Origin of the sequence: Streptomyces sp. Da 82-17 (assembly GCF_046098215.1) — a bacterium.
Classification (GTDB): Bacteria; Actinomycetota; Actinomycetes; order Streptomycetales; family Streptomycetaceae; genus Streptomyces.
The window spans coordinates 1-51,358 of sequence record NZ_JBJURH010000030.1; the positions used below are offsets into that span (position 1 = coordinate 1).

General features: G+C 70.9%; 74 protein-coding genes and 1 pseudogene (1 of these 75 cut by a window edge). 48 read left to right on the top strand and 27 right to left on the bottom strand.

Translation table 11 applies throughout. The features are described from left to right. Window positions 1-169 precede the first annotated feature (169 nt). The 14 genes from ACIDOF_RS34280 to ACIDOF_RS34345 all read left to right on the top strand — a co-directional run bounded on the left by ACIDOF_RS34280 (window position 170) and on the right by ACIDOF_RS34345 (window position 8,321). Window positions 170-757 carry a hypothetical protein gene (locus ACIDOF_RS34280; protein ID WP_409010124.1) on the top strand — a complete coding sequence of 196 codons (588 nt, stop codon included), beginning with the start codon at window positions 170-172 and terminating at the stop codon, window positions 755-757. Further along, on the top strand, window positions 750-1,358 hold the full coding sequence (locus tag ACIDOF_RS34285; RefSeq protein WP_409010125.1) for a hypothetical protein: 609 nt from the start codon (window positions 750-752) through the stop codon (window positions 1,356-1,358). Before ACIDOF_RS34280 ends, ACIDOF_RS34285 begins: the two co-directional genes overlap by 8 nt. Then, window positions 1,355-2,023, top strand: coding sequence for a WhiB family transcriptional regulator (locus ACIDOF_RS34290; RefSeq protein WP_409010126.1), 669 nt, complete (start codon window positions 1,355-1,357; stop codon window positions 2,021-2,023). The genes ACIDOF_RS34285 and ACIDOF_RS34290 overlap by 4 nt, the downstream gene beginning before the upstream one ends. Next, entirely contained in the window at window positions 2,020-2,946 is a 927-nt protein-coding gene (locus tag ACIDOF_RS34295) for a helix-turn-helix domain-containing protein (RefSeq protein ID WP_409010127.1), read from the top strand. The genes ACIDOF_RS34290 and ACIDOF_RS34295 overlap by 4 nt, the downstream gene beginning before the upstream one ends. Continuing rightward, window positions 2,946-3,440, top strand: a complete 495-nt coding sequence (locus tag ACIDOF_RS34300) for a single-stranded DNA-binding protein (RefSeq protein WP_409010128.1) — start codon at window positions 2,946-2,948, stop codon at window positions 3,438-3,440. The genes ACIDOF_RS34295 and ACIDOF_RS34300 overlap by 1 nt, the downstream gene beginning before the upstream one ends. 317 nt (window positions 3,441-3,757) lie before the next feature. After that, window positions 3,758-4,081, top strand: a complete 324-nt coding sequence (locus ACIDOF_RS34305) for a hypothetical protein (RefSeq protein WP_409010129.1) — start codon at window positions 3,758-3,760, stop codon at window positions 4,079-4,081. Then, window positions 4,078-4,851, top strand: a complete 774-nt coding sequence (locus ACIDOF_RS34310; RefSeq protein WP_409010130.1) for a hypothetical protein — start codon at window positions 4,078-4,080, stop codon at window positions 4,849-4,851. Before ACIDOF_RS34305 ends, ACIDOF_RS34310 begins: the two co-directional genes overlap by 4 nt. Beyond that, window positions 4,848-5,222 (top strand): hypothetical protein, encoded by a 375-nt coding sequence (locus ACIDOF_RS34315; protein ID WP_409010131.1) that lies wholly within the window; start codon window positions 4,848-4,850, stop codon window positions 5,220-5,222. Before ACIDOF_RS34310 ends, ACIDOF_RS34315 begins: the two co-directional genes overlap by 4 nt. Continuing rightward, window positions 5,219-5,497, top strand: a complete 279-nt coding sequence (locus ACIDOF_RS34320) for a hypothetical protein (RefSeq protein ID WP_409010132.1) — start codon at window positions 5,219-5,221, stop codon at window positions 5,495-5,497. Before ACIDOF_RS34315 ends, ACIDOF_RS34320 begins: the two co-directional genes overlap by 4 nt. Next, window positions 5,494-6,177, top strand: coding sequence for a hypothetical protein (locus tag ACIDOF_RS34325; protein WP_409010133.1), 684 nt, complete (start codon window positions 5,494-5,496; stop codon window positions 6,175-6,177). The genes ACIDOF_RS34320 and ACIDOF_RS34325 overlap by 4 nt, the downstream gene beginning before the upstream one ends. A gap of 3 nt (window positions 6,178-6,180) precedes the next feature. Continuing rightward, entirely contained in the window at window positions 6,181-6,552 is a 372-nt protein-coding gene (locus ACIDOF_RS34330) for a hypothetical protein (protein WP_409010134.1), read from the top strand. Continuing rightward, complete coding sequence (locus tag ACIDOF_RS34335; RefSeq protein WP_409010135.1) at window positions 6,549-6,896, top strand: response regulator transcription factor; 348 nt, start codon at window positions 6,549-6,551, stop codon at window positions 6,894-6,896. The genes ACIDOF_RS34330 and ACIDOF_RS34335 overlap by 4 nt, the downstream gene beginning before the upstream one ends. Window positions 6,897-6,989: 93 nt before the next feature. Beyond that, a complete protein-coding gene (locus tag ACIDOF_RS34340) occupies window positions 6,990-7,571 on the top strand; it encodes a hypothetical protein (protein ID WP_409010136.1) in 582 nt (193 codons plus the stop codon). A gap of 81 nt (window positions 7,572-7,652) precedes the next feature. Further along, window positions 7,653-8,321, top strand: a complete 669-nt coding sequence (locus tag ACIDOF_RS34345; RefSeq protein ID WP_409010137.1) for a nuclease-related domain-containing protein — start codon at window positions 7,653-7,655, stop codon at window positions 8,319-8,321. 67 nt (window positions 8,322-8,388) lie between these two features. Here ACIDOF_RS34345 and ACIDOF_RS34350 read toward each other — a convergent pair whose 3' ends face one another. The 7 genes from ACIDOF_RS34350 to ACIDOF_RS34380 all read right to left on the bottom strand — a co-directional run bounded on the left by ACIDOF_RS34350 (window position 8,389) and on the right by ACIDOF_RS34380 (window position 12,389). Beyond that, window positions 8,389-9,306 (bottom strand): Ku protein, encoded by a 918-nt coding sequence (locus tag ACIDOF_RS34350; protein ID WP_409010138.1) that lies wholly within the window; start codon window positions 9,304-9,306, stop codon window positions 8,389-8,391. Window positions 9,307-9,377: 71 nt separating this feature from the next. Further along, window positions 9,378-9,632 carry a hypothetical protein gene (locus ACIDOF_RS34355; RefSeq protein WP_409010139.1) on the bottom strand — a complete coding sequence of 85 codons (255 nt, stop codon included), beginning with the start codon at window positions 9,630-9,632 and terminating at the stop codon, window positions 9,378-9,380. Continuing rightward, window positions 9,632-9,829 carry a hypothetical protein gene (locus ACIDOF_RS34360; RefSeq protein ID WP_409010140.1) on the bottom strand — a complete coding sequence of 66 codons (198 nt, stop codon included), beginning with the start codon at window positions 9,827-9,829 and terminating at the stop codon, window positions 9,632-9,634. The genes ACIDOF_RS34355 and ACIDOF_RS34360 overlap by 1 nt, the downstream gene beginning before the upstream one ends. Before the next feature lie 138 nt (window positions 9,830-9,967). Beyond that, window positions 9,968-10,489 (bottom strand): hypothetical protein, encoded by a 522-nt coding sequence (locus ACIDOF_RS34365; RefSeq protein WP_409010141.1) that lies wholly within the window; start codon window positions 10,487-10,489, stop codon window positions 9,968-9,970. 66 nt (window positions 10,490-10,555) lie between these two features. Next, complete coding sequence (locus tag ACIDOF_RS34370) at window positions 10,556-11,083, bottom strand: hypothetical protein (RefSeq protein ID WP_409010142.1); 528 nt, start codon at window positions 11,081-11,083, stop codon at window positions 10,556-10,558. Then, window positions 11,083-11,928 (bottom strand): hypothetical protein, encoded by an 846-nt coding sequence (locus tag ACIDOF_RS34375; RefSeq protein ID WP_409010143.1) that lies wholly within the window; start codon window positions 11,926-11,928, stop codon window positions 11,083-11,085. Before ACIDOF_RS34375 ends, ACIDOF_RS34370 begins: the two co-directional genes overlap by 1 nt. A 104-nt stretch (window positions 11,929-12,032) precedes the next feature. After that, complete coding sequence (locus tag ACIDOF_RS34380) at window positions 12,033-12,389, bottom strand: hypothetical protein (RefSeq protein WP_409010144.1); 357 nt, start codon at window positions 12,387-12,389, stop codon at window positions 12,033-12,035. A 94-nt stretch (window positions 12,390-12,483) separates the two neighbouring features. On the opposite strand from ACIDOF_RS34380, the gene ACIDOF_RS34385 reads away from it, so the two are divergent. After that, entirely contained in the window at window positions 12,484-12,669 is a 186-nt protein-coding gene (locus tag ACIDOF_RS34385) for a hypothetical protein (RefSeq protein ID WP_409010145.1), read from the top strand. Window positions 12,670-12,750: 81 nt separating this feature from the next. Here the strand turns inward: ACIDOF_RS34385 and ACIDOF_RS34390 are convergent, their stop codons facing one another. After that, window positions 12,751-12,963, bottom strand: a complete 213-nt coding sequence (locus ACIDOF_RS34390) for a hypothetical protein (RefSeq protein WP_409010146.1) — start codon at window positions 12,961-12,963, stop codon at window positions 12,751-12,753. Window positions 12,964-13,233: 270 nt separating this feature from the next. Here ACIDOF_RS34390 and ACIDOF_RS34395 point away from each other — a divergent pair, with 270 nt between their 5' ends. From ACIDOF_RS34395 to ACIDOF_RS34405, 3 genes are all read left to right on the top strand, one after another. Continuing rightward, entirely contained in the window at window positions 13,234-14,286 is a 1,053-nt protein-coding gene (locus tag ACIDOF_RS34395) for a hypothetical protein (protein ID WP_409010147.1), read from the top strand. Window positions 14,287-14,297: 11 nt separating this feature from the next. Next, entirely contained in the window at window positions 14,298-14,804 is a 507-nt protein-coding gene (locus ACIDOF_RS34400; protein WP_409010148.1) for a DUF6233 domain-containing protein, read from the top strand. A 76-nt stretch (window positions 14,805-14,880) separates the two neighbouring features. Next, window positions 14,881-15,363: a hypothetical protein gene (locus ACIDOF_RS34405; protein ID WP_409010149.1), complete on the top strand. Its 483-nt coding sequence runs from the start codon at window positions 14,881-14,883 to the stop codon at window positions 15,361-15,363. Here the strand turns inward: ACIDOF_RS34405 and ACIDOF_RS34410 are convergent. Together ACIDOF_RS34410 and ACIDOF_RS34415 are read right to left on the bottom strand one after the other, a co-directional pair. Continuing rightward, a complete protein-coding gene (locus tag ACIDOF_RS34410; RefSeq protein ID WP_409010150.1) occupies window positions 15,357-15,965 on the bottom strand; it encodes a hypothetical protein in 609 nt (202 codons plus the stop codon). The two genes, ACIDOF_RS34405 and ACIDOF_RS34410, sit on opposite strands and share 7 nt — an antisense overlap. Window positions 15,966-15,980: 15 nt before the next feature. Next, entirely contained in the window at window positions 15,981-16,610 is a 630-nt protein-coding gene (locus ACIDOF_RS34415; protein WP_409010151.1) for a 2'-5' RNA ligase family protein, read from the bottom strand. Between the two features lie 117 nt (window positions 16,611-16,727). Between ACIDOF_RS34415 and ACIDOF_RS34420 the strand changes: the two genes are divergently transcribed. Beyond that, complete coding sequence (locus ACIDOF_RS34420) at window positions 16,728-16,967, top strand: hypothetical protein (RefSeq protein ID WP_409010152.1); 240 nt, start codon at window positions 16,728-16,730, stop codon at window positions 16,965-16,967. A 12-nt stretch (window positions 16,968-16,979) separates the two neighbouring features. Here ACIDOF_RS34420 and ACIDOF_RS34425 read toward each other — a convergent pair whose 3' ends face one another. The 9 genes from ACIDOF_RS34425 to ACIDOF_RS34465 form a co-directional block, all read right to left on the bottom strand. Continuing rightward, window positions 16,980-17,459 carry a Pycsar system effector family protein gene (locus ACIDOF_RS34425; RefSeq protein ID WP_409010153.1) on the bottom strand — a complete coding sequence of 160 codons (480 nt, stop codon included), beginning with the start codon at window positions 17,457-17,459 and terminating at the stop codon, window positions 16,980-16,982. A 224-nt stretch (window positions 17,460-17,683) separates the two neighbouring features. Then, window positions 17,684-18,109 (bottom strand): hypothetical protein, encoded by a 426-nt coding sequence (locus ACIDOF_RS34430; RefSeq protein WP_409010154.1) that lies wholly within the window; start codon window positions 18,107-18,109, stop codon window positions 17,684-17,686. Window positions 18,110-18,117: 8 nt separating this feature from the next. Next, complete coding sequence (locus ACIDOF_RS34435) at window positions 18,118-18,492, bottom strand: hypothetical protein (protein ID WP_409010155.1); 375 nt, start codon at window positions 18,490-18,492, stop codon at window positions 18,118-18,120. Window positions 18,493-18,579: 87 nt separating this feature from the next. Further along, a complete protein-coding gene (locus tag ACIDOF_RS34440; protein WP_409010156.1) occupies window positions 18,580-18,795 on the bottom strand; it encodes a hypothetical protein in 216 nt (71 codons plus the stop codon). Window positions 18,796-18,864: 69 nt separating this feature from the next. After that, entirely contained in the window at window positions 18,865-19,149 is a 285-nt protein-coding gene (locus ACIDOF_RS34445; RefSeq protein WP_409010157.1) for a hypothetical protein, read from the bottom strand. A 388-nt stretch (window positions 19,150-19,537) separates the two neighbouring features. After that, complete coding sequence (locus ACIDOF_RS34450; RefSeq protein ID WP_409010158.1) at window positions 19,538-20,029, bottom strand: hypothetical protein; 492 nt, start codon at window positions 20,027-20,029, stop codon at window positions 19,538-19,540. Continuing rightward, window positions 20,026-20,568 (bottom strand): bifunctional DNA primase/polymerase, encoded by a 543-nt coding sequence (locus ACIDOF_RS34455; protein WP_409010159.1) that lies wholly within the window; start codon window positions 20,566-20,568, stop codon window positions 20,026-20,028. The genes ACIDOF_RS34450 and ACIDOF_RS34455 overlap by 4 nt, the downstream gene beginning before the upstream one ends. Continuing rightward, window positions 20,565-21,014, bottom strand: a complete 450-nt coding sequence (locus tag ACIDOF_RS34460; protein WP_409010160.1) for a hypothetical protein — start codon at window positions 21,012-21,014, stop codon at window positions 20,565-20,567. Before ACIDOF_RS34460 ends, ACIDOF_RS34455 begins: the two co-directional genes overlap by 4 nt. A 238-nt stretch (window positions 21,015-21,252) precedes the next feature. Further along, the gene (locus ACIDOF_RS34465; protein WP_409010161.1) at window positions 21,253-21,582 is read right to left on the bottom strand and encodes a hypothetical protein; all 330 of its coding nucleotides are present in this window, start codon (window positions 21,580-21,582) and stop codon (window positions 21,253-21,255) included. Between the two features lie 99 nt (window positions 21,583-21,681). On the opposite strand from ACIDOF_RS34465, the gene ACIDOF_RS34470 reads away from it, so the two are divergent. From ACIDOF_RS34470 to ACIDOF_RS34480, 3 genes are all read left to right on the top strand, one after another. Then, complete coding sequence (locus ACIDOF_RS34470; protein WP_409010162.1) at window positions 21,682-22,818, top strand: glycosyltransferase family 4 protein; 1,137 nt, start codon at window positions 21,682-21,684, stop codon at window positions 22,816-22,818. Between the two features lie 126 nt (window positions 22,819-22,944). Beyond that, window positions 22,945-23,112: a hypothetical protein gene (locus ACIDOF_RS34475; protein WP_409010163.1), complete on the top strand. Its 168-nt coding sequence runs from the start codon at window positions 22,945-22,947 to the stop codon at window positions 23,110-23,112. Window positions 23,113-23,165: 53 nt separating this feature from the next. After that, window positions 23,166-23,465 (top strand): hypothetical protein, encoded by a 300-nt coding sequence (locus ACIDOF_RS34480; protein WP_409010164.1) that lies wholly within the window; start codon window positions 23,166-23,168, stop codon window positions 23,463-23,465. On the opposite strand, the pseudogene ACIDOF_RS34485 reads toward ACIDOF_RS34480, so the two are convergent. From ACIDOF_RS34485 to ACIDOF_RS34500, 4 genes and pseudogenes are all read right to left on the bottom strand, one after another. Continuing rightward, window positions 23,462-24,648, bottom strand: a pseudogene (locus tag ACIDOF_RS34485) (dihydrofolate reductase family protein). The gene ACIDOF_RS34480 and the pseudogene ACIDOF_RS34485 sit on opposite strands and share 4 nt — an antisense overlap. A gap of 57 nt (window positions 24,649-24,705) precedes the next feature. Continuing rightward, the gene (locus ACIDOF_RS34490) at window positions 24,706-26,151 is read right to left on the bottom strand and encodes a helix-turn-helix domain-containing protein (protein ID WP_409010165.1); all 1,446 of its coding nucleotides are present in this window, start codon (window positions 26,149-26,151) and stop codon (window positions 24,706-24,708) included. A gap of 344 nt (window positions 26,152-26,495) precedes the next feature. Beyond that, window positions 26,496-27,485 (bottom strand): hypothetical protein, encoded by a 990-nt coding sequence (locus ACIDOF_RS34495; protein ID WP_409010166.1) that lies wholly within the window; start codon window positions 27,483-27,485, stop codon window positions 26,496-26,498. Window positions 27,486-27,730: 245 nt separating this feature from the next. After that, a complete protein-coding gene (locus tag ACIDOF_RS34500; RefSeq protein WP_409010167.1) occupies window positions 27,731-27,988 on the bottom strand; it encodes a helix-turn-helix transcriptional regulator in 258 nt (85 codons plus the stop codon). 214 nt (window positions 27,989-28,202) lie between these two features. Here ACIDOF_RS34500 and ACIDOF_RS34505 point away from each other — a divergent pair, with 214 nt between their 5' ends. The 13 genes from ACIDOF_RS34505 (at window position 28,203) to ACIDOF_RS34565 (ending at window position 38,532) form a co-directional block, all read left to right on the top strand. Next, window positions 28,203-28,502 (top strand): hypothetical protein, encoded by a 300-nt coding sequence (locus ACIDOF_RS34505; RefSeq protein ID WP_409010168.1) that lies wholly within the window; start codon window positions 28,203-28,205, stop codon window positions 28,500-28,502. Next, window positions 28,499-28,717 carry a hypothetical protein gene (locus ACIDOF_RS34510; RefSeq protein ID WP_409010169.1) on the top strand — a complete coding sequence of 73 codons (219 nt, stop codon included), beginning with the start codon at window positions 28,499-28,501 and terminating at the stop codon, window positions 28,715-28,717. Before ACIDOF_RS34505 ends, ACIDOF_RS34510 begins: the two co-directional genes overlap by 4 nt. Continuing rightward, complete coding sequence (locus ACIDOF_RS34515) at window positions 28,717-29,109, top strand: hypothetical protein (RefSeq protein WP_409010170.1); 393 nt, start codon at window positions 28,717-28,719, stop codon at window positions 29,107-29,109. Before ACIDOF_RS34510 ends, ACIDOF_RS34515 begins: the two co-directional genes overlap by 1 nt. Before the next feature lie 108 nt (window positions 29,110-29,217). Next, window positions 29,218-29,610 carry a hypothetical protein gene (locus tag ACIDOF_RS34520; protein WP_409010171.1) on the top strand — a complete coding sequence of 131 codons (393 nt, stop codon included), beginning with the start codon at window positions 29,218-29,220 and terminating at the stop codon, window positions 29,608-29,610. Window positions 29,611-29,637: 27 nt separating this feature from the next. After that, window positions 29,638-29,841 carry a hypothetical protein gene (locus ACIDOF_RS34525; protein ID WP_409010172.1) on the top strand — a complete coding sequence of 68 codons (204 nt, stop codon included), beginning with the start codon at window positions 29,638-29,640 and terminating at the stop codon, window positions 29,839-29,841. Window positions 29,842-29,890: 49 nt separating this feature from the next. After that, window positions 29,891-30,748 (top strand): hypothetical protein, encoded by an 858-nt coding sequence (locus tag ACIDOF_RS34530; protein ID WP_409010173.1) that lies wholly within the window; start codon window positions 29,891-29,893, stop codon window positions 30,746-30,748. Window positions 30,749-30,783: 35 nt separating this feature from the next. Then, the gene (locus tag ACIDOF_RS34535; protein ID WP_409010174.1) at window positions 30,784-31,989 is read left to right on the top strand and encodes a hypothetical protein; all 1,206 of its coding nucleotides are present in this window, start codon (window positions 30,784-30,786) and stop codon (window positions 31,987-31,989) included. A gap of 24 nt (window positions 31,990-32,013) precedes the next feature. Beyond that, a complete protein-coding gene (locus ACIDOF_RS34540; RefSeq protein ID WP_409010175.1) occupies window positions 32,014-32,577 on the top strand; it encodes a hypothetical protein in 564 nt (187 codons plus the stop codon). Next, complete coding sequence (locus ACIDOF_RS34545) at window positions 32,574-32,783, top strand: hypothetical protein (RefSeq protein WP_409010176.1); 210 nt, start codon at window positions 32,574-32,576, stop codon at window positions 32,781-32,783. Before ACIDOF_RS34540 ends, ACIDOF_RS34545 begins: the two co-directional genes overlap by 4 nt. Window positions 32,784-32,905: 122 nt before the next feature. Next, a complete protein-coding gene (locus ACIDOF_RS34550; protein ID WP_409010177.1) occupies window positions 32,906-35,125 on the top strand; it encodes a hypothetical protein in 2,220 nt (739 codons plus the stop codon). A 10-nt stretch (window positions 35,126-35,135) separates the two neighbouring features. Further along, window positions 35,136-35,606, top strand: a complete 471-nt coding sequence (locus ACIDOF_RS34555; protein WP_409010178.1) for a conjugal transfer protein TraB — start codon at window positions 35,136-35,138, stop codon at window positions 35,604-35,606. A 30-nt stretch (window positions 35,607-35,636) separates the two neighbouring features. Continuing rightward, on the top strand, window positions 35,637-37,943 hold the full coding sequence (locus tag ACIDOF_RS34560) for a hypothetical protein (RefSeq protein ID WP_409010179.1): 2,307 nt from the start codon (window positions 35,637-35,639) through the stop codon (window positions 37,941-37,943). 25 nt (window positions 37,944-37,968) lie between these two features. Then, window positions 37,969-38,532 carry a hypothetical protein gene (locus tag ACIDOF_RS34565; protein ID WP_409010180.1) on the top strand — a complete coding sequence of 188 codons (564 nt, stop codon included), beginning with the start codon at window positions 37,969-37,971 and terminating at the stop codon, window positions 38,530-38,532. Between the two features lie 451 nt (window positions 38,533-38,983). On the opposite strand, the gene ACIDOF_RS34570 is transcribed toward ACIDOF_RS34565, so the two are convergent. From ACIDOF_RS34570 to ACIDOF_RS34580, 3 genes are all read right to left on the bottom strand, one after another. Continuing rightward, entirely contained in the window at window positions 38,984-39,370 is a 387-nt protein-coding gene (locus ACIDOF_RS34570; protein ID WP_409010181.1) for a hypothetical protein, read from the bottom strand. Window positions 39,371-39,441: 71 nt separating this feature from the next. After that, window positions 39,442-39,615 (bottom strand): hypothetical protein, encoded by a 174-nt coding sequence (locus tag ACIDOF_RS34575; protein ID WP_409010182.1) that lies wholly within the window; start codon window positions 39,613-39,615, stop codon window positions 39,442-39,444. A gap of 767 nt (window positions 39,616-40,382) precedes the next feature. Next, window positions 40,383-40,712 (bottom strand): hypothetical protein, encoded by a 330-nt coding sequence (locus ACIDOF_RS34580; RefSeq protein WP_409010183.1) that lies wholly within the window; start codon window positions 40,710-40,712, stop codon window positions 40,383-40,385. Window positions 40,713-40,822: 110 nt separating this feature from the next. Between ACIDOF_RS34580 and ACIDOF_RS34585 the strand changes: the two genes are divergently transcribed. Both ACIDOF_RS34585 and ACIDOF_RS34590 read left to right on the top strand, forming a co-directional pair. Further along, on the top strand, window positions 40,823-41,359 hold the full coding sequence (locus tag ACIDOF_RS34585) for a hypothetical protein (RefSeq protein WP_409010184.1): 537 nt from the start codon (window positions 40,823-40,825) through the stop codon (window positions 41,357-41,359). Further along, window positions 41,343-42,908 (top strand): terminase large subunit domain-containing protein, encoded by a 1,566-nt coding sequence (locus ACIDOF_RS34590; protein WP_409010185.1) that lies wholly within the window; start codon window positions 41,343-41,345, stop codon window positions 42,906-42,908. Before ACIDOF_RS34585 ends, ACIDOF_RS34590 begins: the two co-directional genes overlap by 17 nt. Before the next feature lie 687 nt (window positions 42,909-43,595). On the opposite strand, the gene ACIDOF_RS34595 is transcribed toward ACIDOF_RS34590, so the two are convergent. Continuing rightward, window positions 43,596-43,910, bottom strand: a complete 315-nt coding sequence (locus ACIDOF_RS34595) for a hypothetical protein (RefSeq protein WP_409010186.1) — start codon at window positions 43,908-43,910, stop codon at window positions 43,596-43,598. Between the two features lie 112 nt (window positions 43,911-44,022). Here ACIDOF_RS34595 and ACIDOF_RS34600 point away from each other — a divergent pair, with 112 nt between their 5' ends. From ACIDOF_RS34600 to ACIDOF_RS34650, 11 genes are all read left to right on the top strand, one after another. After that, window positions 44,023-45,903 (top strand): hypothetical protein, encoded by a 1,881-nt coding sequence (locus ACIDOF_RS34600; RefSeq protein WP_409010187.1) that lies wholly within the window; start codon window positions 44,023-44,025, stop codon window positions 45,901-45,903. A gap of 61 nt (window positions 45,904-45,964) precedes the next feature. Beyond that, window positions 45,965-46,699, top strand: a complete 735-nt coding sequence (locus ACIDOF_RS34605; RefSeq protein ID WP_409010188.1) for a hypothetical protein — start codon at window positions 45,965-45,967, stop codon at window positions 46,697-46,699. A 113-nt stretch (window positions 46,700-46,812) separates the two neighbouring features. Next, window positions 46,813-47,223 (top strand): head decoration protein, encoded by a 411-nt coding sequence (locus tag ACIDOF_RS34610; protein ID WP_409010189.1) that lies wholly within the window; start codon window positions 46,813-46,815, stop codon window positions 47,221-47,223. 14 nt (window positions 47,224-47,237) lie between these two features. After that, window positions 47,238-48,284, top strand: a complete 1,047-nt coding sequence (locus ACIDOF_RS34615; RefSeq protein WP_409010190.1) for a major capsid protein — start codon at window positions 47,238-47,240, stop codon at window positions 48,282-48,284. A 2-nt stretch (window positions 48,285-48,286) separates the two neighbouring features. Continuing rightward, on the top strand, window positions 48,287-48,553 hold the full coding sequence (locus ACIDOF_RS34620; RefSeq protein WP_409010191.1) for a hypothetical protein: 267 nt from the start codon (window positions 48,287-48,289) through the stop codon (window positions 48,551-48,553). Window positions 48,554-48,639: 86 nt separating this feature from the next. Beyond that, window positions 48,640-48,969 carry a hypothetical protein gene (locus tag ACIDOF_RS34625; protein ID WP_409010192.1) on the top strand — a complete coding sequence of 110 codons (330 nt, stop codon included), beginning with the start codon at window positions 48,640-48,642 and terminating at the stop codon, window positions 48,967-48,969. Further along, window positions 48,966-49,802, top strand: coding sequence for a hypothetical protein (locus ACIDOF_RS34630; RefSeq protein ID WP_409010193.1), 837 nt, complete (start codon window positions 48,966-48,968; stop codon window positions 49,800-49,802). Before ACIDOF_RS34625 ends, ACIDOF_RS34630 begins: the two co-directional genes overlap by 4 nt. After that, the gene (locus tag ACIDOF_RS34635; protein ID WP_409010194.1) at window positions 49,799-50,188 is read left to right on the top strand and encodes a hypothetical protein; all 390 of its coding nucleotides are present in this window, start codon (window positions 49,799-49,801) and stop codon (window positions 50,186-50,188) included. Before ACIDOF_RS34630 ends, ACIDOF_RS34635 begins: the two co-directional genes overlap by 4 nt. Continuing rightward, window positions 50,175-50,612 carry a DUF6093 family protein gene (locus tag ACIDOF_RS34640; protein WP_409010195.1) on the top strand — a complete coding sequence of 146 codons (438 nt, stop codon included), beginning with the start codon at window positions 50,175-50,177 and terminating at the stop codon, window positions 50,610-50,612. Before ACIDOF_RS34635 ends, ACIDOF_RS34640 begins: the two co-directional genes overlap by 14 nt. Beyond that, window positions 50,612-51,004 carry an HK97 gp10 family phage protein gene (locus ACIDOF_RS34645; RefSeq protein ID WP_409010196.1) on the top strand — a complete coding sequence of 131 codons (393 nt, stop codon included), beginning with the start codon at window positions 50,612-50,614 and terminating at the stop codon, window positions 51,002-51,004. Before ACIDOF_RS34640 ends, ACIDOF_RS34645 begins: the two co-directional genes overlap by 1 nt. Before the next feature lies 1 nt (window position 51,005). Further along, a protein-coding gene (locus ACIDOF_RS34650) for a hypothetical protein (protein ID WP_409010197.1) crosses the window boundary here: on the top strand, window positions 51,006-51,358 show its 5' portion. It continues 115 nt past the right edge of the window; the window shows 353 of its 468 coding nt (coding positions 1-353); the start codon lies at window positions 51,006-51,008; the stop codon falls past the right edge of the window.

Sequence of the window (51,358 nt, forward strand, 5' to 3'; positions counted from 1 at the left end):
GACCAACTCGCCGACCAACTCACCGCCCGGCACCGCGACCTGCTCACCGCCGACAACGACGTCGCGCTCCTCCGCGCCCGACTCGCCCTCGCCCCGGTGCACGACAGCACCGCCCGCCGATCCCTCGCCTGCGCCCTCGGGCTCCACGCACCCGACCCGGAGAAACCCCGTGCCTGACAACGACCCCATCGAAGAGCTCGCAGACGTCCTCTACCGCTCGCTCAGCGCCATCCACCCCTTCGCCGAGATCTACTTCGCCGAACAGACGGAAGGCCTCCAGAACGCCGTACGTGCCCTCCTCGACCAGGCCGCCGCCCAGCAGTGGATCCAGACCCAACTCGACCAGACCGCCCTCAAGGCCGCGGACTTCCGCAACGGCATGGCCATGGAACTCGAGCCCGCCCGCGAACTCGTCGCCCACTGGGTCGGCGCCGCCCGCACCATGCTCGGCGACGCCCCCAACTACACCGAGACCCCCATCCAGATGGAGGTCAAGGTCGCCGAGTCCCCGGAGCGGTACGCGTTCGTCCTGCAGCGCATCGCCCCCGGAGCGCTCACCCCGCACCAGGCACGGCAGAAGGCCGAGGCTGCCCTCAATCGCGTACGCGCTCTCCACCAGCCCCTCGAACACGCAGGGCTCGTCCTCTGCGCCCACTGCTCCGGCTGGAACGGCATGTGGCTCTTCAACGGCGCCCGGAACTACCCCTGCGACACCCTTACCGCCCTCACCGAGCCCTCGGAGCCCCCCAGTGCCTGATACCGCCCTCGCCTCCCCCGAGCAGCACGCGCGGACTCACCCGCCCACGGTGGTGGGCATCGACCCCTCCCTCACCGGAACCGGGATCGCCTCCAGCAACGGATGGTGCGACGTCATCGGCTACAAGCGGGCCCGAGCCAAGGACCCTGGCATCACCCAACTCCCGCACACCGAACGCCTCAAGGCGATGCGCCAGCTCGTCGACCAGGTCCTAGAGCAGATCGGCACCCCCAACCTCGCCGTCCTCGAACTCCCCGCCGTCTCCCGCAGCGGAGGAGGAGCCCACGAACGCGGCTGGTTCTGGTGGCAGCTCTACGGACGCCTGCGCGACCGAGACGTGCCCATCGGACTCCTCACCCCCAACGCCCGCGCCCTCTACGCCACCGGCAAAGGCAACGCCCCCAAGAACCTCGTCGTCGACAACATCGCCCGCCGCTTCCCCGACTGGGCCACCGACGGCAACGACAACGCCGCCGACGCCGTCGCGTTGATGGCCGCCGGCCGCGACTGGCTCGGCCACCCCATCACCAACCTCCCCAAGACCCATCGCGCCGCCCTCGACAAAGCCACCTGGCCCACCCTTCCCGGAGACCCGAAATGACCACCCGCAGCACTAACGGAACCAGCCGCCCCATAACATCTGCCGCCGCTCTGCGGGCCGAGCCGCTCGTCAAGACCTGGCGGGACCGCGCGGAGTGCCGCAGCCGTCCCCTGTCCTGGTGGGACGGCGACCGGCCGTACACGGACGAGCGGGCTCGCACGGTGTGCCGGTCCTGCCCGGTCCTCGCCGAGTGCCTCGGGGAGCGGATGCGGGACGAGGGGACGAACACGTGGTCGCGGTGGGGGGTGGCCGGTGGCCTGCGCGGGCCGGAGCGTACGGAGCTCATGCTCGACGAGCGGGAGCACGGCGCGTACGACGCGGAGGAGGCGCGGCTGCTCGCTCTGGAGGCGGTCGCGGAGCGCCGCCCCGTCGCGGAGGTCGCGCCGGGCGCTGTGAGTGTGTCCACGGTGCGTCTGGCGGCCCGGCTGGCGGGCGAGTTGGTGGAGACGCGGAAGCCGTCTCCGGCGCCGGTCCGGCCGGGTGGGCGCGTGGTGGCGCGGGCCTTCGCCCGGTCGGAGGAGATTCTGCGCCTGCGCGGCGCGGGCCTGACGCTGCAGGAGATCGCCAACCAGGTCGGGATCGGCCGGCACTCGGTGGGCAAGGTGGTGCGCGCACACGAGGCGATGGTCACCGAGGCGGGCGTCGAGCTGGGGGTGGCGGCATGAGCAGGCCCATCCCGGAGCACGGCAACCCGAACCGGTATGCGTACGGCTGCCGTTGCGCGCCGTGCACGCGTGCTGCGTCCCGAGCGGACGCACTACGGCGACTCGACCGGATGGCGGGCCGGCCGCGGCAGATCCCTGCGGGCCAGGCCGCGGACCATGTTCGGGCCCTTCTGGGGCGCGGGCTGACGGTCACGCAGATCGGCCGGGAGAGCGGGCTGCAGCCGTCCACGATCCGGCGCCTGGTGAACGGGCAGACCACGATCCTCGCGGTGAACGCGGCGAAGGTCCTCGCGGTGCCGCTGGACGTGCGGCCCTCCCTCGGGGACGTGCCCGCTGTCGGGGCGATACGCCGAGTTCGTGCCCTGTACGCGCTGGGACACCTGAACCACGTGATTGCCGCGGAGGCGGGGATCTCGCGGGACGCGGTGTGCCACCTGGCCGCCGGGGACTGGGCGACGTTGAAGGTCGGTGCGGACGACGGGGTTCGGGCCGCGTACGACCGGCTGTCGATGACCACGGGTACGTCGTGGAAGACGCGCCGTCTGGCCGAGCGGAAAGGGTGGGCCCCGCCGTTGGCGTGGGACGACGACTCGATCGACGATCCGGACGCACTGCCACAGACGGACGCCGTACGGCCCGTCGTGTCCGAAGGCGAGCGGCTCGTCGAACGGTGGCTGATGGGCGAGTCCGTGATCCTCGGCGCCGACGAGCGCAGGGAAGCCCTGGTCCATCTCTTCGAGTGGACGGCGCTGTCTGCGCAGGAGATCGGGGCGCGCCTCGACATGAGCGGGATGGCGGCCTCGAGGGCGTGGGAGCGGCACAAGGCGCGGGCCCGGTCGGAGGGCCGGCCGGTGCCGTGGCGGCGTCGAAGTGCGCTGCGCAGCAAGGAACTCACGAAGTACGAGATGGAGGAGGCGGCCTGATGGCTGGCGAGACAGTGGTGACGGTGGTCGGGAACCTCGTGGACGACCCGGAGCTCCGGTTCACCCCGGGAGGGGCGGCGGTGGCGAAGTTCCGCATCGCGTCCACACCGCGTACGTACAACAAGACCACGCAGGCGTGGGAGGACGGCGAGAGCCTGTTCCTGCCCTGCTCGGTGTGGCGTCAGGCCGCGGAGCACGTCGCGGAGTCCCTCGCCAAGGGCATGCGGGTCATCGTGCAGGGTCGGTTGAAGCAGCGGTCGTACGAGGACCGGGAGGGCGTGAAGCGCACCGTGTTCGAGCTGGAGGTCGACGAGGTCGGCCCGTCGCTGAAGTCGGCGACGGCGCGGGTGACGAAGGCCGGCGGGGCCGGGCACCGTGCGGCGCTCGCGGAGGCCCGGCAGGCGGCGGGTCAGCGTGGCGTGGAGGACCCGTGGGGTTCGTCGCCTGCGGGCGGTGGGGGAAGGGCCTGGAAGGACGACGAGGCGCCGTTCTGAACGGGGCGCTTGTGTGCGGGTGTTGAGGGCCTGTCCCCGGGTGGGGCGGGCCCTTTTCTCAACCCTGGCTAAGGTGTTGTAATGCCACATCTTAAAAGGTAGGGTGGACACACCGCCCCACCACTCCACCCACCACGGGGGACCACATGCTGTGCGACTGCGGATCCCAGCCCGGCGACATCGACGCCGACCACGAACCCAACTGCCTGCACCTGCAGGGCACTTCGGACGACGACCCGTCCGCCGACTACTACCACTAGACCCGCGGGCCGCCCTGAACTCCCTTCCCGGGGCGGCCCGCGCCGAAGGGGATCCGCATGGCCCTCATCGACGACATCGAGTTCTACGGCTCCCGCGTCGACGCCGGAGACATCGACTGCCAGGACGCAGCCGCACAGCTCGCCGCGGCCAACAACGGCGGCCTCACCCACCTCGGCGCGCTCCACGCGATCGACAACTGGCACGGACACCGCGACCGCATGCAGTCCTTGGCAGCCGACCTCGTCGACACGCTCCGCGCGGTCGAGAACGGCCGACCCGTCCCCGAGCACGTACAGCGCCACAACCGCGAACGCGCCCTGGGCATGATCCGTCGCCACCTCCGGCCCGACGCCGACGCTAGCCCGAGAGGAGCAAGATGAACCCTTCGACCGCCGACCCGAAGGCCTGGGCCGCCCGCGTCTGGCGCCAGCACCAACCCAATCCGCTCGACCGCACCCTCATCGACTGGATCACCAGCACCGCCGCCGATGGCCGGCCCCTCCACACCGCCCGCGTCGACCATCCCGACGCCGTGCAGCTCCTCCACCGCGCCGCCGATCGCTTCGACCGGTCCCGACTCGACGCGATCACGCAGGAGAGCCCGCGCCTCGACCTCCACGCCCCCGGCGGAGTCGCCCTCGTATGGCTCCTCAACGGCGAGTGGATCGAACTGTGGGCTCCCGAACCGGTCGTACCCGCCCACGAAGGAGACTCCCGGATGACCGACACCGCCGCCGCCCTGATCGCCGTGAAGGAAGCCACCGTCCGAGCCTGGTACCAGTTCGCCGGAGAGCGCCGGCGGACGGCCATCGTCCCCGACTGGCGGGTCGGACGGACCGACGACGGAACGCCGAGCCTGTCCTGCGAAGTCGTCGGCCGTGACGCCGCCGAGCTGCTGCACCAGTTCGCGGACCAGAGCCCGCTCCGCCTCGACCACCCCGGCGACCTGCGCCCCACGTTCGACTACAGCACCCCTGGCCGTACGGCCTGCGTGTGGCGGTGGAACGGCGTGTGGGTCGAACTGTGGCACCCCGACACCGCTTCGACGCCTGTCGTCGAGCAGCGCCCCGAGCGGCGGCTCCTGCGTCGACCCTCCGGCCGGCTCCCGTTCCGCCGCCGCCTCAACACCACGAAGGAGACCGCCGCATGACCAACACCGACGAGATTCCGACCACCGCGCAGAACCTGCTCACCGACCTGGGGGAGGAGTACACGCGGGCCGTGTCGTCGCCGCTCCCGAAGCAGCCGCAGGCCATGGGCTGGCAGATGATCGCCGCGACCCGCACCGCCGGATTCACCCGCGCCCTGCACGCCCTGCGCGAGGTAGCCCCCGAGCGGGCCGACGAGATCGCGGCCTGGTTCGACGGCCCGTTCGGCGAGGGCCCCGAGCTGCCCGAGCACACCGACTGGCTGATCACCCATGTCGCCGCGTCCCGGGCCCAGTTCGACCAGTGGGTGGACGCGGGACACCGTGCGGCCGTCGACGCGCAGCAGGCCGCGCTGCCGGAGGCCTCCGCATGAGCGCCCGCCTGACAGCGGAGCGCGCGGCGGAGATCCGCGAGCGCCTGAACTCCGAGCACCGAACGGCGGGAGAACTCACCGACGTCGTCGAAGAGCTGCTCGCCGAACTGGCCCTGATCCGCGGCGAACGGGACTGCCTCGCCACGGCCGTCGTCTTCGCGAACCAGTGGACGGACGCGGCACCGACCGGGCTCCGGGAGGGGATCGCGCAGATCCTCACGACGATGCCCGGAGACGACATTGAGACCGATCTGAAGGGGCAGAGCACAACGTGAGCATCCGGAACGTCTACCTGGACTGCGAGTTCCTCGCGGCCGACCCGTCCCTGCGAGGCCTGGTCTCCATCGGCCTCACCGACGACCACGGCGTCGACTTCTACGCCGTGCACCAGGACTTCGATGTCGCCGCGCTCCTGGACAGCGAGTGGATGGTCGACAACGTGTGGCCGTCCCTGCCCACCGTGCACGCCCCCGGCGCCCTTCAGGCCCTCAACCTGCTCCACGAGGACGTCCTCACCGCGGACGAGATCCGCACTGGTGTCGCCGACTACTTCGCCGACACCGACGCCACCGAGACCCACCTCTACGCGTACTACGGCGGCCAGGACATCTGCCGCCTGCACTCCCTGTGGGACAACAACTGGGCAGTGATGCCCGACGAGATCCCGCGCTGGTTCAACGAGCTCGAGATGCTCCGCGTACAGGCCGGCGGGCCGGACATGCCCGAGCAGGAGTCCGGGCTGCACAACGCCCTCGAGGACGCCCGCCACAACCGACGCATGCACCGCTTCCTCCGCGAGCAGCAGCAGGAAATGGCCCAGCTCGTACGGGACTTGACGATTCCCGAGCCGTGCCGCCTCGACGAGGGCTGCCAGGAGCACTTCTGGTTCACCGACGACCGGCCCTGCCCGCACGGTCGCGCCCACGCCCTCTTCCCCGACACCAAGGAGCAGTGACCCGTGCCCGACACCTTCATGTTCACCACGGGCGACCCCGCCGTGGCCGTGGTCGCGCAGCGCACTGCGACGCCCGGCCTGATCGTGCACGCCACTCCGGTCGGAGACGGGTGGAGGCTCGCGCACCGGGGGACGGGGTACGCGCTCGGTCAGTTCGACAGGTATACGCCCGCCCTGGCAGCTGCGCGGTCCCTGTTCGGGGTGGCCGACTGGACGGCAGGCCCGGAGACCCTCCAGAAGGAGACGGTGATCTGGAAGGTCATCGACGCGATCGAGGGCGCGGGCGGACAGTTCCTGTCGCTCCGGGGCGGACTCGGGGAGCAGGTCGCGGCGAAGCGCTCCAGGTACCTGGCAGCACAGGGGAGCATCGCGTGACCGCCCCCGTGCAGCCGGCCCCGGCCACGAACTGGCCCGTGACCGCCGCCCATCCCGTCCGGGCCTATCCCCGGACCCTCGCCGTCGAGCCGCGCACGTTCCTCACCGCCCGCGAGAAGGCGACCCTCATCCTGGCCGCGAACGGCAACACGAACCGGGCCATCGGCAAGGCCATGGGCATCGGCGAGGAGACCGTGAAGACCCGCATGCAGGCCATCCTGCGGAAGCTCCGCGTGAACGACCGCGCCCAGGCCGTCGCCGTCGCCCTGCGGCTCGAGCTGATCGACCTGGACGACGTGGTCGTCCCGCACGGCGCGAACGCCGGATACCTCACCACCGACTGATCGAAGTCGCGAGAACCTGCAGGTCGCACCCGTACCGACTGGTAGCGGCCTGCCCGGGCAACAACCCACCACCGCAACCGCCTTGGGAGAGCCATGCCTGAAACCGTGGCCGCCACGCCACCCGTTCCGGTCCTCGACCGCGTCACCGCCTACCAGCCGCTCCTCGACCAGCACGGATGGGCCAGCACCCTCACGCACACCGCGACCCGCGCCCGCCTCGAGGCCGTACACGCCGATGGGGCGGCCGTGATGGTCACCGCCGGATCGGCCGGGCGCACCAGGTCCGGCACCCGGCCCCACTTGTACGTGCTGCGGGCCCCGGACCGTCGAGGCCTGCAGCAGTGGCGGGGCGTCACCGAGCACGCGTTCACCGTGTTCGTCGAGACGCGAAGGCCCGTGCCCAGCAGCCGCATCCACTCGAAGTGCCGGTGCCGTACCCACGACGGCCGGCCGAAGCTGCGGTACGCGACCGAGCAGCGGGCCCGGGCCGTGCTCGTGGAAGCGCAGATACAGCGGGTCCTGCGCTCCCAGGCACGCCGCGCCGAGCGCCGGGCGTACCGGTGCCCGGACGACGACCGCGTCTGGCACCTGTCCTCGCGGCCGCAGTGGACCCCGCGCGCGGGCGAGTCCCCGCTGTGGGCCGACAGCCCCAACTCCCGTACACGCACGGCCTGATGACCTGCTCCGGGGCCGTACGCGACGGCCCCGGAGCAGTGACCGAAGCGACCCAACATCCGACATGACGAGAGGACCCCAGTGTTCAGCACCCCAGCGCGCCCGGCCGCCGGCCGTTCCGCGGCCGTAGAGGCGGCCCGGATACGGCGAGCAGCACGCCGCGGACCTGTACGACGGATCCTGTCCTGGCTCGGCGTCACCGCCCACACCCGCCGAGCTGACGCGCACGCCGCCCGGTGGGACATCGGCGCCGCCGGGGAACAAGCAACTGCCGTACTCCTGCGGCCACTTCAGGCCGCCGGCTGGCACGTCCTCCCCGACCGGGCGTTACCCGGCTCGAAGGCGAACCTCGACGACGTCCTCGTCTCCCCGGACGGGCAGATGGTGGTCGTGCTGGAGACGAAGCGGTGGCACGCCCAGCGGCACACCCGCGCGGTCCGGGGGCGGCTGCACTGCGGGGACGAGGACCGGCACGCCCAGGCCGAGAAGGTCGCCCGGTACTGCGCCGCGGTGGCCCGCGCTCTGGGGCTGCCGGCGGAGCGGGTGCAGCCGCTGATGGTGGTGCACGGCTCCCCGGTCGCCGGGGGCGCGGTCACCGTGAACGCGGGCGGACGGCCAGTGCACGTGCTGGCCCCTGGGTGGCTGGTGTCCACGCTCAGCGCCGCCGTACGGGTCCGGGACCCGCAGGCCGCAGCCCAGTTGGCCGCCCAGGTCGCACAGGTGCTGCCCTCGTACGGGCAGCGCTGCTGAACGAACCTGGTGCAGGCGCTGCGCAGCAAGCCGGGCAGCACGTGGAGCGAGTCCGAGTCTTGATCGGCTAGGCGCTCCGCGGCTTCCTCGCCGTCTTCTTCCCAGTGGTCGTCTTCTTGGCCGCGGTCTTCTTGGCCGCGGCCTTCTTCTTCGTCCCCACGCTCGCCGTCCCGGCCCGGGTGCCCGGCCCACCGCGGGCTGCCTGCGCCTTCTGTACGGACTGCTCGAGCGCGGCCATCAGGTCCACCACCTGCCCGGCCGGCGCCTCCTCTGCGGCGGCCCGCGGCGGCTTCGCCCCGGCCTGCTTCGCGGCGACGACCTCCTCGAGGGCCTGGGTGTACCGGTCGACCGCCCACTCCGCGCCCTCGATGCCCTCCTCGCGGGTCATGGCGTCGATCAGCACCACGGCCTCGTCGATCTCAGTGTCGGACACGTCGACAGCGGCGGGGGCGACCTCGGCGGAGTCGCGGATTTCATCAGGCCAGCGCATCGAATGAAGGGCGATCACCCCGCTCGTCACCCGGAGCAGGCCTAGGCGTTCGCGCCCACGCCACGCAAATTTGGCGACGGCGGCTTTGGAGCTGCGCTCGAGCGCCCGCTTCAGCAGGACATACGGCTTCTCGGCGACCTGGCCGCCCGGCACGAGGTAGTAGCCCTCGCCGATACGGAGGGCGTCGATCGACTCGTACGGCACGAACGCGACGATCTCAATGGCCCTCGCGGTCGGGAGGGGCAGCTGCTCCAGCTCCGCGTCGGAGATCGCGACGACCGTGTCCTTGGAGACCTCGTACCCCTTGCCGATCTCCGTCGTGGACACCTCTCGGTCCTCGAGCTCGCAGACCTTGCGGGTACGGACGCGGGCCATGTCTGCGCGGTGGTACTGGTGGAACCGCACGCTGTGGTCTTCGGTGGCGGCGACCACCGAGATCGGGATCGTGACCAAGCCGAACGAAATTGCTCCGCTCCACACCGGCCTACCAGGCATGACGCACCTCCGCGACAGCCCCGAGCACTGCCAGCCTATGGCCAGTCCGGGCATCGAGCAGCACGTCAGGGCTATCCGGCCTCCACGTACGCGATCAAGATCAAGGTTCCGAGGGCGGTCGGCACGTACACCACGCGCACGACACCATCGCGGTGCTCGCGGATCGACCCGTTCTTCGACGGGACGCCGATCTTCGGGTTCGCGGCGATCGTGTCCAGCACGGGCTCGAGACGGTCGAGCTCGGCGGGGCTCATGTTCTCGACCTGCTCGCGGGCGACGTCGTGGAAGACGATCTGCGCCGGGCGCCCGGGGGAGCGACGGCCCACTACGCGGCGGGCTCGGTGCGGGCGGGCCGGCCGATACTCAGCCGCAGGTCTTCCCAGTCAGTGCACTGCTCGAGGTCGACGCCCTCGGCGGCGATCCGCTCGAGGACGTAGGCGACGCCGGGGTCGGTGAGCGCGAGGTCGCGGGCGTCGGCGCGCAGGTCGTGCTGCTCGTCGGGGTCGAAGACGAGGTGCGCCATGTGGTCCTCCCGCGGTCGGCGTACAGCTCACCACGGTATCGGCACGGCGGCGGCTCTGTCAGCCGGAGGGAGGCGGCTGCGGACGCTGACGCTTGGTGCGCGAACGCTGGGCTGGATCACCGGAGTTGAGCGCGAGGCCTACCGGGTCATGGCCAGCGGCACGCGGAGCCAGTGCGCGCGGCCTGCGAGGATGACCGGCTCAATGTCGCGGACCGACGCCATGGGGCCAGTCACGACCACCACGCTTGTGGTGACCTTCTGCGGGTTGCCGCGCTTGCGTCCTCGCGCTGCGACGTCCGTTCGCCACTGGTCGGAGGTGGGGGCGGTCCCGTCGTAGAAGACCCGCCCGCCCGGGAAATGGATCACCAGCTCGTCGGTGCGGGTGTCGAGGCGGGCCCGCCATTCGTCCTGGACGCCGGGCGGGAACTCGACCGGGGCGAGCCGCTGGGCGCCGCTGGCCGTCACGCTCAGCTCGACGGAGTCGGCCGCGCGCAGCTCGCCGGAGGCGGCGTCGACGTACGACACCGTCTCCGGCTGCAGGAACACGATGACCGGGACACCGGCCAGGTGCGCGGTCTGCGCCTGGAGCCGCGTGATCGGGGGACTCGCCGAGACACCGCTCGTCTCGGCGGGCTCGGTAATTCGGCGCTCGTCGCTCATGGATCCGACCCTAACTTCGAGTGCTGACACACAGACCCGGGGTGCCTTCCCTGCCCTGGGCCCGGGTCACGCATTCCCGCCGTACACGCTGGCGAGCGCCTCACGGATCATGTCGACGTACTCCTGACGGACGACGAGCCAGTAACGCACGTCCCGGTCCCGCGGGTTGGACTTCAGCAGGCCGGGGTCCTGCGGGCGCCGAGCGATGACCACCTGGTCCTCACCGTCGTCGGCGATCAGGTCGGCGAGCATCGCGTGGATCGCCTCATGCGCCTCACGGCGGTCGAGCCCATGGGCCTCCTCGACCTCGTCCAGGAGGTCGTAGGAGCTGATGGCCCGGCCGGTGATGTCGTCGCAGATCTCCGGCTGGCTGTCGCGGTAGCGGGCGGCGAGCTGGTAGACCCGCTTGTCGCTGATGCCGAGGACCGTCGCCGCTTCCTGGGCGCCGTGCTTGAGCGCGAGGTCGTGGGCGATCCGGGCGCGGCGGGCGGCGGCCGCGGCCTTGGCGTCGTCGATGATGGCGCCGGCCTGGTCGTACTGCTCGCGCGGGGCCAGATGGTTGTGGGCGGTCCAGTCGAGCGTCATCACGGTCATCAGTAGTTGCCCTTCAGGGAGTCGATGTACGACGACGCCTCGCTCTTCGACAGCTCCTCGATACCGGCACGGTCGGTCGGGCCGTAGAAGAAGCCGCCGCCTTCGCCCGAGAACGCGCGCTGGTCGAGGAGCTGCAGGATGTAGTCGACCTGGCGCGGGGTGGCCAGCTCGCCCTTGTTGCGGCGGAGCTCGCCGAGCTGCTCCTCACGGGCCTCACGCGCGGCGGCCTCTGCGGCCTCGATGGCGTCCTTCTCGGCCTTGGCAGCGATGCGCTTGTCCGCGCCCCCCGCGTGACGGTTGGCCAGCGAAATGAGGACGTCGAGCCAGGTGGTTCCCTCGGGCCAGTTCCCGCTGACCTCCTGGCCTTCGTCCCAGGTGTGCCGCATGTCCTGAGGGTCGTCTTCGGTGCTCCCGGCGACCTCCCAGTAGTACCCGGACTTCATGTTCCGGGAGGAGTAGCTCTTCCGCTCGAGCTTGAAGCCGGCAGGGGTGGACTCGAGGAACTTCAGGTGGATCTCGGCCAGTTCACGGTTCAGGAAGGTCAGGCCGTGGATGCGGTGGTCCTTCTCTGCGCCGTAGCCGGCGGGGGTGCCGTCGGTGCGGACGACGGTCCAGATAGTGCGCTGGACGCCGTACTGCTCCTTGACGCCTTCTTCGAGGCGGTATTTGGGCTGCTCGGTCATGCGTGCCTTCCTCTGTCCGATGGTGATGCGGCGGGCGAGGGAGGCGCTGTCGATGATCCAGCGGCCGGCCTGCTTGATGGCGGCGATGACGCCGCGGCGGCACCAGGTGCGGATGGTGTCGGCGGTGACGTGGGCTTCAAGGGCTGCGGCGGTGGTGTTCATCGAGGGCCTCCCCTAGGCGACAACCCGATTCAACCCTAGGATTGAAGTTGAGTCAAGCCTAGGGTTGAAAGTAGGGTCGGGGTGCCCGACACCTGCACGCCGAGCTACTCCTTGTACGCGAGGCCGCCGAGTGCGTTCTGGGTGCGCTGCAGCGCCTCATACAGGCTCCGGGCGGCGAACTGAGCGTCGGACAGGCCCTCCAGCGCGGCGGAGACCCGCTCGTCGGTCAGCCCGTTGTCCGCCTTCACGTGGCCGGCGGAGTGCAGGTCGGCGATCAGGTTGTTGGTCTGCTCGAGGGCCTGGGGCAGCATCATCGCCGCCATGCTCAAGCCGCCCACGACGTCGTACGCGTGGCTGGGGTACTCCCAGTCGGGGCCGCTGCTGCGGGTCTGGTGGTTGAACGTGCGGATCGCCTCGGCGGCCGTATCGGCGCTGTGCGCAGGGGAGTTGAAGTCGTTCATGCCCGGCATCCTGCCAGGCCCGCACACGTGGCCCTGCGCCCTTCAGGGGCGCTCGTACGGGGCGCTGTCAGTGCCGTCGGCGAGGATGGGCCGTATGACGATCACGATGACGAACTGGATGCTGACGTGGACCGGCCCCGACGGGAAACGGCGGCTCTCCGCGGTCAGCTACGACAAGCCGAGCGCGGAGCACCGGCGGCGCCGTCTGGAAGACGAGGGCTGCACGGACATCGACATCATCGAGACGAAGCCCGGCGTGCTGCCCGACATCACGCCGTAGGGCATGGGCACGAGAGGGGCCCGGAGCCAGCGCGCGTATGCGCCCCAGCTCCGGGCCCCTTCTCGTGTGTGCGGCCGTGGTCTACCAGACGGAGTCCTGTACCGCCGCGGAGAGCGTCACGTGCTCGGGGACGGGCTCCGGCAGCGGCTCGGCGGGCACGGTGATCCGCCACACCGAGTCCGCGCGGGTCTCGGGCGCCGGCGCCGAGCCGGTGGCGGTGAGGGCGGTGACGGCGGCCGCGGCGGCCAGGCTCACGGCGGCGGCGATCCGCAACAGCGGGCGACGATGGGTCACGACAGGGTCCTTCCGGTCTCACGAGGCTGTGAGTGGAGTATCGGGGCATTCCCGGCTGTTGGTCCCCATGATTCGAAAAGGCGGCCTGCTGCGAACCCCACCAGGGTGGGGAGGACGCCTTGCGTCGGAGGGGAGCCGGGAACTGCCCCGCAGGTAAAATCTGACGTATCCGACAGCGCCACAAAATCGAACGGCCTGTCGTCTTGATGCCTGGCGCGGATACGCCAACACGCTGCGGTCCGCGAGGCGTTGAACCTTTACGGGGGATCGGTGGAAGAGAGCACCACGAGTGCATCCCCGGCCGTGGGCCGGGCCCTGCCTGAGCAGCGACTTTCGGCGGCTGCGGCCGACCTGCACGCGCGGATCGCGAAGGGCGACCACCCCGGCGCCGGGGACGAGCAGGCCGTCGCCGAGCTGCAGGCCTGGGGGATGCTGTCCCGGCCGCGCCAGTCCGGCGCGCCGATGGTGGCGATGCCGCCGGTCGAGGCCGCGTGGAACGTCGCACAGGACGCGCTGCTGCACCTGCAGCACCAGATTCAGCAGCTCGTCGAACTCCCGGGCACGGTGCAGCGGCTGGAGCTGCAGTACGCCCAGTCCCGGTTCCGGGCCGGAGCCGGGTCGGAGTTCATCGCGGACCGGGACGAGGTGAACGAGCGGATCGGCGCGATCCTCGACGGCGCGCAGACCGAGCTGCTCGGCGCGCACCCGCAGGGGCCGCGGACCCGCGCGCAGATGGAGATCGGCGTGCCGAGGGACACGGCCGCGCTCGAGCGGGGCGTGAAGTACCGGACGCTGTATCAGGACGCGGTCCGGGACGATCCGGTGACGTGCGAGTGGGCGTCGACGATGGCGCCGCGCGGCGTGCACTTCCGGACGCTGGCGGACCCGTTCGAGCGGTGCATCATCGTCGACCGGCGGATCGCGGTGATCTCGAACTATGTGGTGGAGGACGCGCCCGCGCACGCGGCGTGGATCATCACCGACCGGGCGATGGTCGCGTTCGCGGTGCACGCCTTCGAGCAGCAGTGGCGGCGCGCGGCCCCGTGGCACGGTGAGCGGCGTGTCCGTACGGTGCCGATGCCCGGGGCGCGGGGCACCCTGTCGCGGGTGCAGCGGGCGATCCTGCGGGCCCTGGCGGAGGGCGACTCCCAGGAGAGCGTCGCCCGCGCGATGCAGATGTCGAAGCGGACGCTGCAGCGCGAGCTGGACGCGATCCGCACGCTGTGGGCGCTGCCGCAGGCGACCGTGGCGCAGTTGACGTACCGGTGGGCGCTCTCCCCGGAACGCTCCGAGGCCGTGCTGCCCGTGGAGCCCGCGGCCTAGCATCGACCGCGATGCCTGAGTCCCCGCCGTCGATGCCGCTCGTCCTTCTCCTCCTGCCGGACGGGCAGGAGGTCAGGGCGCGCCTGTACGCCCGGCAGGAGACCACGCAAGGCTGGCGGTACCAGGTCGGCGTGCCCCTCTATCGCAACATCGACGAGCAGGGGAACGTCGAGCCCGCCGACTACCTGGTGTGGGTCACCCCCGGCGTCCACGCCCAGCCGATCGACGGGCAGAACTACACCGAGGTGCCCACCATTCCGCTGCAGCAGGAGGCGCCGGCTGAGCCACACATGCCGTGGGCGTGGGTCGTCGAGCGGCAGAAGACAGACCGCGGCGTGATGCTCGTGGTGCACCTGTACGACTGCCCCAAGGCACCCACCGGCGGGGAGGAGCTGAACCTCGACCAGGCGCTGAACGCCCTTGAGCGGGATGGCTCCCGTGCGTGCACCGAGTGCGACGCGGCCGCCGTGCTGCTGCGGTTCTTCGGCGACCGCCCGGACACTGACTTCGGCGCGTAGATCGCAATCCCGCCAGCCCGGCTGGGCGCGACCCCACGGGGTTTCCGAGACCGACCGCCAACGGCATGATCGGTGGATGGACGACGCCAACTCCCCACGCCCACAGTCGGATTACGTCCTCTTCGAGGAGGTGACGGTGCGCAGCTTGCCAAAGCCGAGGCCGTTCCGCGAGGACGCGTGTATGCCTGCCGGTATTGGATGGGCGCGCCGCTGGATCCGCCAGATCAGGCCGCGCCGCGGCAGCCGGACCTGCTGCTGGTACCACCGAGGTGACTGGCACGAGGTCAACGCCATGGCGCGGAAGGTCCTGCAGCGGGCCCGAGCCGCCGACGTGGAGCCGAAGGACATGGAGACGTTTGCCCGGGAGCATGCTGCAGCGTCAGGTGCCGACGCGTGGCAGACCAAGGCGCTGGCCACGCTCTTCAATGTCGACGACGCGATCGTGGCTGACGGGGAGGGCTACGTGAACGGCCAACACCGGGCCCAGGCGATGCTGGACGCGGGCGTGCGGACCACCATCGTGCTGCAGGTGGTCCAGCCGTCCAGGCCGGGTCAGTAGTCCTCGCCGAAGGCCGCCGCGGCCGCCTCGTACGCGGTACGGCGCTGCTCGGTGGCAGCCACGTCCCCGAGGACGACGGCCCGCTCCCAGTACCGGCCCGCCTCCGTAGCGTCCGGGTGGCGGGGAACGTCAGCGATCGCGGGCATGAGGGCCGCCACGCCGGCGACGGTGTCCAGGGCGGCCGCCCGGAGCCGCTCCCACAGCGCCCGCTCGTCCGGGTCGTCGGAGGTCGCCGCGCGCAGCAGCAGCGCCCGCTCCTCGCGGCCCTTGTCCTCGGTGGGGGAGGCCTTCAGTGCGGCGTACGCGGCACGGCGGAGGGTGCCGGTGACGCCCTCGTCGTTCGGGGCGCCCAGCGGGATCTGCCCGGCGGCGTTCGCTGCGAGGCCGGCGTCTTGGAGGTGGGCGTGGAGCGCGCCCGCGATGAGGACGACGACCAGGTCCCGGTCCCGGCCGAGCAGCGTGAGCGTCTGGTCCTCGGTGAGCCGCTGCTGCTGCTCCAACTCCCGTACACGGACGCGGATCAGGAGGCTTCCCCAGACCAGGCAGTGCTCCCACTCGGTCTCAGGCCGCCTCTGCGTGCTGGGTTCGGCGGTGTCGGGCACCGTGGTCCTCCCGGGTTAGGGCTTCTGGCCGAGAGGGACTTCGGCCAGGACGTCCCACACGATTTCACTTCGGGTGTGCCACTCCGAGACCAGGGTCAGCGTGTGAACGGGCAGCGTGACCGGCTCGCCGGGCAGGTCGGACAACATGACCTTGAGGGCGCCTCGGTCGGCGAGGTGGGCGTCAGCCCCGGCGTACGCGTGGGACAGGTGCGGGTACGACACGGTGGGGATGAAGGGCCACCGGTCACCGACGACCGCCTGCTGCGCCTGCCTCGTCATCTCCCACAACTCCCGGTGTGGCGCCCCCGGGTAGCCAGTGGATTCGATCGCGACGTTGCCGATGGCGGGCCTCGACAGCGTCAGCTCGTACGGGGAGATGCCGGCGGCCGACTTCGCCACGGCTTCGACGAGCTGGGCGATCTCATCGGCGCTCGCCGTGTCCTGTGGTCCCATGTGGAGGACGGTGATGTGCATCCACTCCGGCCGCACGGGGTGCAGTCCGGGCTGCTCCGCGAGTGCCCGGTACGGCTGGTAGAGCCTCGTCTGGGCGGTCTCCCGGTCAGGGATGACCAGCCAGTGCAGATCGCGGCGCCCTGCCGGCCACGCGTGCGTGCGCTGCTCGACACGGGCGAAGAAGTTGTCCACGGCCACCCCCCGGTACGACGATCAAATGCGGTCACCGTACGCGCTCGCGTGCTGGCTGGGCTATGCGGCCGACGAGCGCCGTGACAGTGTGGACTGCAGATGAGAAGGGGGAGCGCTATGGCGTCTCAGCAACACAAGGGCCGACGGTATTGGTTCGCCGTGGTGCATTGTCTCGCGTTGTGGGGGTTGTACATGACGGTCGCCCCGTTCCTGGGCCTTCAGGATGAACAGTGGGTCGGGTGCGTGCTCGGCGTGGCCGGTGCCGTGGTGGGTAACGTGATCTGGGAGCGCTGGCAGCAGCCCGATACGGCGGGCCGGGCGAACTCCAGCCATGACGCACGGAGTTCAGGCCGCTGAGGGGCTCCTACGTCAGAGAACAGCCGTGGCGATCTGGACGGCCGTGGCCAGGACGAGGAGAGCGACACCCGCCCGCAGCAGGTCCACCGCGATCTGGATCCGGCTGTACTTCCGGGCTGCGAGGACGGCGAACACGTGCAGCTGCTCGACGAGATGGTCCTCGCGGATCTGCTCGCGGAGCTGCTCGGGCGTGAGTGTCGCCCACAGCGGCCAGCCGTGCCCGCCGCGCGTGTTCGGCCGTACGACGAGCAGCAGCACGTACAGGGCGCCCACGATCGCGATCGTGCCGAGCCCGCCGATGATCTGCGCTGCGAGCGGTAACTCGAAGTCCTTCACGACGCCGCCGACGACGGCGAGCCCGGCGCCGGCGAGGGCGAGGAGCATGCTGGCTTTCGTGTCGCAGCGTGCGATGTCGGCCTGGGTGGAGGCGAGCGCCTGCTTCAGGACCTCGGTGTCGTCCGTGGTGGTCGCGGCTCGGGTGCTGGTCGTCATGGGGTCTCCAGTTCGGCGTGGTCACTTGGCGGGGGCGCAGGTGGGGCAGAGGTCGACGAGTCGCCCGTCCCGACGGCGTCGTGTCCACCCGTCGGCTCTGCCGTCCGCCCGCACTTCTCGCGGGGTCCTTGAGGTGAATCGGGCTCGGACGGCAGCGGACTCCGGGCACTCCTGGGCCGCGTCAGGCCCGTCGCAGAAGACCTCAACTGCAAGGCGGTGAACGCTCATTGAGCTGCCCCGGACGCATGGTGCGCCTGCCGGGCGGTCTCCGCGTCGGCGCGGTCGGCGGGCGCTGGGAAGACAGCCAACACCGCGTCGGTGAGGCGGTGGTAGCGCTCGATGACGTCACTCGGCAGGCTGCTCACGCCGGGCCCCCACTTCAGGCCGTCCTCACGAGCCAGTGCCTCGGCGATACGGACGCGGAGGTCGGCCTGCTCGCCGTTCGGGCCAGCCAGCGCTTCGCGGAGGGCGGCGGTGCGGTCGGCTTCCAGCTCGAGCCAGTACGGCTCACCGTCCGGCCCGGACAGCATGACGGTGGTGGAGTCGTCGTCGCCCCACATCACGTCGTCCAGGCCCCAGCGGAGTTGGGTCGGCTCGACAGAGGAGTCCGCCGGGTGCGGGTCGGTCGTATAGAGGTGGGTCTCGGGCATGGTGCTCCTCAGGTGAGGCCCTCGCGGCCGAAGGGGCGGGGGTTCGGGGTGGTCGGCTGAGGGACGATGACGGCGTTGTCGGGGAGCCGGTCGCGGAATCGGGCAGGGATGTCGCCCTGGGACATGACGTCGTTGGAGGTGATCTCGCGGCCGTCGTGGAAGTGGAAGGTGAACTGCTGGCCGTAGAAGCCGAGCAGCCCGGGCCGGGTGACGGGGTCGTGAGGCCTGATCGCGTAGTGGTGGCCGTTGACGCGGGCGACCGGGTACGTCTCTCCTCGACGGAGGTCTCGACACTGGTCGCCGTCGAGGTGCATGGCGACCTTCTCCAGCCAGAACCTGCAGTAGTGGCAGGTCTCGTCGGTGCAGCACAGGTTGGTGGGCATGGGCGGGCTCCTCGCGGGACGGTCTTCAGGGTGGCCCGGATCGGATAGCGCGATGCCCCGGCCCGAAGGCCAGGGCATCTGCGTGGGCTAGGCGGTCGCCTGGGACTGGGACGTGATGTCGAAGACGAGGCCGAGGTCGTCGACGTCCACGACCGTGCCGCAGTCCATGCACTCGTACTCGCGGTGGCCCTGGTGAGCCAGCGCAGCCAGCTTGTCTGCCATCTCTTCGCCGCAGCAGTCCGGAACGTCGTCGCCGATCTCCATGCCGGTGAAGAGTTCTATGTCGAGGATGGTGGGTTCCATGAGGTTCTCCTGTCGGTAGTCGGGGCTGTCCCTTGGCGAAGGCCTACGGTGCGTGTCGCGCGAGTGGTGTTAGGCGTCGAGCTGGGGAGCGGTGACGACCGGGTGCGGTTCAAGGGCGATCCAGTCGCAGCCGCCGTACAGGCGCAGGGAGCCGTCGTTGTCGTGCTGGGCGTCGCCGATGGAGAAGCGGTCGTGCAGCTCCTGCGCTTCGGTGACGAATGCGCCGCGCGCCAGGTCGCGGTCGAGGTAGACACCGACGATGTCGCCGCCCTCGTGCATCTCGCCTTTGGAGAGGATCCAGACGACCGGGTTCGCGAACTGGGCCTGCGAGGTGGCGAGTTCGAGGTTCGGCACGGGAGGCTCCTTCGAGAGGCGGTGTACTCACCGTACCATTAAGATGTTGTATTGCAACACCTTGAACTCACTCTTCGAAGGCCGTCCTTCATCAGGTGGTTCGTAGGTGGCGGATAGAAGGCGCGCTCAACTACCAGCGGGAGGCACGGTCACCGCCAGGTACGCCCGGGTACCGCCGTCGCGCGCGGGCCGGTACGCCACCGGGCCGGCTGCCGAACCCGCAGACGCAAGGAGCGCCTCGACCAGGCGCCGAACATCGTCGTCGTGCCCGATGAGCCGCAGCTCGACGGGACTGCCGGAAACGGGCGAGCTCGATGCCTGGGCGGAGTGCCGGGCGGGGCTGCGTCGGGACGTCAAGGGATCCTCCATCACAGGTGCGTACGGCTGTTCAGCCCCAGCTCAGGGACTTCGTGTTGACGTTGATGGTGTTGGAGTCGTCCGGGTAGTTGGTGAGCCCGAGCGCCCAGCGCGTGGTCAGATACTCAAGCCGATGTCGCTTTCGGTGGTAGGTGCCGGCTGCACTGCGTACGAATGCCGCCACGGCCGGGCTGTACTCTCCGCGCGACGTGTACGCGCCGGGCGGATACGTGCCCTTCGGGACGAGCCGTGGATCGTTGAGAAGGCGGACAAGCGCGTCGTGCCACACCCTGAACTGCTCGGCGTGATCCCGCAGTGCCTGCACGATGACCCGCTCGCGCGTCTCCGCGTCCTCGCCGCTGGGCTCGAAGATGTCCACGGGATCGGTGATCGTGAAGGCATCTTTCGGCGCCTCCACGTAGTAGTCGCGCAGCGCACGGAGCTCCTCGTCGGTGAACGGCGGCTTGTGGTACTGGCACAGGCTGAGCTCGGTCGCCATCTCGGGAGGCATGTCCACAGTCACGGCATCTCCTTCATGCTGATCGGAGCTAGGCGGGAGGCGATCCACGTGGGCAGCGGCGCCAGGGGCACGTCGTGGGTGATGCGGTACGGAATGCCGCCGACGACCGAGCCGGGCCCGATGAGGTAGCCGCCGCTGCGCCGCCCCGGCCCGCGTACGTCGATCCCCGGCCCGAGCGCGGTAGTTCCGCCGGAGCTGCTGGTGATGGTGCAGTCGCCCGGTACGCGGTAGTACAGGTGCTGCCCGCCGGACGGAGTGGACACGGCGAACGTCGCGGGCCAGGGTTCGCCGAGCCGGGCGGCGAGCTCGTCGAGAACCTGCTGCCCGCCGCCGTGGGCGCCGACGTCCAGGTCGAGGCCGACCATGCTGGACTGCCGGCAGGCGACGCCGACGTTCGCGTCGTCGGGCCACAACTCCCGTACCTGCTGGGGAGTGGTGAGGCAGCGCGACCTCCACGGCCCGTCGGGTGTGCGGCCTCCTGCGGGGAGCGGGAACACGGCGAGCCCGCGGTGGGTGAGGTCGGCCGCGGCGAGGGCTGTCACGCGTTCACCGCCACCCGCTCGTCCTCCTCCTCGTCCTCTTCGTCGCAGAAGCAGTCCCCGTACGGGTTGTCGCGACCGCCGGCACCGCACTCACAGGCGTAGGGGTCGTCGTCCTCGTCCCAGTCGCCGGTGGCCGCGCGCGCCTCCTCGTGCCGCCAGCCGGGGCAGTCGTACTCGCAGCCGCAGCCCTTGGCGCACTCCGGGCACGCCATGCCGCCGACCCAGCCGCAGTCCTCGCACATGACCTGGTTGAGCGGGTCGTTGCGGCGAGCCTCCAGAACGGCGACTGCCTCTCGGTACGTGTTCACGTCCGCGTAGGTGTTGAGCAAGTCGCACAAGTCCTCGCAGTCGTCGGACTCAAGGAGCGCGATGGCGTCGGTGTGCTTCACGCCGTACAGGTCCTTGATGTTGGCGAGGGCCTTCTTCCGCGCGTGGCTCTTCGGCAACTCAAGCTCGTTTCCGCGGCTGCGGTGATCCCAGACTCACCGGCCGCACAGAGCGAGGCCAAATGAGGGTGCTGCACAAGGAGTGGGGGAGGCTCGGCGCGGGGCACCTGCGGGGCGGTCCGGTCTGGGCCGGGCACCCTCGGGCCTCGAGCCGGGCCCACGACCCGATGGCCGCACTCGTACGGTAGCGCACCCCTACGACAGCGGGGGAACTGAACACGATGCCGAGCGGTTCCGGTCACAGACCGGGGTCGATTGCGTCGAGGTGTTCGTCGAGGTCGGCGAGGCCGCTGGCGTCCAACGTGGCCTGGTCGGCTGCCCATTCGGTGTTGTCGCGCCGGTACACGCGCTCGACCTCCTCGGGCGTCGTGCCGGTCAACCTGGCCACGTCGGCGAGGTCGTCGGGGTCGAGGCCTTCGGTACGCGCCTGGTGCCCGGTGAGGTCGAGGAAGGCCTCGGAGACGGGCTCGAGGGCGTTCTCCTCGATCCAGCGGGTGAAGCCGCTGACGAACTGGCGGGGCGCCTCCGGCTCGAGGTGGAAGCCGTCGCGGTCCTGGAATTCGGTCATGGTGAGCTCCTTCAGCGTGGCGGGCTGGTCGGCTGGGCGAAGCTAGCGGTTGCTGTCCCCCGTATCGTCAATCCTGGTGATCTAACAGGGGGTTGATGCATGAGCGTGGTGCACTTCGTGGTTCCGGCCGGGGTGGACGACCCGGCGAGGGTGTCCGGAGGGAACGTCTACGACCTGGAGGTCACGGCCGAGCTCCGGGACGCCGGCTGGGACGTCAACCTCGTACGCGCGGACGGGGGCTGGCCGCACCCGGATGTGGCTGCCCTCAGCGGTCTCACCGAGGCGCTGTCGGCACTCGACGACGGGGCTGTTGTGCTGCTGGACGGATTGATCGGGTCCGCAGCTCCCGATGTACTGGAGGCGGAGTCCGAACGGCTGCGCCTGGTCGTGCTCGTCCACCTCCCGCTGCGAGACGAGACGGGCCTTCCCTCCGAGGTGGCGGCCGCGCTCGACGAGGGCGAAGGGCGGGCAATGCGCAGTGCGGCCGCGGTGGTCACGGTCGCCGAGTCGACCGCGCAGCGCCTCTCCGCCGAGCACGGGCTTCCGCTCGATGCGGTGCACGTCGCCGAGCCCGGCGCCCGGATCGCCGATGCCGCCCACGGCTCACCGGACGGGGCCTCGGAGCTGTTGTGCGTCGCCTCGATCACGCCCCGCAAGGGCCCCCTGGTCCTGGTCGAGGCGCTCGGCGAGCTTGCCGAACTTCCGGGCTGGCGCTGCCGGTTCGTCGGGCCGTACGGGGAGGCGGCGTACGTCGCGCAGGTCCGGGCCGCGATCGAGGCTCACGGGCTCGCCGAGCGGATCACCCTTGTCGGGCCGCTCGCGGGCGCCGAGCTGGCGGCCGCGTACGCGGGCGCCGACGTGACCCTGTTGGCCTCGGATGCGGAGAACAACCCGTTGGTCGTGCACGAGGCGCACGTGTGCGGCCTGCCCGTGATCGCCTCCGACCTGCCCGGCGTCCGCGAGGCCATGGGCGTCACCCCCGCCGCCCGGTACGGGATCCCCGGCATGCTCGTGCCCGTCGGCGACGTCCCCGCGTGGACACACGCCCTGTACGCCTGGCTCACCCGCGCGGACCTCCGCTCCGGGCTCCGCACGGATGCCCGCCACCGCCGCGCCCGCCTGCCCTACTGGAAGGAGCCCGCCGCCACGATCGCTGCGGCTCTCCGGGGCGAGAAGGCCGCTCACCCGACCTGGCCCACCGTCTTCACCATGCCGTACCCCTGGCCGCCAGCCTGAGGAACGAGCCGCCCCCCCCCACGAGATGACTCGGCCCGCACCTCTTGGCGGGCGAACTTCCATGTGCAGCAGGGGCGTTGGGAGGATGGTCGTTCACGCCTGCGGCAGGCCGGGGAGGGGAAACGCGTGGACTTCGCGTTCGTGTGTGGCTGGTGCGATTCGGACGTCACTGTGTGGGGCGAGCCGGTTGCCTCGTGGTGGACGGACAAGTACGAACTCCCGGACGAGTGGGAGTGCTTCTACTGCGAGGGCGTCAACGTCACCCCGCCCCCGCCCTGGACGCCGGCCGACTGACAGAGGTACGCCGTAGCGTGGGACCCGCTGCCGAGATCCCTTGGAGGACGCGCGTGTACGACATCACGGTCGACCAGCTGACCGTTCCTGCTCCCGTCGATGCTGACGTCGCGAGCCGTGAGGCGTTCATCGGCCGGGCCCTGAACGCGGACGGCACGTACTTCGAGGACGAGGAGCCGCCGGTACCGTCCCGCCCGTCGGTGCCGGTGACCTGTTCCGCGTGCGGGGCGGACGTGACGCGGGTGCGCGGGTCGTGGACGGGCCCGATCACCGTGGCATGCACGGCTGGCCACGAGCGGGAGGGCACGGTGCAGGAGCTCACTGCAGCCCTGCGCCACCCGCGAGCCGACTAGCCCGTCATGACGTGCTTGTTGGGGGCTTTCGCGGCCTCGGCGTATTCGGGGAGTTCGACGACGGTGACGCCGTCGGCCTCCAGGCGTTCGGTGCCGTCGGCGCCGGGAACGAAGACGTCGGGCTCCCGCCAGGCCGTGACGACGCGGCGGACGCCGGCGTCACGGATCAGCTGGGCGCAGGAGCGGGGCCGGGAGGCCCGCTTGCCACACGGCTCGAGCGACGAGTACACGGTCGCGTCGGCGAGCCGCCGGTCGTTCGAGGCGAGCTTCTTCAGGGCGCCTTCTTCGGCGTGGTCGTGCGGGTCGCCCTCCCGGGAGTACGAGCGGGCGAGCTCGGTGCCGTCGGCGGCGACGATGACCGCGCCGACGGAGAACGCCGTGCTCGACGGCGGGCAGAGGGCGGCCAGTTCGCAGGCGAGGGCGAGCCAGGCCCGGTCGGCGTCCGTGACATGGTCGCCGGACCCGGGCCGGCCGTGCTCGGTGCTGCTGGTCATGCGGTGCTGGTCTCCTTCGGGGCGTACCGCATGAGTACCACGTCGCCGATCGGCTTCGTTTCGAGGAGCCGCATCCGGCGGGTGGCGCCGCCCGGGTAGGAGGCCGGGTTCAGCATGCGGGGCGCGTCGGTCTGGCCGACGAGGAGCGGGGCGACGACGAGGTGAAGTTCGTCGGCGAGGCCCTGCTCGAGGAGCTGGGTGTGGATCTGCCCGCCGCCCTCGACCATCAGGCGCCGTACGCCGTGGACTTGGTACAGGGCGTCGAGAATGACCTCCCACTCCTTGCCCTCGGGGACCTGGTCGACGCGCGCGAGGTCGCCGAGCGTCTTCTTGGCCTTCTCCGCGGCGTCCCGGCCGACCGCGAACACGGCCTTCTGGCCGCCGTGGTGCCAGAACTTCCAGTCCGCGTCGACGTCGCCGGTGCGGGTGACGGTGACCTTCAGCGGGTACTCCGGGAGGCCCGCTGCGACACGGTCGGCCCGGCGCTGCTCGGACTTGACGAGGAGGCGGGGGTTGTCGGCGCGGAGGGTGCCGGTGCCGACGAGGATCGCGTCGCTCGCGGCCCGTACGGCGTCGACGCGGTCGAAGTCGGCGTCGTTGGAGAGCATGAGGCGGTCTTCGCCGGCGCGGGTGTCGAGGGCGCCGTCGAGGGACACGGCGGCGGAGAGGAGTACGTGCGGGCGGGGCATGAGGGCAGCCTCCAGTCGGTGATCGGGGACAGGGTACGGCGGCGTGGTGAGCGCGGGTCAGGTCTGGGGGTGCAGGACGATCTGGTCGAGCGCAGACCGGAACTCGGGCACGCCCTGCTCGCGCGGGGTGTGGGCGAGGGCGGCGTCGAGCTTGTCGAGCTGCTCGACGATGCGGGCCGATCCCGTCTCGGCGGCGATCTGTACGGCCTCGAGGCCGGTGTGCGCGGCCTGTTGGTGGTCGCCGGCCCCGGCGAGCGCGCGGGCTTCGCGGGCGAGGTAGACGCCGCGGTCGCGCCGGTAGGCGGGAGGTAGGGCGCCGATCGCGCTGCGGAACCCGGTCACGGCCTGCTCGTAGTGGCCGAGCGCTGCCAGGGACCGGGACCGCGCCGTGTGTACGTACGCCGTGTCGAGCCAGGAGCCCCACACGCCGTCGTCGGCGGCACGGTCGAGGAGGTCGAGCGCCGTGTCGTAGCCGGAGAGGGAGGCGGCCTCGTCGCCGAGGAGGGCGTTGCCGTGCGCCTGGTGCATCACGGCGATCACCTCCAGCTTCGAGCCGGGCTTCGCGGTACGGCGGGCCGCGTTCGCGAGGCCGAGCGCGTCGTGCGGATGCCCCGTGTCGGCGGCCAGCTGGGCTTTGCGGCCGAGGATGTACGCGGTCAGGTCGCCGTCGCCGGTGATGTGGGACGCGTCGAGGGCGCGGGCGGTATGCCCGGTCGCGGTCCGCTCGTCGCCGATGTCCTGCGCGAGCCACCCGGCGAGTTCCTCGTAGCGGGTCTCCAGCTCGAGGAGACGGGCGGCGTCGGCGCCGCGGGCGGCCTTGCGCTGCGCGGTGAGGCCGGCGAGGCGGTGCTGGACGGCGGGCAGGACGTGCCGGGGGCCCATGAGGTTGTCCTGCTGGATCAGGGTCCGGCGGAGCTGGGCGAACACTTCGGCCGGGGATCCGCCGTTCACGGGCGACGCCGCGACGGCCGGGGTGGGCAGCGCGGCTACGGCGAGGCCGGCCAGGCCGGAGGCGAGGACAGTTCGTCGGGGCACGGGCACGAAGCGGATCCTTCCATCGATGCGGCAGGGGACGACCACTGTGTCCGTGTCGTCAGCATCTGAGCCTGCCTGCCCGAAGGTGTTCAAGGCCAGGGCGTCCGGGGCGCTGGCCACATGAACGCCGGGGTTGGCCACATGGCCACGTGCCGCATCTCTGGACACGGCGCGAGTCCCGGAACGGCGCGCGCCCGGGCCGCCTTGGGGCTCGGCCAGGTTGGCCAGCTCCCAGCCGCGTACTAAGGACCCGCCGGCGTTGAGGGCTTCGTCGACAGCGACGGCGATGTGCCGGGGCACGGGGCGCTCTGCGCGTTCAAGTCGTGCCAGGTGGGAGGCGTTGACGTGGGCGGCGGCTCCGAGCGCGCCAAGGGACACGTCGCGTGCTTCGCGGATGCCGCGCAGGTCGTAGCCCCACCGGTGCCAGGGCCCGGCGTTGGGCGTCAGCTCCTTAGGTCGCTGCGCCATCCCCGTCGACCTCCCCCTCGTCTCCGCCCGTGCTGGGGCGGGTAGTTGGCGCTCTCACCATGGCCCGGATGTGGCCTGCGTGGCCAGCGCCGGGGGCCACATGCCGGACCTGTTGGCGGGCCTTGCGGGCGGCTTTCATCGGTGGTGCGAGCTGATCTCACGCTATCCGAACCCGCCTACGGGCGGGCTGACTTGGGGGTGCTGACGTGCACGAATCCATGATCCGCACGGCCCGTTCGGGCGGCCGGGAGGTCCGGTTCGTGCCTGTCGGTGCCCTTGGGGTGGCGTCGGGCGGTGAGGGCGTGGTGTCTGTCCCCGTTTGCCGGGGGGACAGCCGTCACGCTTCACAACTCGCGGCAGGGGCCGCAGAGGCCATCGAGTGTCACCGCCTCGGGCAGCACCGCGTCGCACTTCACGCACACCTCGGTGCAGGCGGAGCAGTACGGGGCGCCGTTGAACTCGACGGCGACCGGGCGGACATGGCGGCACTCGGCGCACACGGACCCGGTGTCCTTCGGGGCGGCCGGGGCGGGTGCGGGCGGGAGTTTGCCGCGGAGCCGCTTACGGACGAGTCCCAGCGGGTGCGTCACCTCGGCGGGCAGACCGCGGGTGAGCGCGACCTCGAGGTGTTGGGCGCTGCTGCGCTCCAGCCACAGGGCGACAAGCTCCTCGCACTCTTCGATCTCGCTGGTGCCGAGCGTCAGCCGGGGTTCCCTGGCGACGATCGCGGCGAGCGTGGTGAAGGCGTTGCTGCGCTGCTCTCCTCCCTCCCCACCCTCCCCTTCGCCGGGAGCCTCGGTTCGCGGGACGGGAACGTCGACCACCAGGGGAGGGGGGTTAGTTCCCGAGGGGTTAAGAGGGGTTGGGGTCACCTGAGAGGTGACCCGTTCCGCACCTCTCAGGTGACCCGTTCCGCGCATTGGGTCACCTGTGGGGTGACCCGTTCCTTCGGTGCCCTCGTATTGGGTCACCTGAGAGGTGATCCGTTCTGCGGGGCGCGTGCACTGCCCGTGCAGACCGTCGTGCGGAGGCTCGGGGCACAGCACCACCAGCTGGTAGACGGCGTGCTGGCCCGGGAAGCCGGACAGCTCGCGGCCGTCGCGTACCGCGTACTTCAGGACGCCCTTCTTCATCAGCTTCCCGATCGCGTTCCGCCAGCCTGCGGCCGCCTTTCCGGCGCGTTTGAGGACGTACGGCTCGTGGATCGGCCCGTACGTCTCCCTGGAGCGGTCGTTGGCGTTCTCCGCGATCACAAGAAGGTCGCCGCGCTCGCCCGCGGTCAGGTCCCAGTCCTGCCAGTGATCCATCACTTCGACCATCAGTCTCACGGCCATGACGGAACCGCCGTCGCGGCTGCGCCCGGCCTGCTGCTGACTGCCGGTTCTCCTCGCTGTACGCTCAATTTGAGCGCCTTCCTCTACCGGGTGGCTGCTTCTGTCAGCGGTCTGCACTCCGCTGTACTGCTTGGACGGCCGGTCGGGTACGGGGTAGCTGCGAACTCCCCACGACCGGTCGTTCTGGCGTTTCCTGCGCTCAGGGCTGCGATCCCGAGCGTTCGACGCTCACGTTTCGCCGGCCATCAGGTGTCCGGCTTCTCTTTCCGCTTCGCCTCAAGGTCCGTTCGCCGACCCGGCTTGGTGACGCGCCCCTTCCAGAACTCCTCGACCGCGTCTGCCGGGTACTTCGCCCGGGTGCTGCCCGGTTCGAGGACGGGCGCGGGGAACTTCGGGTCGGACCGGGCGATGCGGTGCACGAGTTGGCGGCTGACGCCGCGCTCCTCCGCGATCTCCGGGATGGTCAGCAACCGGGGGGCCTCCTTCTTCTCCTTGTCGGTCAACGCTTCTCCTCCATCATGCCTCAACCTTGTTGACAAAGTCCACGAGGTGAGGGAGTCTCGTATCAGCACAACGAAACGACCCCGGCCGACAAAAGCCGGACCGGGGCCGCTTGCCCCAAGGCGTGTTGCACCACGTCAAGGGACTGTGAACCGCCCTACCTGCGTTCTCAGGAGGTCGATCCGCATGCAGCAGGATCGCACAGCGACCGTTTTCATGGCACCGCACCCCGTCGACAACGTCCACCAGGACGCGCCGGACCCGTTCGCGGAGGCCCTTCGCCGCTCGGTACTTCACGACATCGGCCCCCGCGCCGAAGGCGTCGCGTACTACGACGAGGACCGCCTCGTACAGGTCCGCCGCGTCATCACCGATCGAACCGAGGCCCGCCGGATCCTCAAGCGCCGCGCCGCTCAGTTCGCGATCCTCGTCCGCGACCTCCACACCGGAGCCGAGTACGCCACCGGCGCCACCTGGATCGGCACCGACCGCGTCCTCAAGGCGGTGGCGGTATGAGCGCCGACTGGTCCAACGACACGGTCACCCTCAACCACCCCGTCCTCGTCGCCGAGATCGAGAACGCCTACGCCGAGCTCGACTACATCGCGCTCTTCGCCACCGTCCTCGACCACCGCCAGGTCAACCTCCCCGTCGCCCTCGCCGCTCTCGACGAGGTCCTCAGCGACGTCCCGTACGTCACCGGCGCGGACGAGAGCGAGGACGACGCCTGATGGCCGCGAACCCACTGCACACGGACGCGAACGCCGTCCCGTCTATCGACGACACGGACCTCGGCGACGTCCTCGCCGACCTGTCCGGCATCCACCCCGGCCTCGATCTCATCGCCGACGGCCTCCGCCTCATCGCCCACGACCGGCACTCGCGCGGCCAGACGCAGACCATCAGCGCCGCGCTCGCCGGAACCGACTCCGACGCCGTCACCGCGATCGCCTTCACCCTGCAGCGCCTCGCCGACCCCGACACCAACCCGAGCCTGCGCGAACTCCCCCTCGACCAGCAGAAGTTGATCCGCCTCGCGGGCGAGCAGACCGCGTACGCCCTCACCGACCCCGACCTTCACCAGCCCGCCGCCAACATCGCCGCCGCCATCGACGGCCACTGACCACCCCGGGCCCCTGGCCCGGCCGGAAGCCGTGCCGGCGACCACCCCCACGCCGGTACGGCTCCCCGCCCGACCAGCACTCCCTCAACCGTCGAAAGGAGGCCCGCCATGGGCCTGTTCGGACCCAGCAAGAAGTTCGCCCAGATGCAGACCCCCGAGGAGCAGTACTTCGCCTCCGGGACGTACGAGCGCACCGAGCGTGCGACCCGTGCCGTAACCAGCGACCGCAACGCCCGCTACCGCAACGAGCAGCGTCAGGAGCAGGAGCGCACCGCCACGGAGAACCGACGGAAGCAGGTGACGCGCACCGGCACGATCCGGCGCCGTGGAAAGGCCTTGATCCTTGAGGGCGGTTGGCAGTTCGCCACCGACAAGCTCCCCAAGGGCGACCTCCGCGGGATGACGTTCAAGGGCGACAAGCTCGGCGACCTGACCGTCAAGGACATCCACGACCTCGCTGAGAACCACGGCCCGAACTGCCGCTGCGGCCTCGGCCGCTGACCACACCACCGAGAGGAGCGCCCGGACATGGGCCTGTTCAGGAAGACCGTGGAAGAGAAGGCCGCAATCGCCGAACTCCGTGCGGCCGACGCCGCACTGCACCAGAACCAGCAACGCGAAGAGGCCGCCGGCATCGACCACGAGACCCCGCAGTACCAGCGGCTCAACACGGCGGCGAACAAGGCCGCCTCGAAGGTGTCCCGCTGGCACGGCGGTACGAAGCGCACCTGACTCCCTCGGGACTCATCGACACGGCACCAACCATCGGAAGGAGCACGACATGAGCATCACGATCACGAACACGTACGGACAGCCGCACCAGACGAGCCCGACCAACCCGAACCACGTGACCGGCGGCGCCGGCTACCGCGTCTCCATGGCCGGCATCCTCACGGCGCAGCACGACGACTTCGCCGAGATGGTGGATTTCCTCGACCTGGGCAACGGCACGAACCTCCACACCCGACCGGAGGGCTACGGCATCGCGTTCCTCGAGTCGGAGGAGCACTCCTTGACCTACTTCGGGCCGATCGAGCAGGTCCGCGAGTACCAGCGCGGCACGAACGCGGGTGAGAACCCGCGGCTCGACACGTCGCTCGGCTTCCTCGTCGGCAGCTGGCCGCACGGTGGCGCGTGGGACACGTTCATCCCCACCTCGTACTGGAACCGCCAGGCGGACGGCGCTGCCGCCGACGGTGTCGGCATCATTACCGCCTTCGCTCACAACGCGATCCCCGGCGCCGAGGTCATCGTGTACGAGTACGAGGGCCGTTGGACGCCCGAGTCAGACGTGGCGAAGCTCGTCACGTACCACTGCACCGGCTGCCACAAGGACGCGTTCTTCGACAGCGGCCACACACACGCGAACACCGGCCCGACCGCGCGCCGGTGGGCGGCCCAGCAGGCGCGGCAGCACATCACGAGCGCCACGAAGCACGGCGTCGGCAGCGAGCGCACGCTCTGCCAGCCGCACGACGGCGAGGCCTACCGCATCGTGAACGCCTTCGGCCGAGAGAAGTTCGGCCCCGGGTACATCCCGATCTCCGAGGACGAGGGCACGGCCTGCGCGACGACGGGCCCGTGCTCGATCGTCCGTGAACTCCGCGCCGGCGTCCGCCCGCCCGCCTACCCGGCCTGACTCCCACCCGCACACGAGAAAGGACCCCGATCCCCGTGACCACCACCCCGGCCCCCGACACGAAGGCCGCCGGCCCGGTCCTCGGTGCCTGGCAGCCCCTGCCCACCGCCGGGGCCACCCCCAACACCGACCAGCCCAACCCCCTCTTCGACAAGCTCATCTACGGCCGGACCGCCTCCGACTGGGCCATCCGCGCTGTCCTCGTCGTCGTCATGACCGCCGCCCTCGCCACCGGCACCTGGTCGATCTACACGCTCCTCACCGTCCAACTCCACGCCCCCAAGGAGATCGCGATCCTCGGCTGCGGCATGTTCGACGTCGCCGCCCTCTTCTTCGCGCTCCTCGCCCAGAAGTACGCCGTCACCACCGACAGCGGCCTCGCCCCCCGCCTCGCCATGCTCGCCATGATCTCCACGAGCGCGTGGGTGAACTGGCAGCACGGACAGCTCGAGGGGTGGGGGACCGTCGGCTCGGTCATCCTCGCTGCCGCCCCGATCATCGCCGAGCTCGCCTTCGAGATGTTCCACCGCTACGCCCACCGCGAGACCCTCCGCTCTCTCGGCCGCGTCGCTCAGACCCTTCCCGTACTCGGCAAGTGGGCCTGGCTGTTCCACCCGCGTCGCTCACGCAAGGCGATCGACGCTCACATCAAGGCGGCGCTCAAGGAGCACGAGGCCGTCGCCGAGCGCCGCGAGGAAGTCGCCGTCGACCGCGCTCACTCCATCGTGAGCGCCCCACGCCCCGCCATCACCCTTGAGCGCCTCCCCGCCGAACTGAGCGCCCCCGACACCAACGCGCTCGCCGAGCGCGCTCACGAACCCGCGCTCACGGAACCCGCCGAGCGCCCCGCGCTCACGTCGAAGAGCGCGCTCACCGAGCCCGCTCAGAAGCCCACCGAGCGCCAGATGCGCTCTGAGCGCGACATTCAGCAGGGCACGCTCACCTCCGATGAGCGCGCTCACAAGTCGTCTACCAGCACTGAGCGCACTCCTGAGCGCGCTCAGAACACCACCAGCTTCGACGAGCGGAAGGTGCTCCACGCTCAGCAGGACACGCTCACGCTCACCCTCTGGAAGACGCTCAACGAGCGCCCCGAATGGACCGAGATCCGCGACGCGCTCACGAGCGCCGGACTCCCGGAAGTCTCCCGGGCCACCGCTCAACGCATCCGTGAGCGCGTACAGAACGCTCACCCCGAACTGCCCAGAGAACGCGGCCGCGCGCTCAGCGCCAACAGCTGACCACTTCCCCGAGAGGAGACCACTATGGACATCGAGAACCTGATGAGCCCCGAGGGAATGCGCGCCTTCACCGACGAACAGCGCGACACCCTCACCACCGACGCCTCGCAGGTGCGGCAGCTCGCCCTCATCATCAAGGCCCGCATCGCCCAGACCCAGATCGACGGCGACAAACCCTGGTCCGCGAAGCTCCGCGCCTACAAGGTCGGCAAGCAGTTCGAGCAGGTCGCGAAGCAGCTGGAGAAGGCCGCGGCCGGCTGCGAAGGCATCAACGCCTCCTACAAGAAGGACGTCCTCGAGGTTCCGGCGCGCCGCGAGCGGGCCCTGGAGCGCAAGGAGCAGCGCGCCGAGCAGAAGATGCTGGCCAAGGCGCGCGCCAAGCACGGCATCACGGGGGCGCTCGCCGAGAACGCCCACGCCCTTAACGCCGGTACCGGAGCGGCGAATCCGCAGGTCAACGCCCCTGCAGCGCCGCCCGCGCCGCAGTACGTGAACCCGGCGCCGTTCCCCATGCCCCAGGCCCCCGCGCAGTCCTCCTCTGGGCAGATCAGCGACCACTTCCCTGACATCAGCCTGGAGGCGTCGTGAGCGCCCACCGGCCCAACCGGCAGCGGAACCAGGCCGAGTTCTGGAACGAGAAGCAGGGCAAGGCTCAGACGCCGGAAGCCCGTGCCGCCGTCTGGTACGACGCCTGCCGAATGCGCGTCCGCAACGCGGACCCGGCCAAGCAAACCGAGCTGTGGAACGCGCTCGCGAGCCACCTGCACAACTTCTTCCAGGAGCACGCAGGGTGACGGAACGTCATCATCATCACCCCCGAAAACAAGGTGATGAACCGCTCAACCCGCGCGCGCGACGCGCGCGCGTGAGAGTGCCCTACCCCACTACCCACTGTCAACCCTGAAAGGGGGCTGAGATGACCGACACCAACGACCAGAACCCCGGCGGAACACTGATCGACTTTGCGTCGCGTACCGGCCGAACCGGGTTCACGCTCACCCCCACACCTCCCACCGACGACCCGCTCGGCGCCGTCATCCCGCCCCCGACCACCCCCGCCGACACCCTCGTCGACCACGGGCCGGCACCCCGCCGCAGCCCCATGGACATCGTCGACTCTCTGCCCTCCCAAGCCCTCGACCCCGCGACCATCACCGCCACCCCCGAACCCGGCCTCGTCCCCGCCACGTTCCAGAACCCCGACGCCCCGGCACCCGACCAGGTCGGCCCCCGCCTCGGCGCCCTGTCCCTCGCCGCGATCCTCGCCGTCGCCGTCGCCGCGATGCGCGGCACCGCCACCGTGCTGCAGGACCGCCGGCAGCGGCGCCTCGAGCGCGCCGAGGAGGCCAAGCCGCTCCGCGAAGCCGCGCAGAAGAACCGCCTGGCCATGGCGCAGGCCCGGTACGGCGAGCAGGCCGCCGCGGCGAAGCATTCCTCGGCGATGCAGGGGATCGGCGCGAAGGCCGCCCAGCAGCGCGCGAAGCAGAACGGCAAGGTCCCCTCCAGCTGGGAGTTCGGCCGGAAGGCGACCGGGAACCGCAGCGGATCGGGCTCGGGTTCGAAGAACAGCAGCGGCACCGGGACCGGGCCGGGCCGAGGCGGCAAGCCGGGCGCTGGCAAGGGCAACACAGAGTCGAAGACGTCGGGGAGTGGCGGCTCGGGCAAGTCCCTGGGCGGCGGCCGCGGTTCGACCGGATCCGGTACGGACAGCAAGGGCGGCAAGCTTCGCCTCGGCGGCGGCCAGGGCAACCGGTCGAAGAGGAAGGACAAGGGCTCCTCGGCGGGCGGCGGCGCCGGCAGTGGATCCGGGGCGAAGGACTCCGGGTCCGGGCGTGGCAAAGGCCGCACCCAGAAGAACGGCGGCACGGGCGGCGGGAACCGGCCCGGGAACGGGGCGGGCGGCCGCGGGCGCGGGAAGCTCCCGCAGACCCTGAAGGCCGCGCAGCAGCGCAACAAGCGGCGAAAGAAGGACCGCGACCCGCAGGTGGACGGCGCCGCCACGAACGGCAAGTCCGGCTCGCAGCAGGACACTTCGGGACCTGTCGGCAAGGGCAGCAAGGCGCTCCCGAAGGGCCTCACGAAGCGCTGGAGGTTCAAGAAGAGCCGCAGCAACGGCGGCGGCACCGGCCGTACGGGCCTGTGGGAGGCGTTCAAGCAGGACACGTCCCAGACGGCCGAGGACCGGTGGACCATGCGCCGTACGAAGCAGGGCGTGCCGCCGCTGTGGAAGACCGACAAGAAGCGCACAAAGAAGAAGCAGCAGGACGGACCGTCGCAGCGGGGAGCGAACCCGGGCGGGGGAGAAGGCACTTCGCACGGCGGCATGCGCGACCGCTGGACCCGGGCCCGTGACCGAGCCCGCAACACCTGGCAGGGCTCGACCCGCGGAACTGGTGACAGCGGCTTCACCGCGACCGCCGGACCGGGCACCGGATCCCGTGGCACGCAGCAACCGGGCGGCCGGGGCCAGCGGCGCAGCCCCTACGAGAACGTCGGACACGCCCAGCCGGCCGACGAGTTCAAGGTGTGGCGAGCCGACAAGCCCGCCCCCAAGGGCGAGGACACCGCCCAGGAAGCGCTGACGAGCGGCACGAAGGCGCTCGTGGCCGCCCCGGAGCAGCACACCAAGCGTCCCGGCACCCGCCGGCCCAGGCCGATGCCTCCCGCACCACAGACCCGCACCAGCAAGGAGCCCAGCACCATGGCGAAAGCGATCGGAAAGATCGTCGGCGGTGGCGAGGAGATGGCCGCCGAGCACCGCACCGAGGTCTCCCTCGACAGCGCCCTGGACATGCTCTCCGGCCTCACCGACGACGCGTTCAAGACCCACGATCAGGCCGGACGGCTCGCCAAGAAAGCCATCACCCTGCGCGACACATGCTCCGCCTTCGCCGAGGAACTGAAGGCCAAGCACAACCTCATCGGCAGGCTCTTCAACGGAGCACTCGTCATGTTCCAGGAGTCCATGGGCCTCCTGGCCCGCATGTCCGAAGAGCTGGAGGCCGCGGCCCTCGAGGCCGCCGAGAAGTGCGAGATCGCGGACACGGAGATGAACGACGCCTACCGGCCCATCACCCAGGCCGCAGCGGACGCCAACCTGCCCGCCCCGTCAGCCCCCATCCACAACCGCGCCTGAAAGGAGCGACATGAGCTGGTTCAAGCCCGAACTGGTCCGGGTTGCCAAGCACTCCCCGTTGCCCGCCCCCGATCCAGCACCCAAGAAGATCGGCTGGGGCGACGCCATCTTCGGAATCATCAACTTCGTCTCCCTGGCCGCCCGCTTCGCGGCCCTGGCCGCCGCCGCCGCGCTCCTGAAGGAAGGCATGGACTTCCTCAACCGGCGCATGCGCCGCAACGCGGCCAAGGGCCACAAACTCGCTGAAATGTGCGGGCAGGCCCGCGTCGACCCGTACTTCCAGGGCCTGATCCACGAAGCCGGCTCGGCGTTCGACCGGTGCGCCGAATCGTCGGACGGCGTCGCCCGAGCCGCCGACGAGATGCAAGCCCACGCCGCCGCTGTGAAGGAAGCCCACCAGACCGAGTACGGCGGCGTGTACGAGGCCGTGAACGCCTCCCCGTACGACCAGCCCACCGCCGGCTTCAACGAAGTCCGCTGACCCCTGAGCCCCGTAGAGGAGGACCGCATCATGGCCACCGCCACCACCGCTGCCGAGACCAGCCCCGAACTGCGCGTCGTGCCCGCAGGTACCGTCCGGCGTCGCGCACGCCTCGAGCGCCTCCTCTACGGAGCCGCGACCCTCGGCCTGAGCATCGGCCCGCACACCGACTTCGTGCCCGCCCACCTCGGCGCCGCCGTTCTCGGCGCCAGCGCCTTCATCACCCTGTGGCGCCGCTTCGGAGACACCCCGTTCCAACTGGACAAGCTGCGCTCCGCGCAGAAGAGCGTCCCGGCCGTGAGCGCCGCAGCCATCTACCTCACCGACGTCTTCCACCCCGGCGCCCCCTGGTGGGAGCTCGTCCTGCCCGTGGCCTGGGGCGGCCTCATGGCCGTCACCACGCCGCTGACGAACGCCGCCCGCCTCGTCGAACTCCCCGCCCTGGCCGCCCAAGCGGCGCCCGCCGCGATCGAGGCCGCCCCGCAGGAGCCCGCAGCAGCCTCCGCGCCGACCACATACCCGGAGTACCGGCAGTGGGAGTGGGCCAACGCGAAGTCCACCGGCACCACCCTGCTGACCAACGTCCAGCAGTACACCGACGAGCACGGCCGGCAGCTCCCCGACTTCTGGGGCACCGTCATCGCCGAACAAGGCGAAGCCGTCCCCGACTTGAAGGACAGCGCCCTCGCCGGCGTCTTCGACCTGCCCGTCGGCACGGTCTGGCTGCAGCCCATCGAAGGATCCGGGCCCGGCCGCATGCACCTCCTCGCCCGCCCCACCCTCGGCCGCGAGGAGAAGAACACCGACCCGATCCACGAGATCTTCAACAAGCGGATCGCGCGCCCCGGCGGGGGAGGCGACGGCATGCAGCTCCTCGACTACCGGATCGAGCCGAACCGCATCGCGCTGCGCATCACCGCCCCCGACGACCAGTTCGTCCAGCTCGACCAGAAGAAGATCGCCCGCTCCCTCAAGTACAAGGACTCCAGCCTCGTCATGGTCGAGACCGACGGCCTCGGCGACGGCGTCATCTCCATCTACAAGAACCACCCGCTGCTGACCCTCCGCGAAGCCACCGTCGAAGACCTCACGATGGCCGAGGACGGCACCATCGCCATCGGCATGCGCCCCGACGGCCGCGAGGCCCGCGTCCCCCTGTACGACCCGCAGATGGGCGCCATCACCGACCTGTACGTCGCCGCGCCCGGCGGCGGCAAATCCGTCAGCCTCCTCACCCTCCTCGCCGCCGAACGCATCAGCGGCATCGTCTCCATCGCCGCAGACGCCCAGGACGGCATGAGCCTTCCGGAGGCCGACGGCCGCATCTACCACTTCGGCAAGGGCATCGCCGCCACCGCCGCGACCCTCGCGGCCGCCGCGGACCTCGCCAAGTACCGGGAGAAGGTCTCCGCCGCCAACGGCTGGGGCTCCTTCGAGATCGGCAACCCCTGGCGGCTCGTGAACGTCACCCTCGACGAGCTGAACCGCATCCTGTCCGCCGACGCCCCCGTTCCCCGGCCCTTCCGCAAGTGGGTCGCCGGCCTCACCGGCGACACCCAGGCCACCGGCCGCAAGCTCGGTGAAGGCATCCGTTTCGCCGCCCAGTCCATCCACCTCGCCGACCTCGGCGACAAGGACCGCATCCGGGCCAACGCCAAGAACGGCACCGTCTGGCTCGGCCGTACGAACAGCAGCACCACCCAGCACATGGCGCGCGACGGTGTGCTGCCGCCCGGAGTCGGCATCGAACCGATCCCCCGCTACTTCAAGGTCGGCGACGGCAGCGACATCGACGCCACGTTCCACGGCAAGGAGACGAAGAAGGGCCCGGTCACCGCAGGCATGGCCAACATCATTCAGGGCGGCAGCGTGTTCCTGGGCCGCACCTGGTTCGCCCGCAAGGAGAACAAGACCTACCCCGGGCTCATCAAGCTCATGGAGAGCGCGCCGATCCCGCGCCTCAGCCCCGAAGAGGACGTCGTCTTCCAGACCTCGTACGCCCGCTGGCTCGCCTTCGCCGAAGAGCTCCTCGCCGGAGGCGACACCGCGGAAGGCATCGACGCGGCTGTGGACGCCGAGCAAGCCGTCGCCAAGGAACAGCTCGCACGCCTCGGAATCCACGACGCCGACGAGGAGGACGAGCAGCCGTCCGCCGGGACCATCAAGGACCGCATCCTCGACCTCCTCGCCGACGGCCAGCCCTGGAAGCTCCGCGACGTCCGGGCCCGCCTCGACGACGTCTCGCCCGCGTCGGTGAACAACGCGATGGCCGAACTCCACCACGCTGGCCACGTCACCCCGATCAGCCGCGGCACCTACCAGATCGCCCCCAACTAACCCGCCCCGAAGGAGAACCAGCCCCATGTCCGCACTGCCCGAGCCGAACCCGCAGCCCACCGACCCCCAGGCCGGGCAGCCGACCCCCATCGACACCACCGCCGCCCAGCTCCTCAACTCCGTGAACGAGGCGCTGGCCCAGGCCCAGGCGAACATCGCCGCCGACCAGACCCCGCTCGACATCCCGACGTCGTACCGCAACCCGCAGCCGCTCCCCACCATCGGCCCGACCCCGCCCGTACCGCAGCCCGGACGGCCCGCCATGAGCTCGAAGGCCACCGACGACAGCGTCCGCATGCTCTCCTTCGGCGCCATGACGCTCCTCTCCGGAGGCGGCGCCGCCGTGGTCATGCTCGCGTCCAACGTCGCCGACCCCACCGTCATCGGCATCGTCTGCGCGGCCCCCGTAGGCCTCGCCCTGCCCATCCTCGCGATCGGCCGGCTGCTCCGGAGCGCGAAGGAGGCCGCCGAGGCCGCGCCGCCCGAGAACCACCACCACTACAACGGGCCCGTCTATCAGGACGCCCGTACGACCAACACCACGACCAAAGGCCTGATCGCCAACACCCGCAACCAGCTGCCTCACTGACCACCAACACCCGCCCCAGGAGCACCCGTTGAGCATCCATCCGCTCCTGCGCCGCACCCGCCGCCGGATACCCCACATCAGCCTCGGCGCGCTGCTCGGCGTCCTCTTCGCCCTCTACGCCGCACTTCGAACCTGGCCCGTGTAGTCCGGGAACACCCTCAACGCTCTCGTCAAGGAGCGGAAGATCCACCGGGGGAGCCGGCCCGGAACGGCGCGTACGCCATCGGCCCCTTCATCGAGGCGAGCGGCGGGCTCGAGGACGCTGCATAGCCAACGGCCGTGCGGGCCGGCAGCCATCAACCAGGCTGCCGGCCCGCATCATGCGCTAGGCGCTACTTGCTCTCCTGCGCATTCCGCGCGATCTGTTCGGCCAGCTTACGTTCGGCCTCCTGCTGAGCCTCGAGTTGGCGTCGCAACGCCTCCATGACCTCCGGCGGGGTCGGCTCGGCCATCACGCGTCTCCTTTCGTCTCGGCCTGGCGCTGGGCGGAGTTGTACATCCGACGGATCGACGACTGCTTCTCAGGGTCGTCGAGGAGCGACTTGGCGATCGTCCGCCACCCCAGCTTCAACTCGTCGTGCAGGTACACGACTTGCTGGGCAGACCGACGCTTCAGCACAGACGCCAAGGCCGCCGTGCTCGCCGCAGCCTGGACCGCCTGCTCAGGGGAGCGTTGTGCGGGGAGGCCGGCGCCCTCCGGGTCACCGAGGGCCTCCAGGGCGTAGGCGAGCTGGTCGCTCTCGATCGCCGTCCCGATGTACCCCTGCGGGTCATCGGCCTCGGGGTCCCAGGTGATTTCGGCGCTGTGGCCGCTGGTCTTCGTCACGAATACGGACATGGTGACTTCCTTGCTGACTGCGCGTGCTGCCCCTGGCGGGCGGACCCGAAGGGGCAGCAGGCCAGGGCTGGTTAGCGGCGCCGGAAGTTGAAGGTGATGCCGCTGTTGCTCTCGGTGTCGCTCTTCGCCGCATCCGCGAGCCGCTTGCGGCCCTCCTTGATGAGGCGTTCCTTCTCCGGGCGCGTGGCCTCGATGAGGTCGTCGGCGGCCCGCATTGCCTCTTCCTTGTTCTTGAACCAGCCCATGATCGGTCTCCTTAGTGGTGACGAGCGTATGGAAGGAACCTCGCACCCCGATGAACTTGGGGGGTGCGCTTTGCGCACACCTAGAGAGTGACACAGGGGTGCGCAAAGCGCAAGGGGGGGCTTGATGCCCCCTGAACTGGCAGCAGGGGAAGCGCCTCAGACAAACCGTCAGCGGTGCCCCACGATGAACATGCACGGCCCGGCCTGACTCAAGAGCGTCCCCGCGCCCCTTCAGTCGCACCACCGGGCCGTGCCACACACCGCTCGGGCCAGGCGAAACCCCCAGGCCCGCGCCCGAGCCCCGGCCCCGGCAGTCATCCCCCGACTGCCGGGGCCAACTTCGTTCGATGAATTCCTCGCGATCCGCCCGGCCGCCGCTGCATACTCGGCACTGCACGACCGACCCGCGCACAGCACCTCGAGGGGCCCAACTGCCAAACCCTCGGGGCGCGCTGGTCGGCCCGCCAACGAAGCAGGGGTCGGGCCGCAGGCCCCTGCTGGGTGCACCCACCGCACGTCCGCAGCGATCCTGCTCGAAAGGGGAGGGCGACCGTGTGGGCGGCCACACCAACAGCCCGAACCTGCAGTGGATCCCATCGAGTTCCTTTGGCAGACCTTCCTGAAGACGGTGCAGACCGCACTCGCGGGCACCGCCTTCGCACTGGGAAGGAGGGGCCTGAAGCGTTGGAGCGACCGTCCGAAGCGCACCGCTGACGACGCCTGACGCACCCGTGGGTGGTGGAGACCCGGCGGTCTCCACCACCCGCTCAAAGTGTCTCGCGGGCCCGCCGGTTCGCTTCCTGCAGCCCCTCCATGTACCGGTCCATGCGGTCCCCGTCCGGGAGCCCCGCGCACTCGGCCGGCTCGTCCTCGACCCCCGCGGCCTCGTCGGCCTGCAGCAGCTTCGCCCACGCCTCCACGCACTCCGCCCGCCCCGCGGCCGCATCCCGTGTCGCCGTCGGCTCCTCCGTCGGCGTCGCCGCGGGCTTCGACGGCCCCGGATTCTCGCTCGACTCCCCGCCCCCACAGCCGGCCACGCCAGCACCCAGCACCACCGTCGCCACGACGGCGACCCCCACCCTGCGCATACGTCTCATGCCGGGCATCATGCGGCCCCACCCAGCGCTGGGGGAACGAAAGTACGGAAATCACCGATCATTCGTGACAGGCGCGGGGCCTGACCGAAGCAGCGGGAGCCCCGACCGCCATGCCCAGCTCGAAAGCCCAAGCCGCCGAAACCGCGGCCCGCCGCGCCAAGCTCATCAAGCTGCGCCGTGCCGGCCACGACTTCCAGCACATCGCCGACACCCTCGGCTACGCCAGCCGCGGCGCCGCCAGCAAGGACCTGATCCGCGCCCTCGAGCAGCATCGCGAGGAAGAGTCCGCCGAGATCGGTTTCTACCGGCAGCAGGAGAACGAACGCCTCGACGCCCTCATGACCGCCGTGTGGGAACGCGCCACCACCCCTCAGCCGGTCTTCACGAAGGACGGCGTGCACACGCACGACGAGATCGACCTCCGCGCCGTCGACACCCTCCTGCGGCTCATGGACCGCCGCGCCAGGCTCAACGGCCTCGACGCGCCCGCGCGCACCGAACTCTCCGGCCCCGACGGCGGCGCCGTACCGCTCGGCACCGGCAGCCTCGCCGAACTGAACACCCTCATCGGCATCGCCGGGCAGACCGGCACGACCGGCCCGGCCGCGGCCGCCGAAGGCGAGGATCCCGGTGACGACGAGCGTTGACGACCTCCTCGAGGACGCCCTGCTCGCCGAGTACCGCACCCTGCCCACTGTCGAGCGGTACCGCGTCGCCCGCCGGGCCAGCCCGGCCGTACGGCTCCGACTCGCCTGGGTGGAACGGCAGATGGCCATGGACCGATCCCCGGGCGCGCTCGCCGCGGTCCTCACCGAGGGCCGCGAGAAGCAGGCCGCACACCTGGACCTGATCGACGGCGTCTTCCAGAGGATTGCCGCGGGGGAGCGGCTGCAGGTCATGCTCACCATGCCGCCACGCCACGGAAAATCGCAGCGTGCGTCCAGGTGGGGGCCGCTCTGGTACCTCCGCCGGAACCCCACCCACCGCGTCATGCTCGCCTCGTACGGCGCCGACCTCGCCGACGACCACGGCCGCTGGGTCCGCGACCAACTCCGCGAGCACGCCCCCACGCTCGGCGTCCGCCTCGACGACGCCTCCCGCGCCGCGAACCGCTTCGACCTCGAACAGCCCCGCGGCTCCTCCGTACGCGGCGGCATGGTCACCGCCGGCGTCGGCGGCTCCCTCACCGGCAAAGGCTTCAACCTCGGCATCATCGACGACCCCTTCAAGGGGTCCGACGACGCCAACTCCCCGGCGCAGCGCGAACGCGTGTGGAACTGGTACCAGAGCGTCTTCTACACCCGCCGTGCCCCCGGCGCCTCCATCATCCTGATCAACACGCGCTGGCACGAAGACGACCTGTCCGGCCGGATCCTCGCCACCGAGCCAGAGAACTGGATCCTCATCGACCTCCCGGCGCTCGCCCTGTCCGAGACGGACCCGCTCGGCCGGCAGGTCGGCGACGCGCTGTGGCCCGAGCAGTACGACGCCGCCGAACTCGCCCGTACGAAACGCGCGGTGGGGGAGCGCGTGTGGTGGGCGCTCTACCAGCAGCAGCCCCGCCCCCTCGAAGGCGGCGTGTGGAAGTGGCCCTGGATCACCGAGCACCGCATCAGCCCGGTGGCGTTCCGGGGCGTCGACCTGACCCGCGTCGTCGTCGCCCTTGACCCCGCCGGCGGAGACACCCCCGGCCACGACGAGTCCGGCATCGTCGCCGCAGGCCGCTCCTCGGACGGGCACTACTACGTGCTCGCCGACCGCACCGGCAAGCACTCCGCGGAGGCGCGCGGCCGCGAGACGTGCCTGCTGGCCCTTGAGCTCGGCGCGGACGCGATCGTCGTCGAGACGAACTACGGCGGCGACATGGCCCGCCAGAACGTGCTCCAGGCCTGGGCGGAACTCGAAAGGCAAGGTGCAACGCTGGGGATGCATATGCCACGGGTTGTTGACGTGACAGCGAAGAAGGGAAAGCGGCTACGCGCCGAACCGATCGCCCAGCTGTACGAGACCGGCCTCGTCCACCACACCGCAGAGTTCCCGCAGTTGGAGATGCAGATGGTGACGTGGCTACCCGGCATGGACTCCCCGGACCGGATGGACGCCGCAGTCCACGCCCTCACTGAACTTGCAGACCCCGCCGCGAACGCCGTGGGCACAGGGAGTTACACGGACCGGAGACTTGCGGGAAGACGCTGAAACGGGACGAGATTGGAACACGGAAGAGGATTGGGAAAGCAGGTGAACATTCGGATCCGGGTGTCAACCAGTCCAGTGGGTTCGCAGATTCTGGCTGTGTAAATTGAGTCGGGTCCCTATCGTTGGGACCGCTGCGATGTAAAGGTATCGGCACACGGTGCCGATACCGGTACCGCAGACAGGACCGGGAGCCGACCTGGATGGCCGGCCCCCGGGGTGACGAAGCCGTCGGACTACGAGCTGATCCACTGGGCCAGTTCCAGCGCGCACTGGAACACGGCGGCCATCAGGGACCACAGCGCGTAGTCCGGCGGTTCATCGTTGCTGAGCATGATGCTCCTCTCCTCGGCGTAGACCGTGAGGAAGTCCCCCGGCCGCGGCACGGGAGATGGCAGGAGCAACCGCTGTGAACGATGCGTCACGAGCACTCTAGGCGGACTGAGCCCAACTCACGTGCGGTCGGCGGAAATTGGCCTCGATCCTGCAATTTGCATATGCCCGGGGCATGGAAAACGGGCGTCTTGAGGAACCGTCAACTTCTGTACCCGCAGGTAGCAGCGTTGCGCCTCAAGCGAGGGGCCACGGCTACCACATGACAGCCTGGCATGAACTCAGAACCGGAGAAGGCGCAGCTCACACGGTGCAGAACACCCGAACCACAGCACCCGGCACGGGCGTTCACAGCCGTCAGAGCGCAGGAGCGTTGGGCTCCTCGGAGGACGCGGCGCCAGCACGATCCCGCGCCTGGCGCTTAGCGAGGGCTCTCCTACGAGATCCGTCGGGATAGTCGGGCTGGTACGACCAGAGGTCGCGGCAGTCCTCCCTGACGATCCACGCCAGGTGCTGTAGCTGCTCGAACTTCTCGGGGCCCAGAGACCCGTCCATGGGGACGGCCTGCAGCGCTTCCTCCGCGTGCCGGTACGCCGTGCCGAAGTCTCGTACCGCGCACGCCTGCCGGGCCTTCTCGATCAGCTCGAAGACTCTCTCTTCCCCCCGCTCCATGCCCGCCAGTATGCCCAGAGCGGCGCCGCCAGATCCGACGAGGGAGGGAACGTTCCCGCAGCACGTCCGTACCCTGACCACAGGCGCGGGGCCTGACAGCGGAGGAACATCCGTGGGCCTCATCGCCGGTGCCCGCCGCCTCATCATCGACAGCTGGTCCTGGCTGAACTACAAGCCGGTCTTCGCCGATGACGTGCGCGGCATGCCCAACCGCCGGGCGTTCCCCGAAGCACACGCCACCTGGGTGCCCGCCGACGACGAACGCCGCCTGGCCGCGTACAAGCTCCTCGCCGCGTACGACAACAACCAGGCCGCCGAGCTCGCCGCCGTCCGCGACGGGCAGGCCCGCGAGCGCCGCGAGTTCGGCGACCCCAGCATGTTCGTCGACACGATCCTCGCCCACGTCCTCGGCCGCGAGCAGACCATCGTCGTCCCCGGCGCCGAACACCACGGCGACGACGAGCCCGAGCCCGGTGCGGCCATGGCCGAGCGAGTGCAGACCCTCCTGCGGGACTGGGCGAAGGCCGAGCTGTTGCCGATGCGGGTCCAGCAGGGCGAGCGGAAGGCGGTGCCGCTCGGCGACGGCGTGTACCGGCTCGCCTGGGACCCCGCCAAGCAGCGCGTCACCGTCCGCGCGTCCGACCCCGGCTTCTACTTCCCCGTCCTGCCCGAGGACGGCGACGGAGGCGAGTACCCGACGCGCGTGCACTTCGCGTGGGAGCTGCCCGAGGACCCCAAGCGCGGCCTGAAGGCGAGGCTGCGGCGCATCACCTACGAGCTGGGCCCGATCGGCCCGGCGACCGCGCCGGGCGTCGACGGCCGCGGCCGGCCCGTACGCGCCCCGCTCGCCACCGACACCCCGGACGGCCCGGGCCCGGCGTACGGGCCCGGTGACCTTGTCGACGGCGGTACGGTCATGCGCCTGTACCCGTGGAACGAGGAGCCCAGCCCTCTCACTTGCTACCTCACGGACGCCACCTGGGAGTTGGGCGACCTCAAGGGCAACAACCTGGACGTCGACAACTTGCCGATGGCCGCCGCGCAGTACGCGACCCGCGCCGACGGGGAAGTCCTAGACCGGCTCGACCTCTACCTGGACTTCCTGCCGGTCGTGCACGTCCCCAACACCGTCCCGGCCGCCGAAGAGCACTGGGGCCAGTCGAGCCTCGCGAAGGTGCTACAGGTCTTCGACGAGCTGCAGGGCGCCGACACCGACTCCGCCCGTGCCACCGCCACCACCGGACTCCCGATGATCGGCATCTCCGGCATCACCGACGCCCGCCAGGTGTACGACGTCGCCCCCGGCCAGGTCTTCCGCCTCGGCGAGCAGGGCCGCCTCACCACCATCGACACGTCCCCGGCCCTGCGTGAACTCCGCGCGCAGCGCCACGACTTGTCCGAACGCGCCGCGACGAACGCCCGGCTCCCCGCAGTCACGCTCGGCACGCTCGACCCATCGCAGGCCCCGTCCGGGTACGCGATGGAGCTGTCCCTCGGCCCGCTCGACTCCCTCATCGCGTCCATGCGCCTCGCCCGCGCCCACAAGTACGCGCTGCTCCTGAAGATGGTGCAGCGCCTCCACCTGGCCGGGCAGCACCCTGACTGGGCCGGGACCAGCGTGCAGCCCGCCGAGCTCGTCTTTGGCCCCTACACCCCGACCGACAAGGCCGCCGTCCTCGAGCAGGTCACCCAAGGGGTCACCGGCGGGGTCCTGTCGCTGGAGACCGGCGTACGGATGCTGCAGGAGGCCGGGTTCCCGATCGACGACCTCACGACCGAGATCCAGCGGATCCAGTCCCGGCAGTTCACCGCGGCCCGTGACCTTGCCGACGCGCTCGGCAACGTCGACGAGGTCGCCGACTTCCTCGGCCGTCAGGCCCCCGAAGAGCCGGACGCGCCGGCCGTCCAACTCCCGCCGCCCGGCGGCCCCGACGACGACGTGGACGACCCGGCAGACGGCGACGGCGGGGGAGCGGGGGCAACAGGTGCCTGATCCTGTGCTGCAATCGATCTCAGGCGCGGGGCCCGGAGAAGTCCATGGAGGACTCGTACTGATGCGTCGCCCCACGCAGCACCGCCCCCGCACCGCCGCCCGGCAGGCCTGGACCCACCCTTACACCGGCGTCGAGGCCCTCGCTGTCTTCCACGCCGACGGCGGCGACGACCCGGCCCCGCAGCCGCCCGCCGCGCCGAAGCCCACCCCGCCCGCGCCGCCGCAGCCGACGTTCACCCAGGACGACCTCGAGCGGATCGCCGCGAAGGAGAAGAGCCAGGGCGAACGCGCCGGCGCCCGCAAGGCGTTGGAGGAGTTCGCCGCCGAGCACGGCTTCAGCAACGTCGACGACGCGAAGGCGTTCATTGCCGCCGCCCGCCAGGCGCAGGAAGCGGCGAAGAGCGAGGAGCAGAAGCGGCAGGAGGAGCTGTCGCGCCGCGAGCAGGCCCTCGCCGAGCGCGAGGCCGCCGCGGTGGCACGGGAGCGGGCCGCGAACCGGCGGGCGGTCCTGGTGGGGCTCGGTGCGACCGGCGACGACCTCGAGGACGCGGCCGCGCTCCTGCGCGTGGAGGACGACGCTGACGACCAGGCCCTCCGGGACGCCGCGGCCGCACTGAAGGAGCGCCGGCCCGAGCTGTTCGGCCCACGGCAGGCCGCGCCCAACACGCTGCCTCCGGCCCCGGGCGGGGCACCCGCAGGCGGCGCGCCGCGCGGCGGCGCCTCGAAGGACGACGTACAGGCCCGCGCCCGTAAGCGCGCCGAGTCCATGGGATTCCGCCGCCCCGACGCCGCCTAGCGGCCCACACGCTGAGGGACCACGACCTCCGTACGACACCTCCGTGGACGGCACCACCGAGCTGGTCGCCCGCACCCCTTTGTGCAATCCCCATTCCACGGGAGGAGATCGGCGTGGACCTCCAGCCGATGACCACCACCGAGACCGTGACCGCCGACCGCCGGTGGCTGCGCAACCTGCACGGCTCGGGCATGAACGCCACGATCACCCTGGACGTCTCGAAGTTCACGTCCGGTACCCACTACACCCCGGCCACCGCGACGAACCCGCGCGCGGTGTTCAAGTCCGGCCTGCCCCTCGGAAAGATCACCGCGTCCGGCCTGTACGCCCCGTACACCTCCGGCGCCACCGACGGCACCCAGATCCTCGCCGGGCTCCTCGCCACCGAGACCGCGTTCAACCCGGCGGTCACGAAGGTCGGCGGCGCGCTCCTCGTCCACGGCGACGTCGACACCGCCAAGCTCCCCGTCGCGCTCACGGTCCCCGCGGCCGCGAACCGCACCGACCAGATCCACTTCTCCTGAAAGGGGCCTGAGTGATGCTTGAGACCCTGCTCAGGGACATCGACGCCACAGAGATCAACGCGTTCGCCCGCGCCGTACAGACCCCCGCGGACTACGCGCTGACCCTCTCCGTCATGCCGGAACGCACCATCAACTCGGTCAAGTTCCGCATCAAGTCCACGTCCCGCCGGGTGAACGCTGCGAAGTACCGGGCCTGGGACGCCCAGACGTCCGTCGCCACCCGCGAGGCCAAGCGGATCGTCACCGAGGGCATGCTGCCCCCGCTCGGCCAGAAGTACCTGGTCGGCGAACTGGAGCAGATCCTCCTCGACACCGCCCGCGGCGCGGACGCCTCCGAGCTCGTCGAACTCCTCTACCAAGACGTCGCCGCGCACGTGCAGTCCATCAAGTCCCGCCTCGAGCTCGCCGTTGGCGACCTCCTGACCGACGGCAAGTTCACCTTGGCCGGGGAGAACGGCCTCACCGTCGAGTACGACGCCGGCGTGCCCTCCGCGAACATGCCGGTCGCCGCGACCGCCTGGACGAACCCCGCCGCGGACGCCCTCGCCGACGAGATGGCGTGGATCGAAGTCCTGCGTGCCTCCGGTGCGCCGCTGCCGACCCGCGTCGTCACCTCCTACAAGGCCCGCGCCCTGCTCGCCTCCAACGACGCCTACCGGCGCGCGTTCTACGGGCAGCCCGCCACGCAGACCCCCACCGGAGTCCTCGCCCCCAACGAGGTCGACGCCGTGCGGGCCCGCTACAACCTGCCGCCCATCGAGGTCTACGACGTCCAGATCCCCAAGGACGACGGCACCATGGCCCGGCCGCTGCCGGACAACAAGTGGCTGATGCTGCCGCCGAACCCGCAGACCTGGGGCGAGACGCAGTACGGCGTCACCGCCGAGTCCCTCGTCCTGTCCTCCGGCGGGAACCCCGCCATCGAGCGGGAGGAGGCCCCCGGCATCGTCGTCACCCACGGCTACACCGACGACCCGGTGCAGGTCTGGACGAAGGGCGCCGCCGTCGCGATGCCGGTGCTGTACGTGCCGGACATCCACATCTCGGCGTCGGTGTTCTGACCATGGCCGCCCAGCTCGTAGCGACCGTGTACGTCACCGACCCCGACTCCCACCAGACGGTGGTCCTCGAGGAAGGCAGCGAGCCGGAGCCGCGCCTGGCGGCTCTGGTCACCAACCCCGCGGCCTGGGAGAACGGCACCCTCCCAGGCACCCGCGAGACCGGCGCCTCTTCGGAGGACGACGGCGACAAGCAGGCCGCGCGGAAGCCCGCGGCCAAGAAGCCGGCCCGGAGCCGGAGCGCCGCTGACGAGGGCACCAGCGGCGAGTAAGCGCGTGCGGGCCCGCCTGGTGGTGGGGCGCCACCGGCGGGCCCGCACCCGCACCCCCTTCCCAACACGCCTTGGAGGACAGCCTCGTGGACACCGCCGTACGCGCGTGGCTCCTCGCCGAGCTCGGCACTGCCACCGACCAGGCCGACCTCGACACCCGCTACACCCGCCTCGGCAGCGCGCGGGCCGTCGCCCTCGAGGTGCTCCGCGAGCGCCTGGCCGCGCTCCGCGCCCAGCCCGCGTCAGTGAACGTGTCCTCCGTCGTCGCCGTCACCTTCACCGAGAACATCCGCTCCTACGAGCGGCAGATCGCCCTCCTCGAAGCCGGGCAGCCCCCGGCGCCGGACGACCCGACCGACACCACCGGCCCGGACGGGCTCGGCGTGATCCGGCTCGTGGAACGGGCCCGTCGATGACCACCCCCGTACGCCGCCGCGGCCGGAGCCTGCGGGCCCGGCTCCTCGGCTACATCACCGACGCCGCTGCCCGGCTGCGCGACGCCTGGCGGATCCTCACCACCGCGCAGGCCCGCCTCCTCACCGCGCTCGCCCGCATCCGGCCCGGCCGCCAAGCCGGGCCCCGCATCCGCGCGGCCGTCGCCGAGTTCAACCGCGCGATCGCCGCGTTCCACCGGGAGGCCGGCGGCTTCATCGACCGGTGGGTGTCCGTCGACCTGGCCCTCGTCTACCGCGAGGGCGGCCTCACCCTCCTCGACCGGGCGGCCAGGCCAGGGGGCCGCTTCACCTGGACCCGCCGGCACCAGGCGCAGGTCACCCTCCTGTCCGCGCAGTTCTTCGCCGACCTCACCGCCCGGATCCAGGAGGCGATCCGCCGGGCCCGCGCGTTCCTCCGCGACGCCCAGACCGACGCCTACGCCCGCGACGCTCACTTCGACCCCGACGTGCTCCTGGCCCAGCACCGGCTCGACACGGTCGTCTACCGCGACAACTCCCGCCACCCCGTGGACGCGTGGGCCCACGCGGCGATCACCTGGCAGGCGGTGACCACCGCGAACACCGGCGCCGCCCGGACCGCGCTCGACGAGCTCGGCGTGACCTTCCTCGAGGTCCGCGACGGCCCGGACTGCGGCTGGCAGTCCCACGACGACCCGGACAAGGCGAACCGCACCCTGCGTACCGTGCAGGACGCCCTCGCCCACCCCACCGCGCACCCGCACTGCCAACGGGAGTTCCTGCCGCGCCTCGACCTCGCCGACCGCACCACGATCCGCTCCGGAGCCGCCCTATGACCACCGAACCGCAGGCGTGCGGCGTACGGATCTCCGCCCAGCCGGGGCACGCGGACATCAGCCTCAACGGCACCCCGCTCCCGCCCGGCGTCGTGACCGGCTACGTCCTCGAGCACGCCGTCGCCGACGCCCTGCCGCTGCTGGTCCTCCACACCCGGCAGGCCGACCACACCGCGTTCGACGGGCTCGCCCGCGTCGCCGTCGCCGCCCCGAGCAGCCCCGGCCAGACGGTCGCGGAGTTCCTCGCCGCGATCGACCCCGTCCTCCTCGACCAGGAAGCCCTGAACCGCGCCGACTACGGCGGCGGGCCCGGGGCGACCGCCCGCGCGATGCTCGCCACCCTCACCGACTGGGCCACCAATGGAGGTGCGCATGCCCGGACTTGACCTGTCCGGCCTCGTCCCGGTCATCGAAGACCTCGTGCTCCTCGACACCGTCCGCATCAGCACCCCGGCCGGAGCCCCGGTCTTCGACCCGGCCACCGGCACCTACACGTACCCCGCCGGCGAGGTCGTGTACGAGGGGCGCGGCGCGGTGCAGTCCGCCATGTCGGTCGACGCCGCCGCCTCCACCCCCGGCAGCAGCCTGCCGTGGCCGACGGAGACCCGCAGCCGCTACCGGCTCCTCACCCCGCTCAGCGCCCCCACCGCCGCGAAGGACACGCTCGTCACCGTCCTCAGCGTGCACGCGGGCGGGGACCCGGCGCTGCTCGGCCGCCGCTGGCGCGTGCAGGACCCCGCCGCCAGCGGCACGCTCGGCGTCATCCGGGTCACCCTCCTCGACCAGATCACCGAGAGCGGGGCGAGCTGATGGACCTCGACGACCTCGAGCCCCGCCTGGAGCGGGCCGCCGACCGGGTGGGCCCGGAGGTGAACCGGACCGTGCAGCAGCAGGCCCGCCTCACCCGGGCCCTGATCCGCGAGCGCGCCTCCGGCCGGCCCGGCCCGAACATCATCACCGGCCAGTACGTGGCGAGTTGGCGGATCGAACCGTTCGCGGTCCCGGACGGCGGCGGCGCCGTGATCGGCACGAACGCCCCGCAGGCACGCCGCCTGGAGTACGGCTTCTGGAACATGACCGACAGCATCGGCCGGCACTTCTTCCAGCCGCCGTACCCGCACGTCGGCCCGGCCGTCGACGAGCTGTCGCCGGAGTACGAGCGGGCGTTCCGCGACGCCTGCGACCGGATCTTCGGGAGCTGACGTGATCGAACGCCGCCTCGTCACCGCCGGGCTGAAGACCCTCCTCACCGAGCTGACCGGCCGCCCCGTCGGCGTACGCACCACGCCGCTGGACACGGAGGGCCGTCCGGTGCCGCCGCCGTACACGCTGCTCTACCCGCTCGACCACCGCACCGACGACGGCACGCTCGCCGACGGGCACCGTACGGCCGTCTCCGACTACCAGGCGACGTTCGTGTCCGGCCCGGTGCCGGGGGCGCCCGACAGTAGGGGAGGGGACGAGCAGGCGCAGTGGCTCGCCGACCGCGGCCGCCGCCTCGTCGCCCGCCCCACGGACGGCAGCGGCGGGTACGCGCATCCGCTGAACTGCGGGCC

What these genes read in the sequence shown, in the direction of transcription:
- ACIDOF_RS34290 (WP_409010126.1), top strand. Translation starts at nt 1,355, where the DNA reads ATGACCACCCGCAGCACTAACGGAACCAGCCGCCCCATAACATCTGCC.
- ACIDOF_RS34295 (WP_409010127.1), top strand. Translation starts at nt 2,020, where the DNA reads ATGAGCAGGCCCATCCCGGAGCACGGCAACCCGAACCGGTATGCGTAC.
- ACIDOF_RS34300 (WP_409010128.1), top strand. Translation starts at nt 2,946, where the DNA reads ATGGCTGGCGAGACAGTGGTGACGGTGGTCGGGAACCTCGTGGACGAC.
- ACIDOF_RS34305 (WP_409010129.1), top strand. Translation starts at nt 3,758, where the DNA reads ATGGCCCTCATCGACGACATCGAGTTCTACGGCTCCCGCGTCGACGCC.
- ACIDOF_RS34310 (WP_409010130.1), top strand. Translation starts at nt 4,078, where the DNA reads ATGAACCCTTCGACCGCCGACCCGAAGGCCTGGGCCGCCCGCGTCTGG.
- ACIDOF_RS34315 (WP_409010131.1), top strand. Translation starts at nt 4,848, where the DNA reads ATGACCAACACCGACGAGATTCCGACCACCGCGCAGAACCTGCTCACC.
- ACIDOF_RS34320 (WP_409010132.1), top strand. Translation starts at nt 5,219, where the DNA reads ATGAGCGCCCGCCTGACAGCGGAGCGCGCGGCGGAGATCCGCGAGCGC.
- ACIDOF_RS34340 (WP_409010136.1), top strand. Translation starts at nt 6,990, where the DNA reads ATGCCTGAAACCGTGGCCGCCACGCCACCCGTTCCGGTCCTCGACCGC.
- ACIDOF_RS34350 (WP_409010138.1), bottom strand. Translation starts at nt 9,306, where the DNA reads ATGCCTGGTAGGCCGGTGTGGAGCGGAGCAATTTCGTTCGGCTTGGTC.
- ACIDOF_RS34360 (WP_409010140.1), bottom strand. Translation starts at nt 9,829, where the DNA reads ATGGCGCACCTCGTCTTCGACCCCGACGAGCAGCACGACCTGCGCGCC.
- ACIDOF_RS34365 (WP_409010141.1), bottom strand. Translation starts at nt 10,489, where the DNA reads ATGAGCGACGAGCGCCGAATTACCGAGCCCGCCGAGACGAGCGGTGTC.
- ACIDOF_RS34370 (WP_409010142.1), bottom strand. Translation starts at nt 11,083, where the DNA reads ATGACCGTGATGACGCTCGACTGGACCGCCCACAACCATCTGGCCCCG.
- ACIDOF_RS34375 (WP_409010143.1), bottom strand. Translation starts at nt 11,928, where the DNA reads ATGAACACCACCGCCGCAGCCCTTGAAGCCCACGTCACCGCCGACACC.
- ACIDOF_RS34380 (WP_409010144.1), bottom strand. Translation starts at nt 12,389, where the DNA reads ATGAACGACTTCAACTCCCCTGCGCACAGCGCCGATACGGCCGCCGAG.
- ACIDOF_RS34385 (WP_409010145.1), top strand. Translation starts at nt 12,484, where the DNA reads ATGACGATCACGATGACGAACTGGATGCTGACGTGGACCGGCCCCGAC.
- ACIDOF_RS34400 (WP_409010148.1), top strand. Translation starts at nt 14,298, where the DNA reads ATGCCTGAGTCCCCGCCGTCGATGCCGCTCGTCCTTCTCCTCCTGCCG.
- ACIDOF_RS34405 (WP_409010149.1), top strand. Translation starts at nt 14,881, where the DNA reads ATGGACGACGCCAACTCCCCACGCCCACAGTCGGATTACGTCCTCTTC.
- ACIDOF_RS34420 (WP_409010152.1), top strand. Translation starts at nt 16,728, where the DNA reads ATGGCGTCTCAGCAACACAAGGGCCGACGGTATTGGTTCGCCGTGGTG.
- ACIDOF_RS34425 (WP_409010153.1), bottom strand. Translation starts at nt 17,459, where the DNA reads ATGACGACCAGCACCCGAGCCGCGACCACCACGGACGACACCGAGGTC.
- ACIDOF_RS34430 (WP_409010154.1), bottom strand. Translation starts at nt 18,109, where the DNA reads ATGCCCGAGACCCACCTCTATACGACCGACCCGCACCCGGCGGACTCC.
- ACIDOF_RS34435 (WP_409010155.1), bottom strand. Translation starts at nt 18,492, where the DNA reads ATGCCCACCAACCTGTGCTGCACCGACGAGACCTGCCACTACTGCAGG.
- ACIDOF_RS34440 (WP_409010156.1), bottom strand. Translation starts at nt 18,795, where the DNA reads ATGGAACCCACCATCCTCGACATAGAACTCTTCACCGGCATGGAGATC.
- ACIDOF_RS34465 (WP_409010161.1), bottom strand. Translation starts at nt 21,582, where the DNA reads ATGACCGAATTCCAGGACCGCGACGGCTTCCACCTCGAGCCGGAGGCG.
- ACIDOF_RS34470 (WP_409010162.1), top strand. Translation starts at nt 21,682, where the DNA reads ATGAGCGTGGTGCACTTCGTGGTTCCGGCCGGGGTGGACGACCCGGCG.
- ACIDOF_RS34490 (WP_409010165.1), bottom strand. Translation starts at nt 26,151, where the DNA reads ATGGCGCAGCGACCTAAGGAGCTGACGCCCAACGCCGGGCCCTGGCAC.
- ACIDOF_RS34495 (WP_409010166.1), bottom strand. Translation starts at nt 27,485, where the DNA reads ATGGCCGTGAGACTGATGGTCGAAGTGATGGATCACTGGCAGGACTGG.
- ACIDOF_RS34505 (WP_409010168.1), top strand. Translation starts at nt 28,203, where the DNA reads ATGGCACCGCACCCCGTCGACAACGTCCACCAGGACGCGCCGGACCCG.
- ACIDOF_RS34510 (WP_409010169.1), top strand. Translation starts at nt 28,499, where the DNA reads ATGAGCGCCGACTGGTCCAACGACACGGTCACCCTCAACCACCCCGTC.
- ACIDOF_RS34515 (WP_409010170.1), top strand. Translation starts at nt 28,717, where the DNA reads ATGGCCGCGAACCCACTGCACACGGACGCGAACGCCGTCCCGTCTATC.
- ACIDOF_RS34520 (WP_409010171.1), top strand. Translation starts at nt 29,218, where the DNA reads ATGGGCCTGTTCGGACCCAGCAAGAAGTTCGCCCAGATGCAGACCCCC.
- ACIDOF_RS34525 (WP_409010172.1), top strand. Translation starts at nt 29,638, where the DNA reads ATGGGCCTGTTCAGGAAGACCGTGGAAGAGAAGGCCGCAATCGCCGAA.
- ACIDOF_RS34530 (WP_409010173.1), top strand. Translation starts at nt 29,891, where the DNA reads ATGAGCATCACGATCACGAACACGTACGGACAGCCGCACCAGACGAGC.
- ACIDOF_RS34540 (WP_409010175.1), top strand. Translation starts at nt 32,014, where the DNA reads ATGGACATCGAGAACCTGATGAGCCCCGAGGGAATGCGCGCCTTCACC.
- ACIDOF_RS34550 (WP_409010177.1), top strand. Translation starts at nt 32,906, where the DNA reads ATGACCGACACCAACGACCAGAACCCCGGCGGAACACTGATCGACTTT.
- ACIDOF_RS34555 (WP_409010178.1), top strand. Translation starts at nt 35,136, where the DNA reads ATGAGCTGGTTCAAGCCCGAACTGGTCCGGGTTGCCAAGCACTCCCCG.
- ACIDOF_RS34560 (WP_409010179.1), top strand. Translation starts at nt 35,637, where the DNA reads ATGGCCACCGCCACCACCGCTGCCGAGACCAGCCCCGAACTGCGCGTC.
- ACIDOF_RS34565 (WP_409010180.1), top strand. Translation starts at nt 37,969, where the DNA reads ATGTCCGCACTGCCCGAGCCGAACCCGCAGCCCACCGACCCCCAGGCC.
- ACIDOF_RS34570 (WP_409010181.1), bottom strand. Translation starts at nt 39,370, where the DNA reads ATGTCCGTATTCGTGACGAAGACCAGCGGCCACAGCGCCGAAATCACC.
- ACIDOF_RS34575 (WP_409010182.1), bottom strand. Translation starts at nt 39,615, where the DNA reads ATGGGCTGGTTCAAGAACAAGGAAGAGGCAATGCGGGCCGCCGACGAC.
- ACIDOF_RS34580 (WP_409010183.1), bottom strand. Translation starts at nt 40,712, where the DNA reads ATGAGACGTATGCGCAGGGTGGGGGTCGCCGTCGTGGCGACGGTGGTG.
- ACIDOF_RS34585 (WP_409010184.1), top strand. Translation starts at nt 40,823, where the DNA reads ATGCCCAGCTCGAAAGCCCAAGCCGCCGAAACCGCGGCCCGCCGCGCC.
- ACIDOF_RS34595 (WP_409010186.1), bottom strand. Translation starts at nt 43,910, where the DNA reads ATGGAGCGGGGGGAAGAGAGAGTCTTCGAGCTGATCGAGAAGGCCCGG.
- ACIDOF_RS34605 (WP_409010188.1), top strand. Translation starts at nt 45,965, where the DNA reads ATGCGTCGCCCCACGCAGCACCGCCCCCGCACCGCCGCCCGGCAGGCC.
- ACIDOF_RS34615 (WP_409010190.1), top strand. Translation starts at nt 47,238, where the DNA reads ATGCTTGAGACCCTGCTCAGGGACATCGACGCCACAGAGATCAACGCG.
- ACIDOF_RS34620 (WP_409010191.1), top strand. Translation starts at nt 48,287, where the DNA reads ATGGCCGCCCAGCTCGTAGCGACCGTGTACGTCACCGACCCCGACTCC.
- ACIDOF_RS34630 (WP_409010193.1), top strand. Translation starts at nt 48,966, where the DNA reads ATGACCACCCCCGTACGCCGCCGCGGCCGGAGCCTGCGGGCCCGGCTC.
- ACIDOF_RS34635 (WP_409010194.1), top strand. Translation starts at nt 49,799, where the DNA reads ATGACCACCGAACCGCAGGCGTGCGGCGTACGGATCTCCGCCCAGCCG.
- ACIDOF_RS34640 (WP_409010195.1), top strand. Translation starts at nt 50,175, where the DNA reads ATGCCCGGACTTGACCTGTCCGGCCTCGTCCCGGTCATCGAAGACCTC.
- ACIDOF_RS34645 (WP_409010196.1), top strand. Translation starts at nt 50,612, where the DNA reads ATGGACCTCGACGACCTCGAGCCCCGCCTGGAGCGGGCCGCCGACCGG.